Source organism: Microbacterium sp. ARD31 (genome assembly GCF_031844425.1).
Genome location: NZ_JAUZVE010000003.1, coordinates 394,180 through 449,771, shown reverse-complemented (window position 1 = coordinate 449,771; position 55,592 = coordinate 394,180). Strand labels below are relative to the sequence as shown.

Annotated in this window: 53 protein-coding genes and 3 tRNA genes (2 of these 56 only partly in view); 18 read left to right on the top strand and 38 right to left on the bottom strand. The window is 71.2% G+C overall.

Features of this window, described 5'->3' with window-relative positions:
- The 7 genes in view from Q9S36_RS12615 to gabT are tightly spaced (at most 20 nt apart) and all read right to left on the bottom strand, a layout consistent with a single transcriptional unit that may run on beyond the window.
- Nucleotides 1-717, bottom strand: the 5' portion of a protein-coding gene (locus tag Q9S36_RS12615; RefSeq protein ID WP_311285432.1) for an NAD-dependent succinate-semialdehyde dehydrogenase. It extends 648 nt beyond the left edge of the window; only the first 717 of its 1,365 coding nucleotides appear in the window; the start codon lies at nt 715-717; its stop codon lies off the left edge, out of view.
- A 20-nt stretch (nt 718-737) separates the two neighbouring features.
- Nucleotides 738-2,198 (bottom strand): NAD-dependent succinate-semialdehyde dehydrogenase, encoded by a 1,461-nt coding sequence (locus Q9S36_RS12610; RefSeq protein WP_311285431.1) that lies wholly within the window; start codon nt 2,196-2,198, stop codon nt 738-740.
- Nucleotides 2,195-3,757, bottom strand: coding sequence for an APC family permease (locus tag Q9S36_RS12605; RefSeq protein ID WP_311285430.1), 1,563 nt, complete (start codon nt 3,755-3,757; stop codon nt 2,195-2,197). The genes Q9S36_RS12610 and Q9S36_RS12605 overlap by 4 nt, the downstream gene beginning before the upstream one ends.
- A gap of 17 nt (nt 3,758-3,774) precedes the next feature.
- Nucleotides 3,775-4,659: a universal stress protein gene (locus Q9S36_RS12600; protein WP_217530784.1), complete on the bottom strand. Its 885-nt coding sequence runs from the start codon at nt 4,657-4,659 to the stop codon at nt 3,775-3,777.
- Entirely contained in the window at nt 4,656-6,014 is a 1,359-nt protein-coding gene (locus tag Q9S36_RS12595) for an NAD(P)/FAD-dependent oxidoreductase (protein WP_311285429.1), read from the bottom strand. The genes Q9S36_RS12600 and Q9S36_RS12595 overlap by 4 nt, the downstream gene beginning before the upstream one ends.
- A complete protein-coding gene (locus Q9S36_RS12590) occupies nt 6,015-7,484 on the bottom strand; it encodes an amino acid permease (RefSeq protein ID WP_311285428.1) in 1,470 nt (489 codons plus the stop codon).
- A 2-nt stretch (nt 7,485-7,486) separates the two neighbouring features.
- Entirely contained in the window at nt 7,487-8,845 is a 1,359-nt protein-coding gene (gabT, locus tag Q9S36_RS12585; RefSeq protein WP_311285427.1) for a 4-aminobutyrate--2-oxoglutarate transaminase, read from the bottom strand.
- 96 nt (nt 8,846-8,941) lie between these two features.
- On the opposite strand from gabT, the gene Q9S36_RS12580 reads away from it, so the two are divergent.
- On the top strand, nt 8,942-10,474 hold the full coding sequence (locus Q9S36_RS12580) for a PucR family transcriptional regulator (protein WP_311285426.1): 1,533 nt from the start codon (nt 8,942-8,944) through the stop codon (nt 10,472-10,474).
- A gap of 94 nt (nt 10,475-10,568) precedes the next feature.
- Here the strand turns inward: Q9S36_RS12580 and Q9S36_RS12575 are convergent, their stop codons facing one another.
- Complete coding sequence (locus tag Q9S36_RS12575; protein ID WP_311285425.1) at nt 10,569-12,032, bottom strand: helix-turn-helix domain-containing protein; 1,464 nt, start codon at nt 12,030-12,032, stop codon at nt 10,569-10,571.
- A 145-nt stretch (nt 12,033-12,177) separates the two neighbouring features.
- On the opposite strand from Q9S36_RS12575, the gene aceB reads away from it, so the two are divergent.
- On the top strand, nt 12,178-13,836 hold the full coding sequence (aceB, locus tag Q9S36_RS12570; RefSeq protein WP_311285424.1) for a malate synthase A: 1,659 nt from the start codon (nt 12,178-12,180) through the stop codon (nt 13,834-13,836).
- A gap of 29 nt (nt 13,837-13,865) precedes the next feature.
- On the top strand, nt 13,866-15,461 hold the full coding sequence (locus Q9S36_RS12565) for an isocitrate lyase (protein ID WP_311285423.1): 1,596 nt from the start codon (nt 13,866-13,868) through the stop codon (nt 15,459-15,461).
- A 62-nt stretch (nt 15,462-15,523) separates the two neighbouring features.
- Here Q9S36_RS12565 and Q9S36_RS12560 read toward each other — a convergent pair whose 3' ends face one another.
- Entirely contained in the window at nt 15,524-17,326 is a 1,803-nt protein-coding gene (locus Q9S36_RS12560) for a DEAD/DEAH box helicase (protein ID WP_311285422.1), read from the bottom strand.
- A gap of 87 nt (nt 17,327-17,413) precedes the next feature.
- Here Q9S36_RS12560 and map point away from each other — a divergent pair, with 87 nt between their 5' ends.
- Both map and Q9S36_RS12550 read left to right on the top strand, forming a co-directional pair.
- The gene (gene map, locus Q9S36_RS12555; protein ID WP_311285421.1) at nt 17,414-18,187 is read left to right on the top strand and encodes a type I methionyl aminopeptidase; all 774 of its coding nucleotides are present in this window, start codon (nt 17,414-17,416) and stop codon (nt 18,185-18,187) included.
- A 62-nt stretch (nt 18,188-18,249) separates the two neighbouring features.
- Nucleotides 18,250-19,467: a pyridoxal phosphate-dependent aminotransferase gene (locus Q9S36_RS12550; protein ID WP_311285420.1), complete on the top strand. Its 1,218-nt coding sequence runs from the start codon at nt 18,250-18,252 to the stop codon at nt 19,465-19,467.
- A gap of 43 nt (nt 19,468-19,510) precedes the next feature.
- Here the strand turns inward: Q9S36_RS12550 and Q9S36_RS12545 are convergent, their stop codons facing one another.
- From Q9S36_RS12545 to Q9S36_RS12530, 4 genes are read right to left on the bottom strand one after another with little or no spacing between them, the layout of a single operon-like run.
- Entirely contained in the window at nt 19,511-20,647 is a 1,137-nt protein-coding gene (locus tag Q9S36_RS12545; RefSeq protein WP_311285419.1) for a UDP-N-acetylmuramate dehydrogenase, read from the bottom strand.
- The gene (locus Q9S36_RS12540) at nt 20,647-21,066 is read right to left on the bottom strand and encodes a MaoC/PaaZ C-terminal domain-containing protein (protein ID WP_311285418.1); all 420 of its coding nucleotides are present in this window, start codon (nt 21,064-21,066) and stop codon (nt 20,647-20,649) included. The genes Q9S36_RS12545 and Q9S36_RS12540 overlap by 1 nt, the downstream gene beginning before the upstream one ends.
- Nucleotides 21,063-21,509 (bottom strand): MaoC family dehydratase N-terminal domain-containing protein, encoded by a 447-nt coding sequence (locus tag Q9S36_RS12535; protein ID WP_311285417.1) that lies wholly within the window; start codon nt 21,507-21,509, stop codon nt 21,063-21,065. Before Q9S36_RS12535 ends, Q9S36_RS12540 begins: the two co-directional genes overlap by 4 nt.
- Before the next feature lie 38 nt (nt 21,510-21,547).
- On the bottom strand, nt 21,548-22,345 hold the full coding sequence (locus Q9S36_RS12530) for a sulfite exporter TauE/SafE family protein (protein ID WP_311285416.1): 798 nt from the start codon (nt 22,343-22,345) through the stop codon (nt 21,548-21,550).
- Nucleotides 22,346-22,432: 87 nt separating this feature from the next.
- Here Q9S36_RS12530 and Q9S36_RS12525 point away from each other — a divergent pair, with 87 nt between their 5' ends.
- Entirely contained in the window at nt 22,433-23,467 is a 1,035-nt protein-coding gene (locus Q9S36_RS12525) for a beta-propeller fold lactonase family protein (RefSeq protein WP_311285415.1), read from the top strand.
- A gap of 6 nt (nt 23,468-23,473) precedes the next feature.
- On the opposite strand, the gene Q9S36_RS12520 is transcribed toward Q9S36_RS12525, so the two are convergent.
- The 3 genes from Q9S36_RS12520 to Q9S36_RS12510 form a co-directional block, all read right to left on the bottom strand.
- Nucleotides 23,474-24,031 (bottom strand): NYN domain-containing protein, encoded by a 558-nt coding sequence (locus tag Q9S36_RS12520; RefSeq protein WP_064002956.1) that lies wholly within the window; start codon nt 24,029-24,031, stop codon nt 23,474-23,476.
- A gap of 68 nt (nt 24,032-24,099) precedes the next feature.
- On the bottom strand, nt 24,100-25,827 hold the full coding sequence (locus Q9S36_RS12515) for an AarF/UbiB family protein (RefSeq protein WP_311285414.1): 1,728 nt from the start codon (nt 25,825-25,827) through the stop codon (nt 24,100-24,102).
- Between the two features lie 5 nt (nt 25,828-25,832).
- Nucleotides 25,833-26,444 carry a PadR family transcriptional regulator gene (locus tag Q9S36_RS12510; protein ID WP_064002954.1) on the bottom strand — a complete coding sequence of 204 codons (612 nt, stop codon included), beginning with the start codon at nt 26,442-26,444 and terminating at the stop codon, nt 25,833-25,835.
- A gap of 246 nt (nt 26,445-26,690) precedes the next feature.
- Between Q9S36_RS12510 and Q9S36_RS12505 the strand changes: the two genes are divergently transcribed.
- Nucleotides 26,691-27,713, top strand: coding sequence for a hypothetical protein (locus tag Q9S36_RS12505; protein ID WP_217530740.1), 1,023 nt, complete (start codon nt 26,691-26,693; stop codon nt 27,711-27,713).
- A gap of 67 nt (nt 27,714-27,780) precedes the next feature.
- Here the strand turns inward: Q9S36_RS12505 and Q9S36_RS12500 are convergent, their stop codons facing one another.
- Nucleotides 27,781-29,076 carry a M18 family aminopeptidase gene (locus Q9S36_RS12500; protein ID WP_311285413.1) on the bottom strand — a complete coding sequence of 432 codons (1,296 nt, stop codon included), beginning with the start codon at nt 29,074-29,076 and terminating at the stop codon, nt 27,781-27,783.
- 288 nt (nt 29,077-29,364) lie between these two features.
- On the opposite strand from Q9S36_RS12500, the gene Q9S36_RS12495 reads away from it, so the two are divergent.
- Both Q9S36_RS12495 and ligD read left to right on the top strand, forming a co-directional pair.
- Nucleotides 29,365-30,318: a DUF559 domain-containing protein gene (locus tag Q9S36_RS12495; RefSeq protein WP_311285412.1), complete on the top strand. Its 954-nt coding sequence runs from the start codon at nt 29,365-29,367 to the stop codon at nt 30,316-30,318.
- Nucleotides 30,319-30,429: 111 nt separating this feature from the next.
- Nucleotides 30,430-31,662, top strand: a complete 1,233-nt coding sequence (ligD, locus tag Q9S36_RS12490; protein ID WP_311285411.1) for a non-homologous end-joining DNA ligase — start codon at nt 30,430-30,432, stop codon at nt 31,660-31,662.
- Here ligD and Q9S36_RS12485 read toward each other — a convergent pair.
- Nucleotides 31,623-32,282, bottom strand: coding sequence for a hypothetical protein (locus tag Q9S36_RS12485; RefSeq protein WP_396653749.1), 660 nt, complete (start codon nt 32,280-32,282; stop codon nt 31,623-31,625). The two genes, ligD and Q9S36_RS12485, sit on opposite strands and share 40 nt — an antisense overlap.
- 15 nt (nt 32,283-32,297) lie before the next feature.
- Nucleotides 32,298-32,792, bottom strand: coding sequence for a metallophosphoesterase family protein (locus tag Q9S36_RS12480; RefSeq protein ID WP_311285576.1), 495 nt, complete (start codon nt 32,790-32,792; stop codon nt 32,298-32,300).
- Between the two features lie 115 nt (nt 32,793-32,907).
- Here Q9S36_RS12480 and Q9S36_RS12475 point away from each other — a divergent pair, with 115 nt between their 5' ends.
- A complete protein-coding gene (locus tag Q9S36_RS12475; RefSeq protein ID WP_217530731.1) occupies nt 32,908-33,165 on the top strand; it encodes a hypothetical protein in 258 nt (85 codons plus the stop codon).
- A 383-nt stretch (nt 33,166-33,548) separates the two neighbouring features.
- On the opposite strand, the gene Q9S36_RS12470 is transcribed toward Q9S36_RS12475, so the two are convergent.
- The 5 genes from Q9S36_RS12470 to Q9S36_RS12450 all read right to left on the bottom strand — a co-directional run bounded on the left by Q9S36_RS12470 (nt 33,549) and on the right by Q9S36_RS12450 (nt 36,841).
- Complete coding sequence (locus Q9S36_RS12470) at nt 33,549-33,983, bottom strand: hypothetical protein (RefSeq protein WP_311285410.1); 435 nt, start codon at nt 33,981-33,983, stop codon at nt 33,549-33,551.
- Nucleotides 33,984-34,290: 307 nt separating this feature from the next.
- Nucleotides 34,291-34,364: transfer RNA gene (locus tag Q9S36_RS12465), tRNA-Met, on the bottom strand.
- Nucleotides 34,365-34,387: 23 nt separating this feature from the next.
- A tRNA-Thr gene (locus tag Q9S36_RS12460) sits at nt 34,388-34,459 on the bottom strand.
- A 64-nt stretch (nt 34,460-34,523) separates the two neighbouring features.
- On the bottom strand, nt 34,524-35,867 hold the full coding sequence (locus Q9S36_RS12455) for a M23 family metallopeptidase (RefSeq protein ID WP_311285409.1): 1,344 nt from the start codon (nt 35,865-35,867) through the stop codon (nt 34,524-34,526).
- Nucleotides 35,868-36,052: 185 nt separating this feature from the next.
- The gene (locus Q9S36_RS12450; RefSeq protein ID WP_311285408.1) at nt 36,053-36,841 is read right to left on the bottom strand and encodes an inositol monophosphatase family protein; all 789 of its coding nucleotides are present in this window, start codon (nt 36,839-36,841) and stop codon (nt 36,053-36,055) included.
- Between the two features lie 31 nt (nt 36,842-36,872).
- On the opposite strand from Q9S36_RS12450, the gene Q9S36_RS12445 reads away from it, so the two are divergent.
- Entirely contained in the window at nt 36,873-38,438 is a 1,566-nt protein-coding gene (locus Q9S36_RS12445) for an NAD(P)/FAD-dependent oxidoreductase (RefSeq protein ID WP_311285407.1), read from the top strand.
- Between the two features lie 3 nt (nt 38,439-38,441).
- Here Q9S36_RS12445 and Q9S36_RS12440 read toward each other — a convergent pair whose 3' ends face one another.
- The 5 genes from Q9S36_RS12440 to Q9S36_RS12420 all read right to left on the bottom strand — a co-directional run bounded on the left by Q9S36_RS12440 (nt 38,442) and on the right by Q9S36_RS12420 (nt 41,647).
- Nucleotides 38,442-39,476, bottom strand: a complete 1,035-nt coding sequence (locus tag Q9S36_RS12440) for a hypothetical protein (RefSeq protein ID WP_311285406.1) — start codon at nt 39,474-39,476, stop codon at nt 38,442-38,444.
- 252 nt (nt 39,477-39,728) lie between these two features.
- A tRNA-Tyr gene (locus Q9S36_RS12435) sits at nt 39,729-39,813 on the bottom strand.
- Between the two features lie 87 nt (nt 39,814-39,900).
- Nucleotides 39,901-40,389 (bottom strand): FBP domain-containing protein, encoded by a 489-nt coding sequence (locus tag Q9S36_RS12430; RefSeq protein ID WP_064002942.1) that lies wholly within the window; start codon nt 40,387-40,389, stop codon nt 39,901-39,903.
- Nucleotides 40,390-40,432: 43 nt separating this feature from the next.
- Complete coding sequence (locus Q9S36_RS12425) at nt 40,433-40,747, bottom strand: hypothetical protein (RefSeq protein WP_311285405.1); 315 nt, start codon at nt 40,745-40,747, stop codon at nt 40,433-40,435.
- Nucleotides 40,748-40,804: 57 nt separating this feature from the next.
- Nucleotides 40,805-41,647: a LysM peptidoglycan-binding domain-containing protein gene (locus Q9S36_RS12420; RefSeq protein WP_311285404.1), complete on the bottom strand. Its 843-nt coding sequence runs from the start codon at nt 41,645-41,647 to the stop codon at nt 40,805-40,807.
- Between the two features lie 64 nt (nt 41,648-41,711).
- Here Q9S36_RS12420 and Q9S36_RS12415 point away from each other — a divergent pair, with 64 nt between their 5' ends.
- Nucleotides 41,712-42,203, top strand: coding sequence for a YajQ family cyclic di-GMP-binding protein (locus Q9S36_RS12415; RefSeq protein WP_217530714.1), 492 nt, complete (start codon nt 41,712-41,714; stop codon nt 42,201-42,203).
- A gap of 111 nt (nt 42,204-42,314) precedes the next feature.
- Nucleotides 42,315-42,701: a BLUF domain-containing protein gene (locus Q9S36_RS12410; protein WP_311285403.1), complete on the top strand. Its 387-nt coding sequence runs from the start codon at nt 42,315-42,317 to the stop codon at nt 42,699-42,701.
- Nucleotides 42,702-42,759: 58 nt separating this feature from the next.
- On the opposite strand, the gene Q9S36_RS12405 is transcribed toward Q9S36_RS12410, so the two are convergent.
- Complete coding sequence (locus tag Q9S36_RS12405) at nt 42,760-43,887, bottom strand: Gfo/Idh/MocA family oxidoreductase (RefSeq protein WP_311285402.1); 1,128 nt, start codon at nt 43,885-43,887, stop codon at nt 42,760-42,762.
- Entirely contained in the window at nt 43,884-44,708 is an 825-nt protein-coding gene (locus Q9S36_RS12400) for a sugar phosphate isomerase/epimerase (protein ID WP_311285401.1), read from the bottom strand. Before Q9S36_RS12400 ends, Q9S36_RS12405 begins: the two co-directional genes overlap by 4 nt.
- Nucleotides 44,709-44,817: 109 nt before the next feature.
- Between Q9S36_RS12400 and Q9S36_RS12395 the strand changes: the two genes are divergently transcribed.
- Both Q9S36_RS12395 and Q9S36_RS12390 read left to right on the top strand, forming a co-directional pair.
- A complete protein-coding gene (locus Q9S36_RS12395; RefSeq protein WP_217530708.1) occupies nt 44,818-45,417 on the top strand; it encodes a TetR/AcrR family transcriptional regulator in 600 nt (199 codons plus the stop codon).
- A complete protein-coding gene (locus Q9S36_RS12390; protein ID WP_311285400.1) occupies nt 45,414-45,950 on the top strand; it encodes a hypothetical protein in 537 nt (178 codons plus the stop codon). The genes Q9S36_RS12395 and Q9S36_RS12390 overlap by 4 nt, the downstream gene beginning before the upstream one ends.
- Here Q9S36_RS12390 and Q9S36_RS12385 read toward each other — a convergent pair.
- The 4 genes from Q9S36_RS12385 to Q9S36_RS12370 all read right to left on the bottom strand — a co-directional run bounded on the left by Q9S36_RS12385 (nt 45,892) and on the right by Q9S36_RS12370 (nt 50,191).
- Entirely contained in the window at nt 45,892-46,917 is a 1,026-nt protein-coding gene (locus tag Q9S36_RS12385) for an alpha/beta hydrolase (RefSeq protein WP_311285399.1), read from the bottom strand. The two genes, Q9S36_RS12390 and Q9S36_RS12385, sit on opposite strands and share 59 nt — an antisense overlap.
- Nucleotides 46,918-46,924: 7 nt before the next feature.
- Nucleotides 46,925-48,298 carry an FAD-dependent oxidoreductase gene (locus Q9S36_RS12380; RefSeq protein WP_311285398.1) on the bottom strand — a complete coding sequence of 458 codons (1,374 nt, stop codon included), beginning with the start codon at nt 48,296-48,298 and terminating at the stop codon, nt 46,925-46,927.
- Between the two features lie 61 nt (nt 48,299-48,359).
- Complete coding sequence (locus Q9S36_RS12375; RefSeq protein ID WP_311285397.1) at nt 48,360-49,421, bottom strand: polyprenyl synthetase family protein; 1,062 nt, start codon at nt 49,419-49,421, stop codon at nt 48,360-48,362.
- A 23-nt stretch (nt 49,422-49,444) separates the two neighbouring features.
- Entirely contained in the window at nt 49,445-50,191 is a 747-nt protein-coding gene (locus tag Q9S36_RS12370; RefSeq protein WP_311285396.1) for a demethylmenaquinone methyltransferase, read from the bottom strand.
- A gap of 79 nt (nt 50,192-50,270) precedes the next feature.
- Between Q9S36_RS12370 and Q9S36_RS12365 the strand changes: the two genes are divergently transcribed.
- Nucleotides 50,271-51,515, top strand: coding sequence for an isochorismate synthase (locus tag Q9S36_RS12365; RefSeq protein ID WP_311285395.1), 1,245 nt, complete (start codon nt 50,271-50,273; stop codon nt 51,513-51,515).
- A 6-nt stretch (nt 51,516-51,521) separates the two neighbouring features.
- Here the strand turns inward: Q9S36_RS12365 and Q9S36_RS12360 are convergent, their stop codons facing one another.
- Nucleotides 51,522-52,166: a hypothetical protein gene (locus tag Q9S36_RS12360; RefSeq protein ID WP_311285394.1), complete on the bottom strand. Its 645-nt coding sequence runs from the start codon at nt 52,164-52,166 to the stop codon at nt 51,522-51,524.
- Between the two features lie 54 nt (nt 52,167-52,220).
- On the opposite strand from Q9S36_RS12360, the gene Q9S36_RS12355 reads away from it, so the two are divergent.
- Entirely contained in the window at nt 52,221-52,988 is a 768-nt protein-coding gene (locus Q9S36_RS12355) for an alpha/beta hydrolase (protein WP_311285393.1), read from the top strand.
- Here Q9S36_RS12355 and Q9S36_RS12350 read toward each other — a convergent pair.
- Entirely contained in the window at nt 52,939-53,628 is a 690-nt protein-coding gene (locus Q9S36_RS12350; RefSeq protein ID WP_311285392.1) for an alpha/beta hydrolase, read from the bottom strand. The two genes, Q9S36_RS12355 and Q9S36_RS12350, sit on opposite strands and share 50 nt — an antisense overlap.
- Complete coding sequence (locus tag Q9S36_RS12345) at nt 53,625-54,395, bottom strand: alpha/beta fold hydrolase (RefSeq protein WP_311285391.1); 771 nt, start codon at nt 54,393-54,395, stop codon at nt 53,625-53,627. Before Q9S36_RS12345 ends, Q9S36_RS12350 begins: the two co-directional genes overlap by 4 nt.
- Before the next feature lie 370 nt (nt 54,396-54,765).
- Between Q9S36_RS12345 and Q9S36_RS12340 the strand changes: the two genes are divergently transcribed.
- Nucleotides 54,766-55,592 carry the 5' portion of a DUF222 domain-containing protein gene (locus Q9S36_RS12340; RefSeq protein WP_311285575.1) on the top strand. The gene runs 589 nt beyond the window's last position, so the window shows 827 of its 1,416 coding nt (coding positions 1-827); its start codon is at nt 54,766-54,768; the stop codon falls past the right edge of the window.

Genomic DNA, 55,592 nt, shown 5'->3' with positions numbered 1-55,592 from the left:
GATGAACGGGTCGGACCCGCCGAGCTCGAGGGCGACCTTCTTGAGGTTGCGCCCGGCGACCTCGGCGACCGCCGCGCCGGCACGCTCGGAACCCGTCACCGAGGCGCCCTGCACCCGCGGGTCGGCGATGACGTCGGCGGCCTGCTCGTTCGTCAAGTAGACGTTCGTGTACGCGCCCTCGGGGAAGCCCGCGTCGCGGTAGATCGCCTCGATCGCCGCCGCGGACTCGGGGCACTGCGGCGCGTGCTTGAGGAGGATCGTGTTGCCGACCGCCAGGTTCGGGGCCGCGAAACGGGCCACCTGGTAGTAGGGGAAGTTCCACGGCATGACGCCCAGCAGCACGCCCAGGGGCGCCTTGCGGATGACGGCGGTGCCGTCGCCGTCGATCGGGACGGGCGCGTCCGCGGTGATCTCCTCGATGTGGTCGGCGTAGTACTCGGTGATGTCGGCGGCGAAGTCGACCTCGCCGAGCGCGCCGTCGATCTGCTTGCCCATCTCGCGGACGATGATCTTCGCGAGCTCGTCGCGGCGCTCGCGGTGCAGCTGCGCGGCGCGGCGCAGCAGGTCGGCCCGCTCAGCGGGCGTGGAGGTGCGCCCCCACCCGCGGGCGGCCTCGTCGGCGGTGGCCAGGGCGCGCTCCACCTCGTCGGCGGTGGCGGTCGGGTAGGTGGCGTGGGTCTGCCCCGTGGCGGGGTCGATGACGGCGTAGTCGCTCATGATGCTCCTCTTCGTCCCGCTCAGGCGGGGATCAGGGTGTACTTCACGTTCAGGTATTCGTGGATGCCTTCCAGGCCGCCTTCGCGCCCCATGCCCGACTGCTTGACCCCGCCGAACGGGGCGGCGGCGTTGGACACGACGCCGACGTTCAGGCCCATCATGCCCGTCTCGAGACGGTCGATCATGCGGTGGCCGCGGGCGAGGTCCTGCGTGAAGACGTAGGACACCAGCCCGTACTCGGTGTCGTTGGCCAGGCGCACGGCCTCGTCCTCGTCGGAGAAGGTGGAGATCGCGAGCACCGGCCCGAAGATCTCCTCGCGGAGGATCGCGCTGCCGGGGACGACACCCTCGACGACCGTCGGCTCGTAGAAGGTACCGGGACCTTCGAGGGCGTTGCCGCCGGCCAGGATGCGTGCGCCCCGCTCGACGGCGTCGCCGACGAGCTCCTGCGCCTTCGCGACCGCACGGTCGTCGATGAGCGGACCGATCTGCACGCCGTCCTCGGTGCCGCGGCCCACGTTCATGGCGCGCACGCGGTCGGCGACGCGCTGCGAGAACTCGGCCGCGACCGACTCGTGCACGATGAAGCGGTTGGCCGCGGTGCAGGCCTGTCCGATGTTGCGGAACTTGGCGAGCATCGCGCCGTCGACGGCCTTGTCGAGGTCGGCGTCCTCGAAGACGACGAACGGCGCGTTGCCGCCGAGCTCCATCGAGACGCGCAGGACGCCCTCGGCCGCCTGGGCGATGAGCTTCTGACCGACGGGCGTGGACCCCGTGAACGACAGCTTCCGCAGCCGGGGGTCGGAGATGATCGGCCCCGACACCGCGCTCGACGACGAGGTCGTGATCACGTTGACGACGCCCTCGGGCACGCCGGCCTCGGCGAGCAGCTGCGCGAAGAACAGGGTCGTCAGCGGCGTCAGCTCGGCGGGCTTCACGACCACGGTGCAGCCCGCGGCGAGCGCCGGGGCGATCTTGCGGGTCGCCATCGCGAGCGGGAAGTTCCACGGGGTGATGAAGAACGACGGACCGACGGGGCGCTGCGAGACGACCATGCGCCCCGTGCCCTCGGGGTTCATGCCGTAGCGGCCCGAGATGCGCACGGCCTCCTCGCTGAACCAGCGCAGGAACTCGCCGCCGTAGGCCACCTCTCCCCGGGACTCGGCGAGGGGTTTGCCCATCTCGAGGGTCATGAGGAGGGCGAGGTCCTCCTTGCGGGCCTGCACGAGATCGAACGCCCGGCGGAGGATGTCGCTCCGCTCCCGCGGCGCGGTCGCCGCCCACGCCTCCTGCGCCGCGACGGCCGCGTCGAGGGCCCGGATGCCGTCGGCCGGCGAGGCGTCGGCGATCCGCCGGATCACCTCTCCCGTCGACGGGTCGAACACGTCGAGGGTCTTGCCCCCCTCGGCATCCACCCACCGGCCTCCGATGAAGAGCTGGTTCGGGATCTGGGCGAGGAAGTCGGACTCGCGGGAGGTCATCGGTTGTTCTCGCTTTCTGCGCGCAGCTTCCGCGCACTGGGGGGTGCGTCCATCGCGAGCGTCTGCCCGCGGAAGAACGCCGGACGGCGGACGGACTGCCAGATCATGGTGACGATCCCGACGACGATGATCAGCATCCCGAGGATGAACACGATGCCGACGCCGAAGATCTGCGATCCCGATCCGTAGGCGGGGTCCATCGAGTCGACGAGGGTGGTCACGAACAGCACGGCGAGGATGACGCCGCCGATCAGCGGGAACAGGAACGTGAAGAACACGTTCCGGACCGAGTCGAACCACTGCTTGCGGAAGTACCAGACGCAGGCGAACGCCGTGATGCCGTAGTAGAAGCAGATCATCATGCCGAGGGTGAGGATCGTGTCCCACAGGGTGTCCTCGCTGACCACGCGCATGACGGCGTAGAAGGCGGATGCCACGATCGCCGAGACCACGGTGGCGTAGCCGGGCGTGAAAAAGCGGGGGCTGACCTTCGCGAACGCCGGCGGGAGGGCGCCGTAGTGACCCATCGCGAGGAGCGTCCGAGCCGGCCCGACGAAAGTCGACTGCAGCGACGACGCGGAGCTCGTGAGCACCGCGAGCGAGACCAGGAACGCGAGGGGCCCGAGGACCGGACCGGAGAGGAAGAAGAACACGTTCGCCTGGATGTCCTCGTTGCCGAGTCCGAGCTCGCCCGTGCCGACGCCGGCGAACATGATCATCGCGACGGCCAGCAGCAGGTAGAGCGAGACGATCGTGAGGACCGTGACGGTGGCCGCCCGGCCGGGCGTGCGCTCGGGGTCCTTCGTCTCCTCGTTCATCGTCAGGGTGACGTCCCACCCCCAGAAGATGAAGATCGACAGCGAGAGGCCGGCGGCGAAGGCGCCGAAGGAGGTCACCGCGAACGGGTTGAACCACTCGATGTCGAACGGCTGCGGGTCGAATCCGCCGCCGCTGGTCGCCTGCACGATCGCCACCACGGCGAACAGGACGAGCACCGCGATCTGGAAGGTGACGAGCACGTACTGCAGCTTCTGCGTCGTCTGCATGTCGCGGTACGAGATCCAGGTGGCCGCGAGCATGAACAGCAGACAGACGCCGACGTTGATCGGCAGGATGAACGCGAGGTCGGCGATCGCTGAATCCCCCGTGATCTGGGAGATGAGCAGGAAGAGGAACTCGACCGCGACGCCGGCGAGGTTCGACAGCACGAGGATCGTCGCGACGACGAGCCCCCATCCCGCCATCCAGCCGATCCACGGCCCGAAGGCGCGCGCGGCCCACGTGAAGCTCGTCCCCGCATCCGGCATCCGGTTGTTCAGTTCGCGGTAGCCGAAGGCGACCAGCAGCATGGGGATGAAGCCCACGAGGATGATCGCGGGGATCTGGGAGCCCACGACGGATGCGGTGGGTCCGACGGCCGCCGTGAAGGTGTACGCCGGCGCGATGCAGGAGATGCCGATGACGACGGCGCCGATGAGGCCCACCGTCCCGGCGCTGAGGCCCTTTTTCGAGAGGCCGGCGTCGCCGACGGGGGCCTTCTCGGGTGCGTGCTGGCTCATCGTCGAGCTCCTTCGGATCAGCGGGACTGTTCGGGGGTGCGGGTGCGAGGCACGACGACCATCGGCACCGGGATCTCGCTCAGCAGCTTCGCCGCGACCGATCCGAGGAACAGGCGCCGCGGCTGCGCGAGGCGGCTCGAGCCGACGAGGATCATCTCGCCCGGCAGCCAGTCGAGGTGGGCCACGGCATCCTCGATGCTGTCGCCCTTCGCGGTCACGATGTCGGCGCGGACCCCCTCGGGGATGGCCGTCAGGACGTCGTCGAGGACCTTCTCGGCGTGGGCGGCCCCGGCGAGGCGGATGACCCCCGTGTCGACCGAGGCGGGCAGGTCGACCGTCACGAGCGAGACGAGGCGCAGCGACGCCCCCGTCGCCGACGCGAGCGCGACGGCCTCCTCGAGGAGGACGTCGGCACCGGCACGCGTGCCGACCGCGACGGTCAGGCGCGGGACACCGGCATCCGTCACCCGCTTGCGCGCACCGCGCGGCACGAGCACAACCGGAACGTCGGAGGAGTGGAGCAGCTGGCTCGTCGTGGAGCCCAGCCGGTGACGGCCCCGCGAGCCGCCGTCGGCGGCGCCCACCACGAGGTGCGAGGCGCCGAACTCGTCGGCGGCCTCGACGAGACCCTCGGCGAACGACTCGGCGTAGCGGGCGTGCTCGCGGTGGACCACGCCGTTCGGCACATCCGCGGCCGCCTCGGCGAGCCAGGACTCGGCCTGGCCGAGCAGGTAGCGGTCGTACGACGCGTCGGGAGGGGTGATGACGCTGCGCCCCTCCCCCGGCAGGACCAGGACGATGTCGAGCTCGGCACCGGATGCCGCGGCGAGCCCGCCCGCGACGGCCACCGCGTCGCGGCCCGCCTTCGTCGCGGTGTACCCGACGACGATCCGGCCGCTCATGCCCGGCCGTCCGCGAGGATGTTCCGGGCGGCCAGGCGACCCATGCGGATCGCGCCGTCGACGTGCTGGTAGCCGGCGCCCGCGATGTCGCTGCAGGCGAAGTGGATGGGCCCGACGGGCGTGCGCACATCCGCGCCGTAGCGGTGCAGGCCGCCCATGTCGAAGCTCGCCGCGTAGGCGCCGCGGGTCCACTCCTCGGTGCCCCAGTCGCTCTCGTAGTAGACGACCGGGTCCTTCGCCTCGGGGCCGTAGTAGTGCGACAGCGACTCGAGGATGCGTTCCTTGCGCTCCTCGGCCGACAGGCGGAACATGTCGTCGGCGTTACGGTCCGACACGAAGCCGACGAGCGTGCCGCGCGGGTCCTCGTGGTTCGTGTTGTCGTAGGCCTCGTGGCAGATCTCGTAGGGGCTGAAGGCGGTGCCCGACAAGCCCTTCTCGCGCCAGAACGGCGTCTCGTAGACGGCGTGCACCTTGATGACGAACCCCATCGACAGGTGCTGGTGCATCTGGTGCTGCAGACGCGGCATCGGCGGCTCGAACGAGATCCGGTGGTACAGCACCGGCGCGAGGGCGAGGATCGCGCTGCGCGCCCGGACGGTGAGGCCCTCGGCGTGCGCCGTGACCCCGGCATCCGACCATTCCAGTGTGCGCACCGGACGGTTCAGGAAGACGTCGTCGCCGAGGCGCTCCGCGAGGAGGACCGGCACCTGCTGCAGGCCGCCGACGACGCGCTTGTCGAGGATGAAGTCCGCGTCGACGAGGTGCGAGTAGCTGCCCGCGCTCGCGGCCATGAGCAGGGACTGCAGCAGCGAGAAGGCGTGCGTCGGCTTCGTGAGCATCGCCGACCCGGTCGCGAAGGCGAGGTTGCGGACCGCCTCGTCGTCGTCGGTCTGCTGGCGCAGCCACGCGTCCCACGTGATCGTGTCCCATTCGGCGGCCTTCGGGTGCGCGTAGGGACGGTCGGGGTCGATCTCGGCGACCATCTCGTCGAGCCGGCGGGTGATCTCGTCGATCGTCCGTTCGGTCTCGGGGCTCACGGGGAACATCTCGCCCGTGAAACGCGACACGGTGCCGTCAGGCCCGACGTAGACGCTGTCGCCCTCGCGGTAGCGGCTGAAAGTCTCGAGACCCAGTTCGGCGACCGTGTCGATGAGGGCGTCCTGGTCGGGTGAGACCCACTGGCCGCCGAGCTCGAGCATCGCGCCGTCGACGACGTCGGTCCACAGGCGACCGCCGACGCGCTCGCGCGCCTCGAGGACGGCGACCGACAGACCGGCCTTGCGCAGCTCGTTCGCGGCGGTGAGGCCGGCGGCGCCGGCTCCCACGATCACGACGTCACGGGTGATCTCGGTCATTCACGACTCCTTCGTCAGAGAGCTTGTCGCCGGCGCGTGGTCGGGGCGGCGACGGAGGTTGCGCCGCACGAGCGGCCAGAACACGAGCAACACGGCGGTCGCGATGAGGCTCGTCCACACCTGCGCGCGCCCGGACTCCGACGTCAGCATGATGGCGACGACGGCGGTGATCGCGGCGATCAGCAGGATGTTGAGCCACGGGTGCAGCCACACCTTGAGCTTCAACGCGACGACCTCGTCGGGCGTCATCTTCTGCCGCAGCCGCATCTGCGTCAGCGCGATGAAGACGTAGACGAAGAGGGCGACGAGGCCCGCGGAGTTCATGATGAAGTCGAAGATGCCCGAGCTGGGGGCGACGAAGTTCACGAGCGTCGCGATGAGCCCGCCGATCGTCGAGGCGAGCAGGGCGAACACCGGCACCCCGGTGCGGGAGCGGCGGGCGACGACCTTCGGGGCGAACCCCTTGTCGGCGAGCGCGGCGAACATGCGCGAGGCCGAGTACAGCCCGGAGTTCAGCACCGAGATGACGGCCGTGAAGATGACGAGCTGCATGATCACGTCGGCGAACGGGATGCCGAAGCGCGACAGCGCGATCGTGAAGGGCGCGTTGGCGACGTCGGTGGGCACGGGCAGTTCGTCCCAGGGAACGACGGTGACGATGACGAGGACCGACCCCACGAAGAACAGCAGGATGCGCCAGATGATCGTGCTCGTCGCCTGCCGGATGCCCTTGGCGGGGTCCACCGACTCGGCCGAGGCCATGACGGCGATCTCGGTGCCGAAGTAGGAGAAGATCACGAGCGCGACGCCGGTGAAGGCGACGCCGATGCCGCCCGGCGCGAACCCGCCGTGCTCCCACAGGTTCGGGACGGCGAAGGTCGCGTTCGGCCAGAGCCCCAGGGCGAAAAGGATGCCGGCGCCCAGGAACACGACGATGGCGAGCACCTTGATGCTCGCGAGCCAGAACTCGACCTCCCCGAAGGTGCGCACCGAGATGACGTTGGTGCCGACGAAGATCGCGATGAGGATGAGCGACCAGGCCCAGGACGGCAGCGCCGGGAGCCACGTGTGGAGCGTCTCGCCGCCGAGCACCGCCTCGTAGGCGAGGACCCCGACCCAGAAGTACCAGTACAGCCAGCCCACGAGGTACGCCGCCCAGTCGCCGAGACCGACGCGGGCGTACTCCATGAACGAGCCGATCGCGGGACGGGATGCCGCCATCTCGCCCAGCATGCGCATGGCGAAGAAGACGAGCAGACCGCCGATCAGGTACGAGACGATCGCGGCGGGTCCGACCTCGCGGATGACGTTGCCGGACCCGACGAACAGGCTCGCCCCGATGATCCCGCCGAGGGTGATCATCGTCACGTGCCGCGAGCGCAGCTTGCTGGAGCGCGCCTGCGTCACCGCGCCGAGCCCCGCCGACGTCTCGGGCGAGACCGGCTGCGACCAAATGTCGGACCCCGTCATACTCAGACCGTCTGCAGCGCCCGCGCGAGGACGTCGAGGCCCTCGGTCAGCAGGTCGTCGCTGATCGACAGCGGGGGCAGGAAGCGGATCACGTTGCCGTAGGTGCCGCACGTGAGCACGATGACGCCCTCGGCGATGCAGGCCTTCGCGACCGCGGACGTCAGCGCGCCGTCGGGCGCACCGGTCGTCGGGTCGACGAACTCGATCGCGATCATGGCGCCGAGCCCGCGGACCTCCGCGATGCGGGGGTCGGATGCCGCCATGGCGCCCAGTCGCGCCGTGAGGAGCGCCTCGATCTGCTGCGCGCGCTCGATGAGGCCGTCGTTCTCGAAGGCGTCCATCGCCGCGAGCGCGGCCGCGCACGCGACGGGGTTACCGCCGTACGTGCCGCCGAGGCCGCCGGTGTGCGTCGCATCCATGATGTCGGCGCGACCGGTGACCGCGGCCAAGGGCATGCCCCCAGCAATGCCCTTGGCCGTGGTGATCAGGTCCGGCACGATGCCGAAGTGCTCGCTCGCGAACATGGCGCCGGTGCGGGCGAAGCCCGACTGCACCTCGTCGGCGATGAAGACGACGCCGTTGTCCCGGCACCAGTCGACGACGGCCGGCAGGAAGCCGTCGGCCGGGACGACGAAGCCGCCCTCGCCCTGGATGGGCTCGATAATGACGGCGGCCAGGTTGTCGGCACCGACCTGCTTCTCGATCATCGAGATCGCGCGGGCCGCAGCATCCGCCCCCGACAGTCCGTCGCGGAGCGGGTACGAACCGGGCACGCGGTAGATCTCGGAGGCGAACGGACCGAAGCCGCTCTTGTAGGGCATGGACTTGGCGGTGAGCGCCATCGTGAGGTTGGTGCGGCCGTGGTAGGCGTGGTCGAAGGCGACGACGGCCTGCTTGCCGGTGAACTTGCGGGCGATCTTGACGGCGTTCTCGACCGCCTCGGCGCCCGAGTTGAACAGGGCGCTCTTCTTCGCGTGGTCGCCGGGGGTGAGCCGGTTGAGGTTCTCGGCCACCTCCACGTACGACTCGTACGGCGAGATCATGAAGCAGGTGTGCGTGAGCTGCGCGGCCTGGGCCGCGATCGCCTCGACCACCTTCGGGTGCGCGACACCCACCGTCGTGACGGCGATACCCGAACCGAGGTCGATCAGCGAGTTGCCGTCGGCGTCGACCACGACACCACCGCCGGCGGCGACCGCGGCGATCGGGACGGTGTGCCCGACGCCCGCGGCGACGGCCTCGGCCTTGCGCGAAAGGAGCTCCTGCGAGCGGGGCCCGGGAATCGCGGTCTCGAGGCGGCGCTCCTGCGGGAGGGACGGTCCGCCGACGGGCGTGGTGACGGCTGCGGTCGAGGTGCTCATGCGGCGAGCGTAGAGGGGCGCGGGCGAGCGGTCACTCGCCGTTGCGTCTATCCTCAGCGCAGAGGTGTACATCGTGTACACACCGGAGGAGGCGACATGGTCACGCGCGAGGCCGAGCCGACCCTGCGGGCGCTGCTCGCGCGCCGCGAGCTGGCCCTCCGCCTCGCCGACGACGAGTCGGCCTTCCGGCCGGGAGCGCTCGACCGACCGACCCGGTGGGTGCACAGCTCCGACCTCGACGATCCGACCCCGTTCCTCGCCGAGGACCTCGTCCTCCTGACGACCGGCACCCAGTTCCCGACCGACGGCGACTACCCCTTCGACGCGTACGTCCGGCGGCTCGTGGACCGCGGCGTGGCGGCGCTCGGTTTCGGCACCGAGGTGGTGCGCGACGGCATCCCGCCCGACCTCGCGGCGGCGTGCCGGGCCGCCGGGCTCCCCCTGTTCGAGGTGCCCTACAGCACACCCTTCATCGCCGTCGCCCGCGCCAACGCCGAAGCCGTCGCCGCGCAGGCCTACGCACGGCGCACGTGGGCGCTGTCGGCGCAGCGCGCCCTCGCCCTCGCCGCGCTCCGCCCCGACGGGCTCGGGGCGACGATCGCCGAGCTCGCCAAGCAGCTCGACACCTGGGTCGGGATGTACGACGCCGCCGGCGAGCTCGTCCGAGAGCACCCCGCCGGCGCGCTCTCGCCCACCGCGGCGGACACCCTGCGCGCCGAGGTCGGCGCGGTGCTGCGGCGCGGTGCGCGCGCCGGCTCGTCGCTGCACTCGGACGCCGCCGCCTTCACGCTGCAGACCCTCGGGCGCGGTGGCGAGCTGCGCGGCGTCCTCGCGATCGCCGCCGGCGAGCTCGACCGCGCCGGGCGCGACGTCGTCACCGCGGTGATCGCGATGGCGGGGCTCGCCCTCGAGCAGCACCAGCGACTGTCGCGGGCGCGCAAGGCGCTGCGCTCGGGGATGGTGCGCTCGCTCCTCACCGGGGATCCGGCCCTCGCCCGGCAGATCTCCCGGGACGTCTGGGGCCCCCTGCCGCCCACGCCGGTCGTCGTGGCGGTGACGGATGCCGCCGGTCGCCGCGCGGACGCACTGCTCGACCTGCTGGAGCTGCGCGCCGAGGAGCGCCACGGCGGGCTGTTCTTCGGGAGCGTCGACGTCGACGTCGTGATCGTGGTCCCGGCATCCGCGTCACCGGTCCTCGACGAGTTCGCCGAACGCTTCGACGCGCGGCTGGGGGTGTCGGAACCGACGCCCTACGCCGGCTTCGCGAAGGCCCTGGACCAGGCCCGCGTGGCGCGCGGACGCGCCGGGAGCGCGGGCGTGGTGGGATTCGCGGAGGTGCAGGCCGGCGGCATCCTGTCGGCGCTGTCGGCGGGGACCGCGCCGACGGTGGCCGCCGCCTTCCTCGAGCCGCTGCGCCGGCACGACCGCGAGCAGGGCGGCCGGCTCGAACAGACCCTGCGCGCGTGGGTGGCCGCCGACGGGTCGAACGACGGCGCCGCATCCGCGCTCGGTGTGCACCGCCACACCGTGCGCACGCGCCTCGCCGCCGCGGAACGCGTGCTCGGCGTCGACCTCTCGTCGTTCGCCGGGCGCGCCGAGCTGTGGGCGGCGCTGCAGCTCGGGGGGTGAGGCCGACGGCGGAGATCCGGTCGGACACGCCGCGGAACGGATGCCGCACCACGGCGCGTCGCGAGGATCTCCGCCGTTCGGCCCGGCGGCGGCCTCACTCCGGCGCGTGCGCCTCGAGGAACTCGTACAGGTCGGTCGTGTCGACGCCGGGGAAGGCCCCCGTCGGCAGCGTCGCGAGCAGCGTCCGCGGCGTCCGCACGTTCGGCCACGCCTGGTCGCGCCACTGCGACTCGAGGTCCTCCGGCGGGCGCCGGCAGCACACCTCGACGGAGTGACGTGACACGCCGCGGTTCGTCGTCTCGCGGCCGATGAACCACTTCGTGTCGTCGAAGCGGACGCCCACGCTCACCGAGTGGGAGCCTTCGCTCGACGCCTCCACGCGGGCCGTGCACCAGTAGGTCCCGTTCCCGGTGTCGGTGTACTGGTAGTACGGGTTGAACTTGTCGGGGATGTCGAACACGACCCGGCTCGTCCACTTGCGGCAGCACAGCTGCCCCTCGATCGAGCCGAACCGGTCGGCGGGGAAGTTCACGTCGTCGTTCTCGTACGCCTTCGTGATCGTGCCCGACTCGTGCACCTTGAGGAAGTGCACCTGGAAGTCGAGGTGCCGCGTCGCGAGGTTGGTGAACCGGTGCGCGGCGGTCTCGTACGACACCGAATAGGCATCGCGGAGGTCCTCGATCGAGAGCGCGCGACGGGACTTCGCCTCCTGCAGCGCCGCCGCCGCGTGCGCCTCGGGCACCATCATCGCGCCGACGAGGTAGTTGGTCTCGACGCGCTGGCGCAGGAATTCGGCGTAGGAGCGCGGTTCGGCATGGCCGAGGATGCGGCTGGCGAGCGCCTGCAGCACGGGGGTCCGCGAGTCGCCGCGGTGCGGCACCGTGCTCGAGAGGTACAGCCGGCCGTGGCGGATGTCGGCGACGCTGCGCGTGGACTGCGGCAGGTCGCTCACGTAGTGCAGTGAGAAGCCGAGGTGGGCGGCGATCTCGGATGCGGTCCGCTGCGTGAGCGGGCCGCCCGGATGGTCGACGGCGGCGAGGATCCGCTGCGCGTGGTCCTCGAGCTCCGGGAAGTAGTTGTCCTGCCGCCGCATGAGGTGGCGGAGCTCCACGTTGGCGCGACGCGCCTCTTCTGGCGTCGCGGAGCGCTCGTCGTTGAGCCGCTCGACCTCGCCCTGCAGGCGCAGCACGGTACGCAGCACCTCGTCGGGCACGGCCTTGCCGATGCGGAACGGCTCGATCCCGAGGGACTGGAACGTCGGCCCCTTCATCGCCCTCTCCACCGCGATCTCCAGCGTGGCGCGCTCGTCGAGCGGCTCCGCCTCGAGCAGCGCGTCGATCGTCGTGCCGAGGGCACGCGCGATCGCCTGCAGCAGCGTGAGCTTCGGCTCCCGCTTGCCCGTCTCGATCATCGACAACTGGCTCGGCGCTCGGGACACGGCGGATGCCAGGTCGTCGAGCGTCATCCCACGCGCGACGCGCAGCTGCCGCACCCGCCTCCCGATGGTGAGCGCGTCGGCCGCATCGCCGTCGACCGGGGCGTCTTCGATGATCGTCATGACCGGGAGTGTGTCACGGAAGCAGAAGATCGCGCAATCTTCTCTCCGGAAATGTTCGTTGCGAGAGTCGAACTTCACACAGGGTGGGTGTCACGAACCGAATCGGCGCCGCACCGGCGTCGACCTCACCGCGAAGGAGCCGGCCATGACCCTCACTGCCACGGGCATCGCGCCCGTCACCACCCCCACCCCGACGCAGATCACGCCGACGCTCGTCGTTCGCGGTCGGATGGGCGACCGGTACGAGGAGATCCTGACTCCCGCCGCGCTCGACTTCCTCGCCGAGCTCCACGCCCGCTTCGGCGGTCGTCGCCACGACCGGCTGGCCGCGCGGATGCGTCGGCGCTTCGAGATCGGCAACGGCCAGGACCCCACGTTCCGGGATGACACGGCGCACATCCGCGACGACGCGGAATGGCGCGTCGCCGGCCCCGGCCCCGGGCTCGAGGACCGCCGGGTGGAGATCACCGGCCCGACCGACCCGAAGATGACGATCAACGCGCTGAACTCCGGCGCGAAGGTGTGGCTGGCCGACCAAGAGGACGCCACCAGCCCCACGTGGCGCAACGTCATCGAGGGCCAGCTCTCGCTCTTCGACGCGATCCGCGGGCAGCTGACCCACACGAACGAGGCGGGCAAGGAGTACCGCGTCACGGCGGAGCGGACGCCGACGATTGTCATGCGGCCGCGCGGCTGGCACCTCATGGAGAAGCACATGGAGTTCACCGACCGGAACGGCCGCACCCTCGCGGCATCCGGCTCGCTCGTCGACTTCGGCCTGTACTTCTTCCACAACGCCGCGCAGCTGATCGCCAACGGCCGCGGCCCGTACTTCTACCTCCCGAAGATCGAGTCGTCCGAGGAGGCCAAGCTGTGGGACGACGTCTTCACCTACAGCGAGCAGTACGTCGGCATCCCGCACGGCACGATCCGCGCGACCGTCCTCATCGAGACGCTTCCCGCCGCGTTCGAGATGGACGAGATCCTGTTCGAGCTGCGCGACCACATCGCGGGTCTGAACGCCGGCCGGTGGGACTACATCTTCTCGATGATCAAGAACTACCGCGGCCGCGGCGCCCGGTTCGTCCTCCCCGACCGCAGCCAGGTCACCATGACCGTCCCGTTCATGCGGGCGTACACCGAGCTGCTGGTGCAGACGTGCCACAAGCGCGGCGCCTATGCGATCGGCGGCATGAGCGCCTTCATCCCGAACCGGCGCGACCCCGAGGTGACGCGGCAGGCGTTCGAGAAGGTCGCCGCCGACAAGAAGCGCGAGGCCGGCGACGGCTTCGACGGCACGTGGGTCGCCCACCCCGACCTCATCCCGGTCGCGCAGGCGGAGTTCGACGCCGTGCTCGGCGACCGGCCGAACCAGGTCGACCGCCTGCGGGAGGACGTCCAGGTGCACCCGTCGCAGCTGATCGACTGCCACATCGGCCTGCCGATCAGCGCCGCCGGGGTCTACGGCAACGTGTCGGTGGCGATCCGCTACATCGAGGCGTGGCTGCGCGGACTCGGCGCCGTCGCGATCGACAACCTGATGGAGGATGCCGCGACCGCGGAGATCAGCCGGTCGCAGGTGTGGCAGTGGATCCACCAGGACCGCACCACCGAGGACGGCACGCCGATCACCCGGGACTACATCGAGGGCCTCATCGCGCAGGTGCTGAGCGAGGTCGAGCGCCAGGGCGGCGACCGGTTCGACGACGCCGCCGCCGTGTTCCGCGATGTCGCCCTCGGAGCCGAGTTCCCGACGTTCCTGACCCTCGGCGCCTACGCCACCTACCTGACCGACGCCGACTGACCCCGGCCCCCCACACCAGAGGAAGAGCAATGACCGCTTACTCGAACGACATCGACGCCATCCGCACCCTGAAGGAGGCGAACGGCCCCTCCTGGGATGCCATCGACCCCGAATCCGTCGCCCGGATGCGCGCGCAGAACCGGTTCCGCACGGGACTGGAGATCGCGCAGTACACCGCCGACATCATGAGGCGCGACATGGCCGAGTACGACGCCGACTCGTCCCTCTACACACAGTCGCTCGGCGTCTGGCACGGCTTCATCGGGCAGCAGAAGCTGATCTCGATCAAGAAGCACCTCAAGAGCACGAACAAGCGCTACCTGTACCTGTCGGGCTGGATGGTCGCGGCGCTGCGCTCCGAGTTCGGGCCGCTCCCCGACCAGTCCATGCACGAGAAGACGGCCGTCCCCGCCCTCATCGCGGAGCTGTACACGTTCCTCCGGCAGGCGGATGCCCGTGAGCTCGACCTGCTGTTCACCAAGCTCGACGACGCCCGCGCCGCCGGCGACGAGACGGCCGCCGAGTTCGTGCAGTCGCAGATCGACAGCTTCGAGACGCACGTCGTCCCGATCATCGCCGACATCGACGCCGGCTTCGGCAACCCCGAGGCGACGTACCTGCTGGCGAAGAAGATGATCGAGGCGGGCGCGTGCGCCATCCAGATCGAGAACCAGGTGTCGGACGAGAAGCAGTGCGGTCACCAGGACGGCAAGGTCACCGTCCCGCACGAGGACTTCATCGCGAAGCTCAACGCGGTCCGCTACGCATTCCTCGAGCTCGGCATCGACAACGGCGTCATCGTCGCCCGCACCGATTCGCTCGGCGCCGGCCTCACGCAGAAGCTCGCCGTCACGCGAGAGCCGGGCGACCTCGGCGACCAGTACAACGCGTTCCTCGACGTCGAGGAGATCTCGGGCGCCGACCTCGGCAACGGCGACGTCGTCATCAAGCGGGGCGGCACGCTGCTGCGGCCCAAGCGCCTGCCCAGCAACCTGTACCAGTTCCGGCCCGGGACGGGCGAGGCGCGCGTCGTGCTCGACTGCATCACGTCGCTCCGTAACGGCGCCGACCTGCTGTGGATCGAGACGGAGAAGCCGCACATCGAGCAGATCGCGGGCATGGTCGACGCGATCCGCGCCGAGGTGCCGAACGCGAAGCTCGTGTACAACAACAGCCCGTCGTTCAACTGGACGCTGAACTTCCGGCAGCAGGCGTACGACGAGCTCGAGCAGCGCGGTGAGGACCTCTCGGCCTACGACCGCGCCGACCTCATGAACGTCGCCTACGACGACACCGAGCTCGCCCGGCTGGCGGACGAGAAGATCCGCACCTTCCAGCGCGACGGCGCCGCGCGGGCGGGGATCTTCCACCACCTCATCACCCTGCCGACCTACCACACCGCCGCGCTGTCGACGGATGACCTGGCCAAGGGCTACTTCGGCGACGAGGGCATGCTCGCCTACGTGCGCGGCGTGCAGCGGCGCGAGATCCGCGAGGGCATCGCGACCGTCAAGCACCAGAACATGGCCGGCAGCGACATCGGCGACAACCACAAGGAGTACTTCGCCGGCGAGGCCGCCCTGAAGGCGGGCGGCGCGCACAACACGATGAACCAGTTCGGCTGACGTCCGGGGGGAACGAAGAGGGGGCGGATGCCTGTTCAGGCATCCACCCCCTCTTCGTGCGGTCAGTCCTTGTGCCGGGGCTTCCGCGGCGGACGGTCGTCGAAGCTGCGCTTCGGGCGGTCGTCGAACGAGCGCCGATCACCGCCCCGCTGGCCGGGGCGTCCCCGGTCGGGGGCGATGTTGATCAGCTGACCCGAGATGCGCGTGGCGCGCAGGCGGTCGAGGACGCCGGCATCCATGTTCGTCGGGAGCTCGACGAGCGAGAAGTCGGGACGGATCGTGATGGCGCCGAAGTCGTCGCGGCCGAGGCCGCCCTCGTTCGCGAGTGCGCCCACGATCTGCCGGGGCTCGACGCGGTGACGGCGTCCCACGTCGATGCGGTAGGTCGTGAAGTCGCCGCGGCTGCGACGTTCGCGCGTGCCGCCGTCGGCGCGCTCGGGACGCGCGCCCTTGTCGCTGCGGGTGCCGCGCTGCGCGTCGGCCGCGACCGCCTTCGCGAGTTCGTCGCGCTCGGGGTCGAGCAGCAGCGGTGTCTCGCCCTGCGCCACGACGGCGAGCGCCGCGGCGACGTCCTGCTCGGGCACGTCGTGGTTGCGGACGTAGTGCGCGATGACGTCGCGGAACCCGTTGATGCGGTCGGTCTCGGCGAGCGCCGCCGTGATGGCGTCGTCGAAGCGCGCGAGACGGGTCGAGTTGATGTCCTCGGTCGTCGGCAGCTGCATCTGCGTGGGCGCCTGACGCGTCGCTCGCTCGATGTGGGCGAGCAGATAGCGCTCGCGCGGCGTGACGAAGCTGATCGCGTCGCCGGTGCGGCCGGCGCGACCGGTGCGGCCGATGCGGTGCACGTACGACTCGGTGTCGGTGGGGATGTCGAAGTTCACGACGTGGCTGATGCGCTCCACGTCGAGACCGCGCGCGGCGACGTCGGTCGCGACGAGGATGTCGAGCTTGCCGTCCTTGAGCTGCTGGATGCTGCGCTCGCGCTGCGGCTGCGGGATGTCACCGTTGATGGGCGCCGCGCTGAACCCGCGGGCACGCAGCTTCTCGGCGAGGGTCTCGGTCTCGTTCTTCGTGCGGACGAAGATGATCATCCCGTCGAAGTCCTCGACCTCGAGGATGCGGGTGAGGGCGTCGACCTTCTGCTGGTACGACACGATCAGATACCGCTGCGTGATGTTCGTGTTCGTGGAGGTCTTGGTCTTGACCGTGATCTCCTCCGGGTCGCGCAGGTACTGCTGCGCGAGTCGGCGGATGGATGCCGGCATCGTCGCCGAGAACAGGGCGACCTGCTTCTCGGCGGGGGTCTGCGCGAGGATCTGCTCGACGTCCTCGGCGAAGCCCATCTTCAGCATCTCGTCGGCCTCGTCGAGCACGAGGTTCTTCAGCTGCGAGAGGTCGAGGGTGCCCTTCTCGAGGTGGTCCATGATGCGGCCGGGCGTGCCGACGACGATGTGCACGCCGCGGCGGAGAGCGGACAGCTGCACGCCGTAGCCCTGACCGCCGTAGACGGGGAGGACGTGGACGCCCTTCATGCGTGCGGCGTAGGACTCGAACGCTTCGCACACCTGGAGCGCGAGCTCACGGGTGGGGGCGAGCACGAGCGCCTGCGGCGTCTTCTGCGTCAGGTCGAGGTTCTCCATGATCGGCAGCGCGAACGCGGCGGTCTTGCCGGTGCCGGTCTGTGCCATGCCGACGACGTCGCGGCCGCCGAGGAGGACGGGGATGGTCGCGGCCTGGATCGCGGAGGGCGTCTCGTAGCCGAGGTCTTTGATGGCGGCGAGGACGGGACCGGTGAGGCCCAGCTCGTCGAAGCCGGGGAGGGCGGGTGTGTCTGCGGGCTCGGTCGGGGTCTGGGGGTCACTCACCTATCCACCGTAGTGGAGCCGGGCTGGGAACCATCCGGGCGGGCGTAGGATGAGAGGTCGCGCCCGACGACCGGAACGGACTGCCTCGTGATCGAGATCCTCACCCCCGACCAGATCGGTCGCGCCCGCACGACGGGCGGGCTCGTCGGCGACATCCTGCACGGCATCAAGGAGCGCGTGAAGCCGGGCACGAACCTGCTCGAGATCGATGCGTGGGCGAAGGACATGATCCTCGGCGCCGGCGCCGAGTCCTGTTACGTCGACTACGCGCCGTCGTTCGGCCGCGGCCCCTTCGGCCATTACATCTGCACCGCCGTCAACGACGCCGTGCTGCACGGCCGTCCGCGGGACCAGCGTGTCGCCGCCGGTGACCTGCTGACGCTGGACCTCGCGATCAAGACGGGCGGGGTCGCCGCCGATGCCGCGATCAGCTTCACCGTCGGCGGCGCGCCCCACGCCGAGAACGATGCCCTCATCCGTGCGACCGAGGAGGCCCTCGCCGCCGGCATCGAAGCCGCCCAGCCTGGCGCGCGCATCGGTGACATCTCCGCCGCGATCGGCGACGTGTTGACCGGTGCCGGCTACCCCGTGAACACCGAGTTCGGCGGGCACGGCATCGGCACGACGATGCATCAGGACCCGCACGTCTCGAACATCGGCCGCGCCGGCCGCGGGTATCGCCTGCGCCCCGGACTCATGCTCGCGATCGAGCCGTGGGTCATGGTCGACACCGACGAACTGAAGGTCGACGAGGACGGCTGGACGCTGCGCAGCGCGACCGGATGCCGGACCGCCCACACCGAGCACACGGTCGCGATCCTCGAAGCCGGCAACGAGATCCTGACGCGCCCGACGCGCTGAACCGGCCGCACAGGGTGCCGGTCGGCATCCCGCGACATTGCGCCCGACGGTACGCTCGGAGGGTGACCGAACACGCTGCCGCCCCCCGCACGCCCGCCGTCTCCACGAAGCTCAGCGCGATCGCCGAGTCCGCGACCCTGAAGGTCGACGCGAAGGCGAAGGCGCTGCAGGCCGCGGGACGACCGGTGGTCTCGTACGCGGCCGGCGAGCCCGACTTCGCGACCCCGCAGTTCGTCGTGGATGCCGCGGCCGAGGCGCTGCGCGATCCCGCCAACTTCCGATACACCCCCGCGGCCGGTCTGCCCGTGCTGCGCGAGGCGATCGCCGCGAAGACGCTGCGCGACTCGGGCCTCGAGGTCGCCCCGTCGCAGGTGATCGTCACCAACGGCGGCAAGCAGGCCGTCTACCAGGCCTTCCAGGCGGTCGTGAACCCGGGCGACGAGGTGCTGCTGCCCGCGCCGTACTGGACCACCTACCCCGAGGCGATCGCCCTGGCCGACGGTGTTCCCGTCGAGGTGTTCGCCGGCGCCGACCAGGAGTACAAGGTCACCGTCGACCAGCTCGAGGCCGCGCGCACCGACAAGACGACCGCGCTCGTGTTCGTGTCGCCGTCGAACCCGACGGGCGCCGTCTACACCGCCGACGAGACGAAGGCGATCGGCGAGTGGGCCCTCGCCCACGGCATCTGGGTCATCAGCGACGAGATCTACCAGAACCTCGTCTACGAAGGCGCTCGCGCGGTCTCGATCGTCGAGGCCGTGCCCGAGCTCGCCGGCCAGACGATCCTCGTCAACGGCGTCGCGAAGACGTACGCCATGACCGGCTGGCGCGTGGGCTGGATGGTGGGCCCCGCCGCCGCCATCAAGGTCGCCGGCAACCTGCAGTCGCACCTCAGCTCGAACGTCAACAACATCGCGCAGCGCGCAGCCCTCGCCGCCCTCACCGGCCCGCAGGACGAGGCCGAGAAGATGCGCCAGGCCTTCGACCGCCGTCGCGGACTGATCGTCTCGGAGCTCGCGAAGATCCCCGGTGTCACGGTCCCGAACCCGCTCGGCGCGTTCTACGTCTACCCGGACGTCACGGGACTGCTGGGGCGCGAGTGGGACGGTGTGCGCATCGACACGTCGCTCGAGCTGGCGGATTACATCCTCGAGCGCGCCGAGGTCGCCGTCGTCCCGGGCGAGGCCTTCGGCCCCTCCGGCTACCTGCGCCTGTCGTACGCGCTCGGCGAGGAGCAGCTGCTCGAGGGCGTCCAGCGCCTGCAGCGCCTCTTCGGCTGACGCGCGCCCGCCAGGCGTCGACCACCGAGGTCGACGGCTCGGGTCAGAGCTCGACGTCGAAAAGCACCGGCTCGGGCTGCAGCAGCACCCCGAACTCGGACTGCACGCGCTGCTGGATGAGTCGCGCCAGCGCGGCGACCTCCTCTGCGGTCGCGCGTCCGCGGTTCGTGAGGGCGAGCGCGTGCTTCGTCGACAGCGACGCGCGCGAGCCCGGCAGGCGGAAGCCCTTGCGCATCCCCGCCTGCTCGATGAGCCACGCGGCGCTGATCTTGACCGGCGCGGGGCCGTCCGAGCGGGGCGGGATGAATCCGTCGAACCGGTCGAGCGGGATCACGCGGTCGGCCTCGGGCTCGGGCGCCATCGACCAGCGCGGCGCCTCGGGCGGGAGCGTCGCGGCGAACTGCGCCGAGACGATCGGGTTCTGGAAGAACGATCCCGCACTCCAGGTGTCGTGGTCATCCTCGTCGAGCACCATGCCCTTGCGGGAGCGGATGTCGAGCACCGTCTCGCGGATCCACGCGAGCGAGACCGCGGCATCCGGTTCGAGGCCCAGCGCCGACCGCAGCTGCGCGCCGCGCACGGGGACGTCGCCGTGACCGACCTGCGTGAGCTCCAGCGTGACCGAGAGGATGACGGCGGAGCGCTCGGGGACCGACCCGTAATGCTTCTTCAGCACCGAGGTGCGGAGCCCGAGTCCCAGATCGGATGCCGGGACCACCGACACCTCGCCGGTCGCCTCGTCGATGAGCTCGACCTCGACGAGCGTCTCGACGATCTCCTGACCGTAGGCGCCGACGTTCTGGATGGGGGCGGCGCCGGTGGTGCCGGGGATCCCCGACATGGCTTCGATGCCGCTGAGTCCTGCGGCCACGGTCTGCGCGACGAGGTCGTCCCAGTTGTGACCGGCCTGCACCTTCAGCCGCACGCGGCCGGGGTGCGGCGACGGCAGGCGCTCGATGCCGCTCGTCCGCACGAGGACGGCGGTGCCGTCGAACTCGTCGTCGCCGAACAGCAGATTCGACCCGCCGCCGACGACGAGCCAGCGGTCGCCGTCGTCCCACACGTCGCGGAGGGCGGCGACGAGCTCATCGGTCGTCGTGGCCTCGACCATGCGGCGCGGCGTCCCACCGACGCGGAGCGTCGTGAGCTGCGACAGCGGGACGGGGGCGATCTCGGGCATCAGGATGCCGCGCGCACGCGCACCTGCGCCTTGCCGAGTACGGTCGTGCCGTCGTGCGAGACGGTCAGGTCGATGCGCACGGCGTCGTTTTCGATCGCGCCGACCTTGGCGACGACGGAGACGTCGGCCCCCGCATCGGTGTCGACGACGACGGGGCGCGTGAAGCGGACGCCGTAGTCGAGGATGCGGCCGGAGTCCCCCAGCCACGACACGATCGTCTCGACGGCGAGGCCCATCGTGAGCATGCCGTGGGCGAGGACACCTGGCAGCCCCACGCGCTCGGCGACGGCGTCGTTGTAGTGGATCGGGTTGAAGTCCCCCGATGCGCCCGCGTACCGCACGAGCGCGGCGCGGGTCAGGTGCACGGTGCGCTCGGCGACGACCGCGCCGACCTCGAGGTTCGGGCCCACGGCGGTCATTCGTCGCCTCCCACCAGCAGGACGGAGGTCGCGGTGACGACGTGGTCACCGGCGGCATCCGTGATCTCGGCCTCACTCGTCACCATCGCACCCTTCCCGAAGGCGCGGATGCCGGTGACCGTCAGGCGTCCCGTCAGCTCGTCGCCTGCGACGATGGGCCGCGTGTAGCGGAAGCGCTGCTCGGCGTGCACGACGCGCTCGAGCACGATGCCGGAGTCCGGCTCGCTCAGCAGCTGCTGCAGGGTGGCGTCCTGGATCACCATCGCGAAAGTCGGCGGCGCGACGACGTCGGCGTAGCCGAGGGAACGCGCGACCTCGGGGTCGTCGTGCTGCGGGTCGATCGCGAACACCGCGCGGGCGAACTCGCGCACCTTCTCGCGGCCGACGAGGTACGGGGCGGTCGGCGGGAAGGCGCGACCTTGCAACTCGGGATTCACGGGCACCGGTCGATCCTACCGTCCGGGTCCGGCGCCGGCCCGGTTCAGCGGGCGCGGTGGGCCCGCACGGCCTTGATCGACAGCTGCACGGCGATGAAGGTCAGGTAGACCGCGAAGAGGACGTTCGCCGTGAACGGGTCGACGAGGGTCGCAAGCCACGCGCCGAGGGCGGTGGTCGTGCACGCGGCGACGCCGATCACGCCGGCGGCGACGAGGTCGACGTTGTGGCGGCGGAGGTTGCCGATCGTCCCCGAGATCGCGGTCGGGATCATCATGAGCAGCGAGGTGCCCTTGGCCACCAGGTCGCTCGTGCCGAAAAGGAAGATGAGCGCGGGCACGACGATGACGCCGCCGCCCACCCCGAGGAGCCCCGCCATCACGCCGGTGAAGACACCGAGCACGGCCAGGCCCGTTCCCGTGAGCCACGTCAGCGGCAACTCCGCCTCGCGGGACGGCACGACGATGAAGAGCATCACGATGACGACGACGAGGAAGGCGATGAAGCCCCAGCGGATCGCGTTCTGCGGCAGGCGGGCCAGGAGCCACGTACCGATCTGCGCGCCGACGACCGCGGCGGCGGCGAGGATCAGCGCAGGCACCCAGGCGACGGCCCCGACGGCCGCGTACGACACGACGCCGACCGTGGCGGTGGGCACGATGGCGGCGAGCGAGGTGCCGGCGGCGCGCTTCTGATCGAAGACCAGCAGCGTCAGCAGAAGGGGCACGATGACCGTTCCGCCGCCCACGCCGAACATGCCCGACATGAGCCCGGCGAGCAGGCCGATGCCCAGTGCGCCCAGGTAGTAGCGGGGGGTGCGGGCGACGGGGGGTGTCGTGGTCACGAGGCGGGGCCCGACAGGAAACGCATGCCTCGACCCTACTCCCGGCCCGGCGGACGCCCGCGCGGAGCCTCGGCCTACGATCGAAGCATGTCCCCATCGCTCGTCCTCGTGGCCAATGCCGGTGAATCCTCGATCAGCACGTTCCGTGTGACGGATGCGGGGCTCGAGCGCCTGTCGGTCACGACCGGCACCACCGGATGCTCGAACTTCGCCGTCGACCCCGAGCGCGGCCTCGTCTACGCGTCGGTCAAGGCCGACGACGAGAACGCGGATGCCGGCATCCTCACCCTCTCCCTCGACCGTGAGACGGGCGACCTCACCCCGCTGACCCGCGTGCCGCTGCCCGGCGGCGCGATGAACTACCTCTCGCTCACGCGGGACGGCTCGGTGCTGCTGGGCGCGGCGTACTCCGGCGGGTACGGGATCGTCTGCGCCGTCGACGCGTACGGGGTGGTCAGCCCGCCCGCCGCCGAGGTCCGCTTCCCGCGACTGCACTCGGTGATCGCGAGCGGCGACGGCCGCCACACCTACTTCGTCTCGCTCGAGAGCGACCTCATCGCGCAGTTCTCGCTCGGCGACGACCTCGCGCTGACCCCGCTCGACCCGCCGGTGGCCGCAGCTCCGACCGGCAGCGGCCCGCGTCACCTCGCGTTCGGCGACGACGAGCAGACCCTGTACGTTCTGACGGAGTTCACCGGCGAAGTCCTGCGTTACCGGCGCGACCCGGCGGCGGGCACGCTCGAGCTGCTGTCGTCGACGCCCGCCCACGACCCGTCCGAGAAGCTCCGTCACAGCGTCATCGACGAGGACCCCCGCGAGAACCACTACGTCTGGGGCGCCGACATCCACCTCACCGACGGCGTCGTGTGGGCCTCGGAGCGGACCGCGAGCACATTGGCGGCCCTGCGCATCGCGCCGGACGGCTCCCTCTCCGAACCGACCGGCTTCGTCGTCACCGAGGAGCAGCCGCGCGGCTTCGCCGTCAGCGACGACCGCACGCTGCTCGTCGCGGCGGGCGAGCGCTCGACGACCGTCTCGCTCTACCGCGTCGACGGCGCGGACCTGCACCTGCAGGGCCGGTACGAGACCGGCCGCGGCGCGAACTGGGTCCGCTTCGCCTGAGCGCGCTCAGCGCAGGAACTGCTCCGGGTCGAACTCGGCGATCGGGATGATGCGCACGCGCGGCAGCTGAGCGTCGAAGGCTCCGGCGTCGTACTCGAGGTCGAAGAAGCGGATGCCGGGGATCTGGGCGAAGCCGGCGTTGCGGAACTCCTCGAAGGCGAGCACGCCGACACGGCGCGAGCCGTCGGCGAGGACGCCGAGGTCGTCGACGAAGTCGCCGTCGTGGCTGACGAGGACGACGTCGTCGCCGTGGTCCTGCAGGGCGCGGAGGGTGCGCTGGATGGCGAGGTCGACGACTTTCTCGTCCGGGTCTCCCGACAGCGGCACGGGCTGGTAGCCGAGGGCGAGGAGCGCCTGCACGAACGACATCGGCAGGTTGATGGACGCGTTGAGGAAGAAGAGCCCGCGGGCATCCTGGTTCCAGCTGTCCGCGACGAACGAGAGGATGCGGTCCCACCGCGGCCGCTCATCGGGCTGCGGACGCCGGCCGAGGATCGATCCGCCCAGGGTGGCGTCGATGTTCTCCCCGTCGACGAGCACCCAGGTCCTGCGATTGCCGGCCATGCCGCCTCCTCCGCGCACCGCCACCAGCGGACCGGTGCGCCCGACTCATCCTAGGCGCCGGCGCCCGCTCACCAGCGGCGGCCGAAGACCCCCGCGAGCACGGCGTGCGCGAGCGGCAGGAGCGACCCCGTCATGAGGACACCGCCGAGCACCGGATCATCGGGGCGGATCACCGCGCCCCCGACGAGAAGGCCGGCGAACAGCATGCCCGACAGGGTGCGACGGCCGAGCTGCTCGAGCCGCGCGACGCGACGCTCCAGCGCCGGGTCGGGCAGGGTGATGCGATGGTCCTCGACGCGGGTGATCAGGTCGTCGACGCGGCCCGGCAGGCGCGAAGCGGTCGTCAGCGAGGTCACCGCGCGCCGCAGCACGTCGGTCACGGCGTTGCGCCCCTCCTCCCGGACGAGACGCGACGCGTAGGGTTCGACGGCATCCCACAGGTTGAACGCGGGGTCGAGGGCGCTGCAGACACCCGAGGTCAGCGACATGGCGCGCACGATGAGCAGGAAGTTCTCCGGCAGCTGGAACGGCAGCGTCCGCACGACGTCCTGGAACTCGATCGCGAACGCGCGGAACTCCCGCGGGTCGACCTCGCGCAGCTCGGCGAAGCCCATCCCGCCGAAGCGCGCGAACAGCTGGGTCATGGCGCGCTCGAGCTCGCTCGTGTCGGCACTCGGCAGCAGGACGCCGACATCGCGGATGCTCTGCACAAGGGCCACGCCGTCGCGCGCGGCGACGGCGATCATGAGGCGGCGGAGACCGGTCCGCAGGCTCGGCGGGACCTCGCCCATCATCCCGAAGTCGATGAACGTGAGCCGCCACGGCGGGGTCGCGGGACCCGCGGCATCCGTCGTCGGCATCGGCGTGACGAAGATGTTGCCCGGGTGCGGGTCGGCGTGGAAGAACCCGTGCGTGAACACCTGGTCGAACATGACGGAGGCGAACACCTGCGCCACCTCGGCGGGATCGATGCCGGCGGCCCGGAGCGACTCGTGGTCGGTGATCTTGATGGCCGTGACGTCTTCGAGGGTCAGGGTGCGCCGCGAGGTGCGCTCCCAGACGACGGCGGGGACGCCGACGCGCGGGTCGCCGGCGAAGTCCGCCGCGAACCTCTCGCCGTTGGCGGCCTCGTGCAGGTAGTCGATCTCCTCGAGACTCGTCTCGGCGAACTCTTCGACGAGCTGCGGCGCGTCGACGCGGTCCGACACGATCCGTACGTGGCTCAGCCACCTGCCGACCCGGCGGAGTGCTGCGAGGTCGGTGTCGACGATGTCCTGGATGCCCGGGCGCTGCACCTTCACGACGACGGCGTCCAGCCCGGTCAGGGCTGCGTCCTCCGACGACAGTCGTGCGCGGTGAGCCTGGCCGAGGGATGCCGCGGCCACCGGCACGGTCTCCATGGCGGCGAACGCGCGGTCGAGGGTGACCCCGAGCTCGCCTTCGGCCTCGGCACGGATGAGCGGGAACGGGACGGCGGGGACCTCGTCCTGCAGACCTTCGAGCTCCTTGGTGATCTCGGGCGGCAGCACGTCGAGGCGCGAGGACATGAACTGCCCGACCTTGATCATGAGACCGCCGAGGTCGATCGCGAGCGCGTGGAAGCGTCGGGCGATCCGCTGCATGCGCGCCGAACGGCCGCGCACGCCGATCCAGCCGAGACCGATCCGGGGAAGGAACAGCTCGAACCACCACGTGACCACGAGGGCCCTCGCGGCGAAACGGAGGATGCGGCGGTAGCGCGCCCGTGCGTCGCGGTCGTCGGGAAGGTCGTCGCCTTCCCGACGCCGTGCTGCCACGCGGGTCAGCCCTGCGCGAGCAGGGCGTAGAGCCGGCGGCGGGCCTCGTCGAGGATCTCTACGGCCTGTGCCACCTGCTCGGGAGAGCCGGAGCGCGCCACCTGCGCGGCGGCCTGGGCGAGCTCGACACCCGCCTTGGGCAGCGCGGTCGCGCGGTGCGGGTGCTCCTTCTGCGGCGCGGCGGTCTCCCACGGGGCCGATCCCACGGCCTCCTCGGCGACCATCCGGCCGGCGTCCGTCAGCGAGTACGTCTTGCGACCGTTCGCCTCCTCGGCGACGATCAGGCCCTCGTCGGCGAGGAGCTGAAGGGTGGGGTAGACCGAGCCGGCGCTCGGCTTCCACGAGCCGCCGCTGCGCGAGTCGATCTCCTGGATGATCTGGTACCCGTGCATCGGCTTCTCGGCGAGGAGGGCGAGCACGGCGGTGCGGACGTCGCCGCGGCTCATCCGGGGCGATGCGGGACGCTGGTCGAACTGGGTGCGGAACTGTTCGAACGCCTCCATGAGATTCGCGCCGAGGCCGCTGAGGTCGAAGCCTTGGGACCCCGATCCGAAGCCGCGACCGCCGCCGCCGAAGCCGCCCGAACCGAAGCCCTGCGAGCCGAATGAGCTGTTCATGATGTCTCCTCCAGATGGTGACCGATACCCAACGATATATCGCTGACGACATTCGATGGGCGGCGTCAGCAACTTCCCAGGGATCGTGACCAGGTCTTTTTCGGACACCGTCGACGACGTGACTGTCCAGGTAACGTTCGGGTAACGCCCAGGAACGTGGGACAGAGTGGGCGACTCGTGCCCGCCCGAACGGACACGCGCGCTCCATCGGAGCGTGTTCTCGCTACACGGAACCTTTCTCTCTGCATGCCTACAGACACGCCATCCACCCCCACCCGCCGATCCATCCGCACGACCCGCACCGACGCACGCCGACTCCGGCGCCGTCCGGTCCTCGTCCTGACGACGTTGACCACCGCGTTCGCCATCGCCGCGAGCGCCACCGCCATGGCCCCCGCTCCGGCCACGGCACGTGCCGAATCGACCCCGGCGATCGCGCTGGCCTCGTTCACGAAGGCACTGCCCGACTCGATCACCGCCGGCGTCGCCACCTCGGTCCCCGCCTCGAAGATCCAGTCCACCCTCGACCGCGCCGACGACGCAGTCGCAGCCTCGAAGAAGGTCACCGCGGACATCGCGACCTCGAAGCTGGACGTCGGTACGGACGACACCACGGTCGAGACCGATGACCTCGCTCAGGCCGTCTCGGACCTCGAGAACGTCTCCGCCCTCCCGCTGCTGCTCGACACGCGCGACGCCACCGCCGCCGTCGAAGAGGCGGTCGCCGAGGTGAACGAGCAGACGGGCGCGCTCCAGGGCCGCCTGGACGCCGCCATCCAGAAGGAGAAGGAGCGTCTGGCCGAGGAGAAGCGCAAGGCCGAGGCTGCGGCGAAGGCCGCTGCCGAGAAGAAGGCCGCCGAAGAAGCTGCCGCGGCCGAGGCATCCCGGTCCAGCTCCTCCGGCTCGTCGTCGTCGGGCTCGTCGAGCTCCGCCGGCACGACCAAGCGCGCCGCCTCGGGCACGTCCGCCGGCGCCGCGCAGGCGACCGCGCGCAGCATGCTCGGAAACTACGGCTGGGGCGACGACCAGTTCTCGTGCCTCGTCTCCCTCTGGAACAAGGAGTCGAACTGGAACTACCAGGCCTACAACTCCTCCAGCGGCGCCTACGGCATCCCGCAGGCCCTGCCCGGCAGCAAGATGGGCAGCGCCGGCTCCGACTGGAAGACGAACCCGGCGACGCAGATCGCCTGGGGCCTCGGCTACATCGACGGCCGCTACGGCAGCCCCTGCGGCGCATGGGGCCACTCCCAGTCCAACGGCTGGTACTGACCCCCGCACGCCCCCGGATGCCGCGGGTCCCCGACACGACGTCGGCGGGCCCGCGGCATCCGCCGTTTCAGGAGGTGAAGACCGCCTCGGCGACACGGGCGAGGTCGTACAGGTCGGTGACGCCCGCGAGCTCGCGGGCCGAGTGCATCGACAGGATCGGGATGCCGACGTCGACCGTGGCGATGCCCAGTCGCGTCGCCGTGATCGGACCGATGGTCGAGCCGCACGGCACCGCGTTGTTCGAGACGAACTCCTGCGAGCCGACACCGGCGGTCTCGCACCAGCCGTGCCACGCGGCGGCCCCGGCGCCGTCGGTCGCGTAGCGCTGGTTCGCGTTGATCTTGAGGATCGGGCCGGAGCCCAGCCGCGGCTGGACGACGGGGTCGTGCTTCTCGGCGTAGTTGGGGTGCACGGCGTGACCGACATCGCTCGAGACGCACCACGACGACGCGAGGGCGCGCAGCTGCTGCTCGCGGTCGGCACCGAGGCTCAGCTGGATCCGCTCGAGCACGTCGGCCAGGAAGGGCCCGGCGGCACCCGAGCGGGTGGCGGAGCCGACCTCCTCGTGGTCGAAGACGGCGAGCATCGCGATGCGCTCCCCGTCGAACCCGTCCGCCGCGCGCGCGAGCGCCACGACACCGGCGTGCACCGACGCGAGGTCGTCGAGCCGCCCCGAGGCGAAGAACGCATCGTCCTTGCCGAAGACCGCGCCGCGCGCGGCATCCGCCGTGACCACGTCGTATCCGCGGATGCGGGTCGCGTCGACGTCGGCCTGCGCCGCGAGCTCGCCGAGGAGATCGGCCGAGTCGGCGTCGCCCAGACCCCAGACCGGCTGGGTCTGCCGCTGCCGGTCGAGGGCGAGCCCGTCGTTGACCTCGCGGTCGAGGTGGATCGCGAGCTGCGGCAGACGCAGGAGCGGTCCGGTCGCGGCGAGGACGCTCGTGCCGTCGTCGAGCACGAGGCGACCCGCGAGGCGCAGCTCACGGTCGAGCCAGGAGTTCAGCAGCGGCCCGCCGTAGACCTCGACGCCGGCCTGCAGCCATCCGTGCGACCCGGTCGTGGGGCGCGGCTTGAGCTTCAGGGCGGGTGAGTCGCTGTGGGCCCCGAAGACGTGGACGCCGGTCGCGGCATCCGCTCTCTCCGGGACGATCCAGGCGAGCACCGCACCGTCGCGGACCACGAGGAATCTGCCACCGGGCTGCGCCGGCCAGGCCTCGCGCTCGTCGAGCTCGCGGAAGCCGACCTCGCGCAGTCGACGGGCGACCTCGGCTGCGGCGTGGTAGCTCGACGGCGAGGCGGCGACGAAGTCGGCCAGGTCGGCGGCGTGGTCGAGTGCGGCCGTGCCGGACACGGGCAAGGACATGGGACCTCCAGAGGGATGCCGGACGGGACCTCTCGATCGTAGACACCCCGCTCCGGCTTCCCCTGCTCCGGCCTTCCCCTGTCACAACACGCCGTCGGGCTCCGCGCTTTGCGACAGGTGAACGGCGAGCGATCCGCCACCCCCCGCGCTCCCCTGTCACAACTCGCCGCGGCCGGCTGCACTTCGTGACAGGCGAGGAGTCCTCCACAGTGCAGACCCCGTGCCCCCTTGCTCCCCTGAGGCACCGTGACTCCGCTCGGCCGTCGCCCCCTGCGCCACGCTCGACGGGTGCACAGCCTTCCTCCGTCGCTCGGTGAGCGGTTCTCGGTAACGGCGGCTCGTCAAGCCGGCGTCTCGACGAGCCGGTTGCGCCGGGGCGACCTCGCGCGGCCCTTCCACGGCGTTCGGGAACGACGACACGGAGGTCACGCCGACCCCGGGCTGGACCGGCTCGGGATGCCGCGAGGCGCCGCCGAGGCCGCGCACCTCCTCCGCGCGCGGCAGTACGCCGGGAGGATGGCTCCGCACGAGGCGTTCAGTCACCTCACCGCGGCCTCCATCTGGGACATCCCCCTGCCGCCCGGGGTACTCCGGGACGCCCCGGTGCACGTGTGCGTCGAGGGGCCGCGGCGACTGCCGCGCTGCGCGGGCGTGCGAGGCCATGAGCTCGTCGCGGGCCGCGCGCGGTTCGTGGTCGATCCCCTGACAGGGCTCCGCGTGACCGACCCTGCGACGACGTGGGCGACACTCGGCGCGATTCTCCGGTCGGAGCGCGACCTCGTGGCCGCGGGTGACGCCGTCGTGCGGACATGGCGCGTGCCGCGACCCCTCGCGACTCTCGACGACCTCGCGATCACGATCGAACGCGGTCGACGCGTCGGCATCCGCTCACTTCGCGCGGCCCTGCCGCGCCTCCGGACCCGGGCGGCATCGCGACCCGAGAGCCATCTGCGGCTCGCCCTGCTGGACGCGGGGCTGCCGGAACCTCTCCTCAACCACCCCGTCGTCGTCGATGACCGTGTCGTGGCAACGCCGGATCTGGTGTACTCCGAAGCCCGCGTCGCCATCGAGTACGAGGGCGAGCATCACCTTCTCGACGCCGAGCAGTGGGCGTACGACATCGAGCGCTACGACGCGCTGCGCGCCGCCGGGTGGGCCGTCGTGCGGCTGACGAAGCGCGACGTCTTCGGGCGGCACACCTCGGCGCCGGCGAAGGTCGCGGCAACACTGGCCGCGCGCTGACTTCCCCTGTCACGAACAGCACCCACCCACGGCGTGTTGCGACAGGGGAACGCCGCCTGCCCGCGCCGCAACCCCGTGGCGGGGCAGGCGCGGGCGGGGTAGACCGGGCGCATGGCGAAGAAGGACGATGCGGTCACGCTCGAGGTCGACGGGCACGAGGTGCGACTCTCGAGCCCCGACAAGGTGGTGTTCCCCGAGCCGGGGATCACCAAGCGCGACCTCGCCGACTACTACCTCGCCGTCGCCGACGGCGCGCTCCGGGGCGTGGCCGACCGCCCGATGGTGCTGAAGCGCTTCGTGAAGGGCATCGGCCAGGAGGCGTTCTTCCAGAAGCGCGTGCCCGAGAACCGGCCGGACTTCGTGTCGTCCGCGACGCTCCGCTACGCCTCGGGGACGAGCGCCGAAGAGGCGGTGATCCGGGATGCCGCGGGCCTGGTCTGGGCGGTGGGGCTCGGATGCCTCGACCTCAACCCGCATCCGGTCCGCGCCGACGACCTCGACCACCCGGACGAGCTCCGCATCGACCTCGACCCGATGCCCGGCGTGGATTGGACGCAGATCGTCGACGTCGCCTTCGTCGCGCGCGACGTGCTCGCCGACGTCGGGCTCGTGGGCTGGCCGAAGACGTCGGGATCGCGCGGCATCCACATCCTGGTCCGCACCGACCGGGCCCACGACTATCCGCAGGTGCGACTGGCCGCGCAGGCATTCGCGCGCGAGGTCGAGAACCGGGCGCCGGGGCTCGCGACGGCGCACTGGTGGAAGGAGGAGCGCGGCGAGAGCGTGTTCGTCGACTTCAACCAGAACGCGAAGGACCGCACGGTCGCCTCGGCCTACTCGGTGCGCCCGCTCCCCGACGCCCGCGTGTCGATGCCGGTCGACTGGGACGACCTGCGCGAGGTCCGTCCCGAGGCGTTCACGGTGCGCACGGTTCCCGCTCTGTTCGCCGAGCGCGGCGACGCGCACGCGGGCATCGACGACGCACCCGGTTCGCTCGACCGGTTGCTCGACCTCGCCGAGCGCCTGGGGCCTGCGGAGAAGGCGCCCCGGGGCGGCGACGGTACCGGGCGCCGCCAGTCGACGATGCCGCTCATCGAGATCTCGCGCGCCGCGACGAAGGACGAGGCCCTCGAAGGTCTCGAGCGGTGGAAGGCGCGGCATCCCGACGTCACCCGCCGCCTCTCCCCCGCCGACGTGCTCGTCGACGGCATGCGCGGATCGAGCTCGCTCTGGTACCGCGTCCGCGTCAACCTGCAGCACGTCCCCGAACCCGAGCGGCCCCCGCAAGAGCCGCTCGAGGTCGACTACGACCCCTGGACGCGCTCCGCCGGCCGCGACTCCTGAGACTCCTCGCGCCGGCGCCCCGACCCCAGGGCGTAGGTCGCGCCGAGGCCGATCACCAAGAAGCCCGCGGCGGTCAGCGCCGAGGCGCGGGTGCCGTCCGAGAACGCGGTGCGCGCGGCATCCGCGATCTGCGCCTGCGCCGGGTCCGCCTCGAACCCGGCGATCGCGGCGCCGGCCGAATCGACGACGGCCGAGACGACGGTGTCGGCCTGCGCGGCGGGCACGCCGGCGTCGTCGAGGGATGCCGCGAGCACACCTCCGGTCGTCGTGAACAGCACGGTCCCGAGGATCGCGACGCCCAGCGCCGAGCCGACCTGGCGCGCGGTGGACTGCATGCCCGACCCCTGGCCCGACTTCTCGACCGGGACATCCTGCAGGATGACGCCGGTGAGCTGCGCCGTCGCGAGTCCGACGCCGAACCCGTACACGGCGAGCGCCGGAATGAGCCAGCCCCAGGCGGCATCCGGTCCGATGATGAACCCGGCCCACGCGATGCCGACGATCTCGGCCAGGATGCCGACGCGCACCACGACGACCGCCGGGACCTTGCCGCTGAACGCGCCCGCGGCCCCGCTCGCGACGAACGAGCCGCCCGCCAGTGCGAGCAGCAGGAAGCCCACCTGCAGGGCACCTCGTCAGATGCTGTGGAGTCGGGCAGAGCGGATGCCGCCGTCCGCGAGCTCCAGCGTCATCAACGTGTAGTGAGGCTGCCGACGGCGATCCGTCGGCGAACCCGGGTTGAGCAGCCGCATCCCGCGCGGCGTCGTCGTGTCCCACGGGATGTGACTATGGCCGAAGACCAGGAGGTCGGCATCCGGGTAGGCGACGTCCATCCGTTCCTCGCGACGCTGCTTCTGCCCCGTCTCGTGCACGACCGCGATCCGCACGCCCTCGACCTCGCGGCGCGCGACCTCCGGCAGAACGGCGCGCAGGTCCTCGCCGTCGTTGTTGCCGTAGACCCCGAGGACGTCGCCGTGCTGCCGCAGGTCGTCGAGGACGGATGCCGCGACCCAGTCCCCGGCATGGACGATGAGATCTGCGGCATCCGCTTCTCGCAGTACTGCGTCGGGCAGGCGCCGGGCGCGGCCGGGGATGTGCGTGTCGGAGATCAGGAGCAGCCGGGTGGTCACCGCGGCAGGGTAGCCGAGGCGCCCGGTGGGCGACAGCCCCTGCGGACCGATGGCGAGGAAGCGCAGAGTGGATGCCCCGGTGCGACCGCCCGGGCACGCGAGGAAGGACCGCGACATGAGCACACCCGAGACCGGCGACAACGACGGCATCCGCCTCGACCCGGCCGATGCGCCGCTCGGCGACACGACCGTCGGCGACACCGCTGCGGCCGACGCGGAGTTCGAGGGGCGCCCCCTCGACGACGCCCCGGCGGAGGACCCCGAAGAGACGTATGCCGCGAGCGACATCCAGCCCGAATCGCAGGGTGAGGACCCCGTGGTCGTCGAACTGGGCGAGGAGGGCGAGGGCGACCTGTCGCCCGAGGACCTCTGACCCGTTCACGAATGCAAGGGATCCGGCCCGACACGCCGACGCCCGCCCCGGCGGAGCGGCGTGTCGGGCCGGATCTGTTGCATCTGCGTACGCGAGGCCGCGGTCAGGACTCGCGAGGACGCCGACGCCGGTCGCAGGGCTGTCGACGAAGACGCGGGTGCTCCACACGAGCAGCACGCCCGTCACTGCGCGCGCCACGCCGCGACGATGCCGACCCGCTGCTCGTCCGCGAACAGCGCAACCGGTCCGACACGAGCACGCCGAGCCCGGCGCCCGCGTTGATGACGGTCTGCACGCGGTCCCGAAGACCGTGTTCCCGCCCGAGTTGGTGGTGCGGGCGTCCACCGCGGGCTGACCCCGGACACGACACCCCGAGTCTCTGCTCAGCCGGTGTCGGCGAGCTCGTCCACGAGCTGGTCCATCTCGTCGCCGCATGCCTGTTCCTCATCGGGTGGGCACATGACGATGCCTGCCCGCAACGTGTCCCGGTATATCGTGTCCCCGATCCGGTAGGTGACCTCGACTCCTCGCCGGACGGACATCCTCGCGAGGTCGCCGCGATGCCCGATCAGGATTTGATAGTGCCCCGACCCCGCGGGGATGCGTGCCCCGGCCGCCTCGAACGTGTCGCCATCGAGTCCCTCGACCGGCGGATAGGCGTCGAACGATTGCCAGATGCCGTTCTCGCCCAAAGGACCGGAGAGCAGCGTGCCGATCACAGTGACCTCGTCGGAGTCACCGATCGATCGGACCGACTCGATGACGACGTCGGAATCCTCGGGTGCGGCGAAGGTGTCGAAGCCGTCGGTGAACTCCATGGGCTGCCCCTTGGCCACATACACATAGGCGTGCGCCCCGTCCGGGACGTCCTCGAACAGAGGACCCGTCGGCGGAGAGCCGGCGCTGCATGCGGAGAGAACCGTGACCGTGAGGACCGTGGCCGCAACGGACAGCGACGATCGCCGGCTAACTATGTCGTCACCTCGCGCGTTCGATCACCCGCGCCGTGGCCGGGAAGACCCAGTGCTCGTGGAGCGCGCCCTGGCAGCATGCGGCGAGCATATCGGCCCGCGCACCCGGCACACGAGAACAACAAAACCCCCGGGTGGAGCCGGGGGTTTTGCGTAGCGGGAGCGGGGCTTGAACCCGCGACCTCACGATTATGAGTCGTGCGCTCTCACCAACTGAGCTACCCCGCCACGAGCATCCGAGAGATGCTGCGAGCCCCGAGTCAGGATTGAACTGACGACCCCTTCCTTACCATGGAAGTGCTCTGCCACTGAGCTATCGGGGCGTGCTGCCCACACGCGGGCAACTAGAAGAGGATACCAGAGTCGCGGCATCCCCGATGTCACGGGTCAGCCCTCCGTGTGCTCCTCCAGCCACGGCACGGGGTCGATCCGGGTGGTGCCGCCGAGCAGCACCTCGAGGTGCAGGTGGGCACCCGTCGACTTGCCCGTGTTCCCCACCCGCCCGATAACGTCACCGGCGTCGACCGTCTCGCCGGGCGAGACCCGCAGCGATCCGTACTGCATGTGGCCGTACCGGGTCGAGACGAGCTTGCCGTCGATGATGTGGTCGATGACGACGGTGACGCCGTAGTCGCCGCCGGCCTCGGTCGCGATGCGGACGGTGCCCGCGGCGACGGCGTGGACTTCGGCGCCGGCGCCCGGCGTGAAGTCCGTGCCGCGGTGCGGGCGCGAGAACTTCGACAGGTACGACTTCGAACCGAACTGCGCCGAGATCGGCACACCCACCGGGAACGGCCACTGCACGGCGGCCGTCTCGTCGTTCACCCACGTGCCGGCGAACTGCGTCACACCGGACTGGGCGGCCACGTCGGCCATGGACTCGATGTCGTACTCCCCCGACCGGGCGAGCGTCGTCTCACCGGCGTCTGAGCCGGCGACGTACGCCTGGATCTCGGGGTCGTCGGCGTCCGTGGCCTGGGCGGCGAGCGAGATGTCGCCGCTCACGTCCTGACCGAACGCACCGACGGCGGTGACGGGAGTGGTCGTCCCGATTGCGAGGAGACCGACGACACCCACGACGCTGATCGAGAAGGATGCCGCAGCAGCCCGCTTCAGCAGCACGCGACCACGTCGCGGGCGGCGCGGCTGCTCGGCCATGCGGACGCGGGTCGTGCGCCGTGCGTGCTCCTCGGCGTCGACGGCGGCCCGGGCGACCGGGACGGGCGTCTCACCGGTGAAGGAGAACACCTTCGCCGCCAACTCGAACTCGTCGACGGCGGGGCCCGCATCCTGCGGCGAGGTGTGGGTCGAGGACGCCGACGGCAGGACGATCGTCTCGTCGAGGAACTGGGGCACCCGCGGAGCTTCGGGGACGGGCGAAACGACCGTCGCCGTCCGCGGGGTGCGCGTACGGCGACGAAGAGGAAGGGTGGCGGCGGAGGTATCCGAGAGCGCCTCGGCGAGGGTCTCAGCGACGACCGACTCGACGATCGAGGGGGACGCGGACTCGCGGCTCGCGGATTCCGACTCGGCGACGGTGGACTCCGCCGACGCGGCGGCACGGTCGCGACGACGGCGCAGCGCCGGGGTCTCGCTCGCCTGGACCATTGCGATGACCTCGCCCATCGCCGCGACAGCCTGCGCCGCGGCGACCTCGGCCTCGCTCGCAGCCGGAGCGGCGGCGGCGCGGCGCCGAAGCTCCGCACGGGTCAGCGGCGTGGCGCCGGACACAGGGGAATGCCGGTCGCGATGCGTTGCGGGCGCGTCGGTGGGGGAGGTCTCGAAAGTCAAACGTGCGGGCTCTCGGGTAGAGCGGCGGGGGCCGCGGGCTGCAAGGTCAGAATCCTCCGCTCGGGCAGCGAAGGTAACGATCAGATAAACACGCTACACGACGGGGCTGAGAATGGCATGTCCGTTCACAACCCGATCGCAGCGACGATCCTGTGGAGGAGGTCCGGTCCGGCGGCGACCGTCATCTCGCGGCCGGGGAATCCGTCCGGCGCACCGGTTACGAGGCCGCCCGCCTCGGTCACCAGCAGCGCACCCGCGGCGTGGTCCCACGGATGCAGACCGCGCTCGAAATAGCCGTCCAGGCGCCCCGCCGCGACGTATGCGAGGTCGAGCGAGGCCGCGCCGGCACGGCGGAGGTCCCGCACGAGCGGCATGACCGCCGCGACGCGGGCGAGGTCGCCCTCGTGGTGCTTCGGGTCGTACCCGAATCCGGTCGCCACCAGCCCGCCGGCTTCGCCGACCGGCGACACCGCGAGGCGCTGCTCGCCCCGCCAGGCGCCGCCGCCGCGGACGGCGTGGAACGTCTCCCCCACCGCCGGGTTGTGCACGACGCCCGCGAGCGCCGTCCAGGTGGGCGGTGTGGGCTCACCGGAGACCGCGGCGATGCTGACGGCGTAGTGCGGCATCCCATAGGCGTAGTTCACCGTGCCGTCGATCGGGTCGACCACCCACGTGATGTCGGAGGTGCCCCGCTCGGCACCGGACTCCTCGCCGAGGAAGCCGTCGTCCGGGCGCTCGGCGGCGAGCCGCGCACGGATGAGCGCCTCGACCTCGCGGTCGGCCTCGGTCACGATGTCGGCGATCGCGGACTTCGTCGCGGCGATGGCCACACCTTCCTCGCGGCGCTGCCGGGCGAGGGCGCCGGCTTCGCGGGCGATGTCGAGGGCGAGGTCGGCGAGCGCAGCGGCATCCATCCCTCCACGCTACGCCGCTAGGTTGGGCACCATGAGCGCCAGCCGCGACGTCGTCATCATCGGCGGAGGCCACAACGCCCTCGTCGCCGCCGCTTACCTCGCCCGAGCAGGACGAACCGTCACGGTGCTGGAGCGACAGGACCACGTCGGCGGCGCCGCCGTGTCGGAACGGCCGTGGGCGGGCGTCGACGCGCGCCTCTCGCGCTACTCGTACCTCGTGAGCCTGCTCCCCCGCACCGTCATCGACGACCTGGGGCTGCGCATCCGCCTGGAACGCCGGCGCTACTCGTCGTACACGCCCCTGCCGGACGACCCGAGCCGGGGCATCCTCATCGACAACGCGGATGCCGCGGCCACCGCCGCGAGCTTCGCGCGGGCCACCGGCGACGCCGACGAAGCGGGCCGGTTCGCGCGCTTCTCGGAGCGTCTCGCCCCGCTCGGCGCGGCGCTGTTCCCCACCGTGACCGCGCCGCTGCAGCGGGAACGCGACGCCCGCGCGGCCGTCGGCGACGACGCCCTGTGGGAGGCCGTGACCGCCCGTCCGCTCGCGGAGTTCCTTCGTGATTACCTGCAGACCGACGTCGCACGCGGTATTGCCTTCACCGACGGACTGATCGGCACGTTCGCGCGCTCGGACGACACCTCCCTGCGCCAGAACCGGTGTTTCCTGTACCACGTCATCGGCGGCGGGACCGGGGACTGGGACGTCCCGGTCGGCGGCATGGGTGCGGTCAGCGGCGAGCTCGAGCGGGCGGCACGCGCTGCCGGCGCCGAGATCCGCACCGGCGCCGAGGTCATCGCGGCGTCGCCGGACGGCGAGGTCGTCCTCGCCGACAGCGAGCGGCTCGGTGCCCGCGTGCTCCTCAGCGGCGTCGGCGCGGCGGTCCTCGACCGCCTCCTCCGCGCGGGCGGCGCCGCGGGAACGGGAGCCCCGACGCCCGAGGGCGCGCAGATCAAGGTCAACATGCTCCTCTCGCGACTCCCGCGTCTGCGCGACACGGCGGTGCATCCCCGCGCCGCGTTCGCGGGGACGTTCCACATCAACGAGACGCTGTCGCAGCTGGATGCCGCCTACGACCGGGCGGCGGAGGGCGGCATCCCGGAACCGCTGCCGGCCGAGATCTACTGCCACTCCCTGACCGACCCGTCGATCCTCGGGCCGGAGCTGCGGGCCTCGGGTGCGCAGACGCTGACCCTGTTCGGACTGCAGGTGCCGCACCGGCTCGTCGCGGAGGGCGCCGTCGACCGGGACGCCCTGTGGGCCGCCGCGCAGCGTTCGCTCGACGCGGTGCTCGCTGAACCGATCGCCGACGTGCTGTACCGCGCACCGGACGGCTCGCCGTGCGTCGAGGCGCGAACGACGGCCGACCTCGAGCGGGATCTCGGGATGCTGGGCGGCGACATCTTCCACGGCGACCTGTCGTGGCCGTGGGCCGTGGACGACGAACCGCTCGAGACCCCCGCGGATCGGTGGGGGGTCTCGAGCGGTGTCGAGGGTGTTCTGCTGTGCGGGTCGAGCGCCCGGCGCGGCGGCGCCGTCAGCGGGATCGGCGGCCACAACGCCGCGATGGCGGCCCTGGAGATGCTGTCGCGCTGAGGCTCAGTGCTGCTGCGGCGGGACGGGCGGCGCCGGGGGCGCGTCGGGCGCGCCCGGGAGGGGCGGCACCGGCGGGACCTGCGGCGAGGCAGCATCCGGAGCAGCGGGCGCGTCCGGCGCGGATGCGGGCGCCGGCGCAGCAGCGGGAGCAGCGGGAGCTGCCGGGGCCGCCTCGGGAGCCGACGCTCCGTCGGGCGTCGTGGCGCCGTAGGGCTGCTGCGGGTAGGTGGGCCAGCCGGTGTAGTACGCGTTCCAGTCGGGGCTGCCGTCGGGCATGACCGGCAGGGGCGTCCGACCGTCGGCGTACGTGGGCCACGCCTGCGCGGGCGCCGTGGCCGACGCCGTGTACGCACCACCATCGGGCTGACCCGACGTGGCGTACGCCTGCGCGCCGTAGGGTGCCGCGACCTGCGGACGCTCCTTCTTCGGGGCGAAGAGGGCGTTCACGAGCGGGACGAGCGCCGTGCCCACGGCGGCGAGGATCGCGACCGACACGAGCACACGCCAGTAGATCTCGCGGAACTCGATGAACTCCTCGAGCATCAGTGGGATGATCAGCATGATCGCGAGGATCACGACGAGGCCCATCGTCACGTAGGTGACGATGCTCGTGAAGGTGGTCTGGTAACGGGCGAAGGCCTTCGCGTAGAGGCGGACGTGCAGCAGCGCGCCCTGCAGGATCAGCAGGATCAGCAGGAACTTGAAGAAGCGCTCGGCGCCGACGCCGTAGTCGCCGGCGGCCTCCGGCATCCAGATCATGAACGCGCCGATGATGAGCGCGACGACCCACGACACGATGCTCGCGAGAGCGAACCACGCGGGGCGACGGCTGGCGAGGGATGCCTCGAGGATCGAGATCCCGGCGAAGGCCGCGAGCAGCAGGATCGTCAGGAACGCTCGCCCGACGATGCCGTTCGAGTCCCCGAGGAGCACCCACACGACGCAGACGATCGCCGCGGCGATCAGGGCGCCGATCGCGACCCAGATCGCTGCGCGGAAGATCTTGTTCGAACGGGGGGCGGTGATCGGTTCGCTCATCCTCGACATCCCTTCGGCGGAGGCCTCCCCCGCGCTCGCCCCCATCCTGTCAGACCGGCCGATGAGCAGCTCGGATGTCCACAGGGGTGGCGGCGCGTCACCGGGGTGTGGAGGACATCACCCGGGGAGGACGACCACCGGCAGCTCGTCGGCGCTCTCCTGGTGGATCTGCGCGACGTCGGCGTACGCCTCCACCGCGCGGCGTCCACCCCGGGAACGGGAAAGGGCTGCGGAGATCTCCGCAGCCCTTCGTGGTGGCGAGTGAGGGATTCGAACCCCCGAATGCAATGCAGTCTGATTTACAGTCAGATCCCTTTGGCCGCTTGGGTAACTCGCCAGGTGCGCACCCGCCCGGCTTGTGCAGTCGACCGGAGGCGCGATCCCCTACTCTACCCTCCCCGCGGGCGTGACGAAAACCGCGGCGTCAGGCGGCCGACGCGACGCGCTCGACGAAGGATTCGAGGCGGTGGCGGGTGCCGTCGATGCGGCGATCCACGCTCGCCCGGATCTCGCTCGGAGCCAGCGGCCCCGCGATGCGGACGTTGTCGTGGCAGGTCAGGTCGGCGCACACGTAGGTGCCGACGCTGTCGCCGCGGTCACCGGCATCCCCGGTCCGTCGAGCGGTGAACATCGTGACCTGATTGCCCGGCTGCATCGTGTGGCAGATGTTGCACATGGCGGAGCGACCTTGCGTCGCGCCGTTCGCGGCGCGCAGCACGATGCCGGTCGGGTGCCCGTCGATCTCGGCGACGACGTAGCCGCGGCTGCGGGTCGTGGGATCGCGCCACGCGAGGAAGTCGAGGTGATCCCACTCGAGCAGCGGGAAGTCGTGGGGCGGCTCGAGGCGTTCCCGCTCGTCCTTCGTCGCGTTCACCAGCACGTCGCGCAACTGGTCCTCTGTCAGCGGCCGCATCAGCCCATTGTACGAAGGGGCGGATGCCGCGGCTCCGCCGACGTCAGGCGCCGAGGTTCAGGATGAGCGAGGCGGTGCCGACGAGACCGATCCCCGCTGCCGTGCCGATCGCGGGCCACAGGAACCCGCGGCGGCGGATGCCAGCGAAGACGAGACCGACGATGCCGGTGAGCATCGCGACCGACCCGCCGCCGACGAGGAGGGCGAAGGCGGGGATCAGGAGCCAGCCGTACTGCTCGTCGACGGTCGCGGCGAGCAGCAGGACGAACAGGGTCGGCAGCACCGAGAGCACGACGAGCGCGACGGCGGCGATGCCCCACGCGCGCTGGGCGAGGAGCGGGACGGCGGGCGTGGTCACCCCGTCAGGCTACAGCTACGGGCGGACGCGACGACGGATGCGGCGACGCGCGGAACGTCAGTCCTGCGCCGCGATCGTGCGGCTCGTCGGCCGCAACTGCACGCGGTCGCCGGGCTGCAGGACGCGCTCCGGTCCGCCCGCCTCGTTGAGCGCCTGCACGGTGATCGCGTCGACGCAGAAGCGGTCGCCGATGCCGCGGTAGGTGTCCCCCGGCTGCACGGTGTAGAACGTGGGCTTGCCGTCGACCTTCTCGACCGGGCCTTCGGCGTACTCGCCCTTCCCGGTGTCGACGACCGTGCCCGACATGCTGACCGGGATCCGACCTTTCGCGTTGGGCTCTGCGAGGGAGATGCGCGCGATCGCGTCGCAGTCCTGATGCGTGCGGTAGCCGCCCTTGGCCGCCTCGTTGAGTGCCAGGGCCTCGGGCTGCCCCTCGGCGAGGACGGCGAGGTAGTCGCCGGCGTAGATGTCGCCGGCACCGCCGAAGTTGTTCGCGCTGTTGAAGTCCGCGCTGGCGAGGCAGAAGCGCTCGACGATCGCCCAGTACGAGTCGCCCGAGACCACCCGGTAGACCGTCGCGAGGCCCTTCCCATTGGAGCGCTCGACCACGCCGGTCGCTCCGGGCGAGATGTCGCCGCGGTCCGTGCCCGCGGGAACGCCCAGGCACTTGCTCTCGGGCGCCGGGGTCGTCTCGACGGGCGTGGGGAGCGGCGCGAGCCGCGTCGGCACGGGCGTGGGCGTGGGTGTCGCCGTCCGCGGCGGTGCCGCCGACGTGGGCGGCGCCTCGGCGACCACCTCGTCGGTCGGGATCATCCCGATGACAGCGGGCGCGGCGAGAGCCAGCAGGCCCACCACCGACCCCCCGGCGATACCGAGCATGATCTTCCCCCGACGATCCATACCTCGACGCTATCCGTCCCGGGTCACGGGCGCGCAACGATCCTCCGGCGGTACCCTCGAACGCATGGCCAGCGACAGCTCATTCGACATCGTCAGCAAGATCGATCGCCAGGAGGCGGACAACGCGCTCAACCAGGCGCGCAAGGAGGTCGAGCAGCGCTACGACTTCAAGGGCACCGGCGCCTCGATCGAGTGGAGCGGCGAGTCGATCCTCATCAAGGCGAACAGCGACGAGCGCGCCAAGGCGGTGCTCGACGTCTTCCAGTCGAAGCTGATCAAGCGCGGCATCTCGCTGAAGAGTCTCGACTCCGGCGAGCCCCAGCCCTCAGGCAAGGAGTTCCGCATCGTCTCGACCCTCAAGGAGGGCATCTCCTCCGAGGACGCGAAGAAGATCAGCAAGATGATCCGCGACGAGGGCCCCAAGTCGGTGAAGGCGCAGATCCAGGGCGACGAGCTGCGAGTGCAGTCGAAGTCCCGCGACGACCTGCAGGAAGTGCAGCGGATGCTGAAGGCCGCCGACCTCGACGTCGACCTCCAGTTCGTCAATTACCGCTGAGCACAGCGCCCGAGCACCACGGGAGCGCGGGCGGGTTGTCAAGCCCGCGCGAGCGTCGGAGCCCTCACCTAGCGTGGCAGGTCAGCACCACGAGCTTGTGAGGTCCCCGCTGTGCCTGAGCACCACCATCCCACCCCCGGCACGGTCTGGGCGCGCGTCGAGGACGGCTTCGTGACGGGGATGCTGCTGTACCGGAACGGCCGCTTCATCCAGATCCTCGAGGGCCCCGAACAGGCCGTCCGCGACACGATGGCGGAGATCGAACGGGACCCCCGCCACGACCACCTCCGGGTGCTGATCGACGAGTTCATCGACGAGCGCAACTTCGCCGAGTGGACCATGGGCTTCGAACCCATCACGACCCCGGACGCCGAGGCGCCGGAAGGCTTCCGTGACACGTTCGACGACCTCGAAGCGCACGGCGACCCGTCGGCCACCCTGCGGGCGGCACGCGAGTTGAGCCTCTGGTTCCGCGTCCGCGCGACTCAGCCGCGCTGACCGGACGACGAACGGCCCGAACCCCCTGAAGGGTCCGGGCCGTCGTCGCGTCAGCGGCTCAGAGCGTGCGGGCGAAGGGGTCGAAGTCGACCGGCACCGGCGGGACCGGGGCGACCGTGCTGTCGATCTCGAGGTACTGGCCGGTCTCGGCCGAGTCCTGCGCCGAGAGCAGCACGTCGAGCACGTGGAAGCCGAGCTCGCCGGTCGCGACGTGCGGCCGGTTCTCTGCCACGGCCCGCACCATGTCGAGCACGCCGAGGCCGCGGCCGACGACCGTGCCCTGCTGCTCGACCTCGATCCACTCCTGCTCGGTCTTCATACCGTCGCGGAACACACCGAGCGGCTTGACGTACGCCGTGCGCCCCTCGAAGCGGTTGGGATCGGGCAGCACGATCGAGCCCTCGGTGCCGTGGATCTCCACGACGCCGTGACGCTCGAGCGCCGAGTCGAAGCTCAGCAGGTGCGTGCCGTGCTGGCCGCCCTCGAAGGTCGAGAGGACCTGCACCGACGAGGGCACCTCGACGGGGAAGGTCTCGCCCGCGCGGGGACCGGTGTGGATGTGACGCTCCGTGCGGAACCGCGACCCGCGCGCGGCGACGCCGGCGATGGGCCCCAGCAGGCTGACGAGGGCCGAGAAGTAGTACGGACCCATGTCGAGCAGCGGGCCGGCACCCTTCGCGAACAGGAACGCGGGCTCGGGATGCCACAGGTCGGGGCCCTGCGTCTGGAACGCGGTCTGCACGAACAGCGGGGTGCCGATGACACCCTCGGCGATCGCGCGCTTCGCGGTCTGGAAACCCGGGCCGAGGATCGTGTCGGGCGCCGAACCGACGCGGACACCCGCAGCCTCGGCATCCTTCAGCAGCTGACGAGCACCCTCGCGGTCGAGGCCCAGCGGCTTCTCGGTCCACACGTGCTTGCCGGCGGCGACCGCCTGCGCCGAGACCGCGATGTGCGCCTCGGGGATCGTGAGGTTGACGACGAGCTCGACCTCGGGGTTGGCGAGGACGTCCTCGAGCGTGCCCCACGAGGGCACCCCGTGCTCCTCGGCCTTCGCCTTCGCGCGCTCGGGGATCAGGTCGCCGATCGCGACCACCTTCACGTCGGGGAACGACGTGAGGTTCTCGAGGTAGGTCTGGCTGATGACACCGGCACCGACGATGCCGACTCCGACGGGACCGGTCATGCGATGAACCCGCCGTCCTTCAGGAAGACGTACGAGGCCGCGATGTCCTCGAAGACGTCGCCGGGAGCCTTGTCGTACTCGATGACGGCGAACTTGATGCCCGTGCCCGCCTGCAGCGACTCGGCGAGGGGCACGTCGCCCGTGCCGGCGCGCAGCTGCTCGAGCGAGTCGGAACCGAACGCGTCGGCGCCGGGCGCCCACGGGTTGGATGCCGGGGCGATGCCGTCCTTGACGTGCACGGCGACGAGCCGGTCGCCGAGGCTCTTCACGAGCGCCGGCACGTCCTGGCCGCCGGTGAGCGCCCAGAACAGGTCGAGCTCGATCTCGACGCGGTCGTCGGTCAGCTCGAGGAAGCGCTCGTAGGCGGTCTGACCGCCGAAGTCCGCCACGAACTCCTGCGCGTGGTTGTGGTATCCGACCGTCAGGCCGAACTCCGCGGCCTTCTCGGCGGCGCGGTTCATGCGCTCGGCGATGTCGGCGACACCCTCTTCGGTGAGCCAGCGCTCGGCGGGCACGAACGGGTCGATGACCGTCGTCATGCCGATCTTCGCGGCCGCCTCGAAGACGACCTCGGGAGCGGGGGTCGGGATCGAGCCGTCCGGGGTCCAGAGCTCGTCCGAGAGCAGCGGCGCGTGGCCGGTGGGAGAGGCGAGGCCGCTGGCGTCGAGGGCCGCGCGGATCTCGTCGGGACGCCGCACGAAATCGAACGCCTCCACGTTGCGCAGGCCGATCGCAGCCAGCTTGTCGAGCGATCCGGACATGTCCTCGCTGAACTCTTTCGCGAGTGTGTAGAGCTGGACAGAGGCGAGTGGCAGAGCCATGGGCCTTCCTTCGTACGTCGTTGTCGGATGCCGCGGGGCGGCGTGGCCACGACGATAGCAGAAAAACCTCCAGTTGGAGGTTTTTCGTCGACGGCCCTACTCTGTCCCCATGGGTCAGGACGACGAGGGCGTGATCGGCCGCCGCGGATCGCAGCCGAAGGGCGTCGCCCGGCGGCAGGAGATCCTCGATCGCGCGATCGAGGTCTTCCGCGAGCGCGGGGCGCACGGCACGTCGCTCCGCAAGATCGCCGAGGCCATCGGCGTCTCGCACGCCGCCCTGCTGCACTACTTCGACTCGCGCGAACAGCTGCTCGTCGCCGTCTACAAGCACGCCGAGGACAGCCGCGTCGACTCCCCCGACCTCCGCCCCGGTATCGACACCATGATCGAGGCGGCGATCAAGAACGTCGAGGTGCCCGGTCTCGTCACCCTGTATTCCACCCTGCTCGCCGCCTCGCTCGAGACGGAGTCCGGCGTCGGGCGCGAGTTCTTCACGGCCCGTTTCACCGGGCTCCGCGCCACGATGACCGAGAGCCTGCGGCGACAGCAGGCCGAGGGCCTGGTGCGCGACGACGTCTCGGCCGAACACCTCGCGTCGCTTCTGATCGCGGCATCCGACGGTCTGCAGATCCAGTGGCTGCTCGATCCGGCGGTCGGGCTGGAATCGACCCTGCGCACCCTCGGCGCGCTCCTGCGCCCGCCCGCATGACCGGGCCGCACCTCACGCGCCGGCTCGTCGTCGTCCTCGGCTTCCTCTCGGCGGTCGGTCCGTTCGCGATCGACATGTACCTCGCGTCGCTGCCGCAGATCGCCCGCGAGCTCGTCGCGAACCTGATCAACGCGACCTACGCACCGCGCATCGGACCGGAACGGATGCTGGTGGTCGGCGCCGCGCTCGGCGTCGCGTCCGCGACGGTCATGACGGTCTCGGCGGCCACCGGCATCCTGTCGATCCCGCTCTTCCTCGGCTGCGCCTTCGCCACCATGGGGGCGGCGGGTCTCACGTTCGGCAACGCGAACGCGCTCGGCCTCGCCCGGGCGACGCCCCGCAACCGCGGCGCGGGCGCGGCCCTCATGGGCGCGTCCCAGTTCGCGGTCGGCGCGCTCATCACCCCCGTGGTGGGCCTGTGGGGCGAGGAGACCGCGGTGCCGATGGCGTGCGTCATGCTCGTCGGCGCGCTGCTCAGCCTGACGCTCGGGATCGCCTCGAACCGCGCGAGCGCCCGATCGCACCCGTCGTGAGCCACCTTTCGAGCGCACGGTAGGCCTGCTCGCGAGGGCCCGGACGCGACAGGAAGAGGTCGTGGATGCCGCCCTCGATCCGCGCGAGCGTGATGTCGCGCCCGATCCGGGTGGCGGCGCGGGCGATGTCGTCGACGACGAGTACCGAGTCGCTGCCGGTCATCTCGGCGTTCCACGCGAACGGATTCGTCGACGCGGTGGACAGCATCACGAGGGTCGGAACGCCCACGTCGATGCCCGCCGACACCCGACGGTGCCCCTCGACGATCGCGGCGAGCCAGCCCGGGTGCGTCGGGAACCCGCGCTCGGGCCGCCACTCGCGCCGGTAGCCGCGGACGGGCAGCGCGCCCACCTCGGTCTGCGCGCGGGTGTAGAAGCCGAGGTCGACGACGGGGTGCGCACCCAACGGATCGACGCGTGCCCGCATCTGCACGAGGGGCGACAGCGCCTGGCGCCCGAGGGTGCCGATCTGCAGTTCGAGCCATGGGCTGTTGAGGACGAGCCCCGCGAGGCGGCCGTGGTGCCGCGAGGCCCAGAGCGTCGCGGTGAGGCCGCCCGTCGAATGCCCCATCATCACGAGCCGGCGCCGCGACGGCGCACCCCCGGGACCGTGACCCATCGCGTCGAGGGCCGTGGCGATGTCGGCGTCGTACACCTCGAGCGACGTCACGAACCCGGGCGTCTGGCCGGGGCGCAGGCTGCGGCCGTACTTGCGCAGATCGAGCGCGTGGAAGCGCGCTCCGTGCGAAGTCCAGAACCGGGCGAGCTCGACCTGGAAGAAGTAGTCGGACCAGCCGTGCAGATAGAGGACGTCGACGTCGCGCAGCGGCCCCGTCAGCCGCGCGAGCGTCGGCGGCTCGAGGCGGACGAGCGTCGCGACGACCTCGCCCTCCTGGTCGGCGCCGAGGGGCAGCGTCAGGGACTGGAACGGACGCCCGAGGACGTCCGTCTCCCACTCGCCGCTCATCGAAGCCTCACTCGCCGCGCGAGACCCGCACCATCTCGTCGCGGTCGACGACCTTGATCCGCTCACGCTCGTGCGGTGCACCGAGGGCGACCTCGTGCTCGTCGAGCCGGTGCCATCCATCGAGGTCGGTCCACGCGACCTGCCGCTCGGCGAGGAGCGCGATGATCGCCTCGTCGGACGGGTCCTCGGGGGTCCACCACGACGCCTGGTCGTTGATGAGGTGGCGGATCGTCTCCATGGCGTCGGACTTCGTGTGACCGATGAGGCCGACCGGGCCGCGCTTGATCCAGCCGGTCGCGTACACGCCGGGGACCCGCTCGTTCGAGCCCTTCTTCAGCACCTGACCCTCGTGGTTGGGGATGACGCCGTGGCGCTTGTCGAACGGCACGTCCGGCAGCGGCGAACCGAAGTAGCCCACGGCGCGGTAGACCTGGCCGACCGGGATCTCGCGGAGCTCGCCCGTGCCCTCGACCCCGCCGGAGCCGTCGGGGCGGGTGCGCTCGGTGACGATCGCCGCGACGCGGCCGTCGGCATCCTTCTTGATCTCGACGGGACGCGCCCAGAAGTGCAGGTGCAGCCGGCGACTCGCCTCGCCGCCGGCGTTGTTGACGCTCGGCCGCTGGCGCCACGACTGCAGGACGCGGTCGATGACCATGACCTGCTTGTTCGAGGCGATCGCGGCCTTCGACGCCTCGTCGTAGTCGAAGTCCTCGTCGTAGACGACCATGTCGACGTCGCGCAGCTCGCCGAGCTCGCGCAGCTCGAGGGGGGTGAACTTCACCTGCGCGGGACCGCGACGACCGAACACGTGCACGTCGGTGACGGGCGAGGCCTTCAGGCCCTCGAAGACGTTCGCGGGGATCTCGGTGGGCAGCAGGTCGTCGGCGTGCTTGGCGAGCACGCGCGCCACGTCGAGCGCGACGTTGCCGTTGCCGAGGACGGCGACGGATGCCGCATCCAGCGGCCACTCGCGCGGGAAGTCCGGGTGTCCGTCGTACCAGCTGACGAAGTCCGCGGCGCCGAAGGAGCCGTCGGCGTCGATGCCGGGGATGTCGAGGGCGGCGTCCTTGATCGCGCCCGTCGCGAAGATGACCGCGTTGTAGTGCTTCTTCAGGTCGGCGAGGGTGATGTCGGTGCCGAAGCGAACGTTGCCGAAGATGCGGATGTCGCCGCGGTCGAGCACGTCGCGGAGCGCGTTGATGATGCCCTTGATGCGCGGGTGGTCGGGGGCGACGCCGTAGCGCACGAGACCGTAGGGCGCCGGCAGGTGGTCGAACAGGTCGATCGAGACGTCGAACTTGCGCTCGGCCTTGAGGAGGATGTCCGCCGCGTAGATGCCGGCGGGTCCCGCGCCGACGATGGCCAGCCGGAGCTTGGTCATGGGTGTCCTTTCCGAGAGCCCGCGCGCGGGCGTGACGAAGAAGCGGCGGTTCCGCCGGTGATCAGCTGGAGCGGTCGACGACGACCTGCGCGAAGCGCGTGAGCGCCTCACGGACGAGGCCGTCCGGGAGGGGCGAGAGGGCGGCGACGGCGCGGTCCGACCATTCGTGCGCGAGACGGCGGGTGGCCTCGGTCGCGGGGTGGTCGCGCAGCTGCGCGAGCGGGGCGTCGAGGATGACGGGGTCGGCGCCGTCGGAGATGCGGGCGACACCCTCGTCGATCGTGACCTTGAGCGCCTGCGAGGCCGGGTCGGTCGCACGGCCGAGGAGCAGGTAGGGCATCGTCGGCACGCCGGCGCGCAGGTCGGTGCCGGGGACCTTGCCGGTCTCCTCGGCGTCGGCCGACAGGTCGATGACGTCGTCGAGCAGCTGGAAGGCGACACCGACGCGCTCACCGAACTCGCGCACCGGGGCGGCGTACTCGTCGGAGGCGTCGGAGAAGACGACGCCGGTCTCGGCGGCGGCGGCGATCAGCGAACCGGTTTTGTCGCTGAGGACCTGCAGGTAGAAGTCGACCGGGTCGTCGCCCGGCTGGGCGCCCACGGTCTCGTGCATCTGACCGAGCACGAGTCGCTCGAAGGTGTCGGCCTGCAGCCGGATGGCGCGCTCGCCCACCTGTGCCATGAGCTGGCTGGCCCGCGAGAAGAGCAGGTCGCCGGTGAGGATCGCGACGCTGTTGCCCCACACCGCGTGGGCGCTGGGAACGCCGCGGCGACGGTCGGCCTCGTCCATGACGTCGTCGTGGTACAGCGAGCCGAGGTGGGTCATCTCGAGCGCCGTCGCGCCGGCGAGGACGTCGTCGGTGACCCCGGAGCCGAGCTGCGCCGTGAGGATCGCGAGCATCGGCCGCATCCGCTTTCCGCCGGCCTCGTAGAGGTAGCGCGAGGTGACGTCGGCGAGCGAGTCCCCGACCTTCAGCTCACCGGCGAGGCGGGCTTCGACGAGGTCGAGTCCCTCTTCGACCGTGGCGAGCAGCTTGCGCATGCGCGGGCCCACGAAGATGCGCTCGGTGACGCCGAGACGGCTCGCGATCTGCGAGCCCGGAGTACCGGGACGGGGGGTCATGCCTCCAGCGTACCCGTCGCGCCTCAGGCCCGGCCCGGGGTTGCGGGCTTGCGCGCGCGGTGCAGTGCGACGATCCCGAAGCTCAGGTCGCGCCAGGCGACCTGCTCCCACCCGGCGGCGCGGATGCGGCCGGCGAGGGTGCGCTGATCGGGCCAGTCGCGGATCGACTCGTTGAGGTAGTCGTAGGCGTCGGCGTTCGAGCTGAACGCCCGCGCGACGACGGGCAGGACGCGGTCGTTGTAGAAGCGGTACAGCCCGCGCATGAGCGCTGCCGGCGGGTGCGAGAACTCGCAGATGACGAGGCTGCCGCCGGGCTTGGTGACGCGCAGCATCTCGCGCAGCGCCTTTTCGGGGTCGTTGACGTTGCGCAGCCCGAACGAGATCGTCACGGTGTCGAACTCCTCGTCGCCGAACGGCAGGGCCGTCGCGTCCGCCTCGACGAAGGACAGGTTCGGGATGCCGCCGTGCCGCCGCTTGCCCTCGGCGATCATCCCCGCCGAGAAGTCGCCCGCGACGACCTCGGCACCCGAGCGGGCGAGCGAGACCGAGCTCGCGCCGGTGCCGGCGGCGAGGTCGAGGATCCTCTGCCCGCGCCGCGGTGCGATGGCGCGCGTCGTCGCGATGCGCCACAGCTTGTCGTTGCCGAGGCTGAGGATCGTGTTGGTGCGGTCGTAGCCCGCCGCGACCTCGTCGAACATGCCGCTGACGCGCGCGGGATCCTTGCCGAGGTCCGCGCGGGTGGACGGGGTGCGGGAGGGCTGTTCGGTCACGTGTCGAGCCTAATCGGGGCGGGATGCCGCGGGGCTGCGCGCGAGGCTCGGGTGGGTGCTGCCGGATTAGGCTGAGAGCGTGACTTCGACTGCGCTCGGCGCTCCCCGGCTGCGCGCCGTCACCCGCCGCATCGAGCCGGTCGACGACCCCCTCTCCTACGCCGCGCCCGACGACCCGACGGTCTGGTCGCGTCGCGGCGACATGCTCGTCGGCTGGGGCCGCGCCGCCGAGCTTCCGGCGGGAGAGTCCGCCGTCGCCTGGTGGCGGGCCGTCAGCGCTGCGGCCGAGGTCGACGACAAGGTGCGGATGCCGGGATCCGGCCTCGTCGCGTTCGGCGCGCTGCCGTTCGACCCGGCCCACAGCTCGTCGAGCGCGACGCTGACGGTGCCGAAGATGATCATCGGCCGCCGCGGCGACACGAGCTGGGTCACCCACGTCTTCACCGACGGTGAGCCCGAGCGTCCCGAGCCGCAGTCCATACCCTTCGGGCCGCATTGGTCGGCGGTCGTGGGGCCGGGGGCCTGCACACCCGACGGCTACCAGGCGGAGGTGCGGGCCGGGCTCGAAGCGATCGCCTCGGGCGAGGTCGCCAAGGTGGTGCTGGCGCGCGACCTCGTCGGCTCCGTGCCTGCCGGATCGGATCTGCGACGACTCGTCCGCGCCCTCGCCTCGGCCTACCCGGACACCTGGACCTTTGCCGTCGACGGCGCGATCGGAGCGAGCCCCGAGACCCTCGTCACGGTCTCGGGCGGTACGGTCACGGCGCGTGTGCTGGCCGGGACCGCCGCGCGGGGCGCCGACGCCGACGCCGACACCGCGGCATCCGTCGCCCTCGCCACCAGTGCGAAAGACCTCGACGAGCACCGGTACGCCGTGCAGAGTGTGCTGACGGCGCTGCGCGCGCACACGACCGCGCTGGTGGCCGAGCCCGAGCCGTTCATGCTGAAGCTGCCGAACGTGTGGCACCTCGCGACGGATGTCGAGGGCACGCTCTCGGGCCACGCGTCGGCGCTCGACCTCGTCGAGGTGCTGCACCCGACGGCGGCGGTCGCCGGAACTCCGACGCAGGCGGCGCTCGAGGTGATCCGTCGGGTCGAGCCGTTCGACCGCGGCCGCTACGCCGGGCCGGTCGGCTGGATCGACGCGAACGGCGACGGCGAATGGGCGATCGCGCTGCGATGCGCGCAGTTCGACGTGCACGGCGACGGCGACATCGCGCTCACCGCCCACGCCGGCGCGGGCATCGTCGCCGGGAGCGACCCCGAGACCGAGATGCTCGAGACCCGGGTGAAGTTCCGTCCCATCGTCGACGCGCTCGCCTGAGGGCGGTCAGACGTCCGCGAGGAACGTCTCGACGGTCGCGGCGAAGTCGGGGTGGTCCTGGGGCCGGTGACCATGGCCCGACAGGGTCCGGCGATGCGCACCGTGTCGCTCGAGCACCTCGGCGATCGCGTCGTACTCGGCGTTCCACCCGCCCGTGACGACGAGGGTCGGGATGCCGCGCAGCATCGCGGCGTCCACGCCGAACCCCCAGGGCGGTCGCCTCGCCGCGAAGCGCGCGACCCCGGCACGCTCGGGCTCCCAGCGCGCCGGGTCGGCGGGGCCGCCGAACATGAGGGGTCGCACGACGGACCAGTAGCCGAAGAGGTCGCCGGTGTCGGCGAGGGCTCTTGCGCGGGAGATCCCGGCGATATGGGCCTCGATCGCGGGATGGCCTCGAGCGACGTCGTAGAGCGCCGGCTCGACGAGGACGAGAGCTCGGGGCGACAGCCGGGCTGCGGCGAGCGCGACGGGGACGGCGGCGGCGGAATGGGAAAACACGGTCGCGCCTCGCGGCGCGGCATCCGTCAGCGAAGCGGAGAGCGCGTCGAGCGGGAGGGTGAGGTCGAGCGGGAGGTACTGCGCATCGCCGGGCGCCGACGAGGGCCAGGCGGAGGGGCCGTCGCGGTCGGCGCTGTGGACGTACAGTCGCATCCGATCAGGGTACGACTGGCGGGTCCGGGGGTAGTCCGGCAGGGTGGGAGGACCGTGTTCCACCGCTTCTCCGGTTCCGCCGACGCGCCGCCCGTGCTCCTGCTCCACGGCGGCGGTGTCGCGGGCTGGATGTGGGACCCCGTGCGCGATCGTCTCGAGCGGAACCACCTCGTCCTGATCCCGGATCTGCCCGGGCACGACCGCTCGGCCGAGATGCCGTACGTCTCGCACGCCGACACGGTCGCGCAGCTCGCGCAGCTGCTCGAGGCGACCGTGCCCGGTCGGACGGCCACGGTGATCGGGTTCTCGCTCGGCGCGCAGTTGGCCATCCTGCTCGCCGCGCATCATCCCGACCTCGTGAGTCGAGCGGTTGTGGTCAGCGCTCAGGTGGAACCCCTCCCGTTCACTCCGCTCACCCTCGCCGCGCTCCGTCTCAGCGCTCCCCTCGCCCGACGGCGGTGGTTCGCCCGCGCGCAGGCGCGACAGCTCCGCATCCCCTCGCATCTCATGGCGGACTACCTTCGCACCAGCGCCGCGCTGACGGCGCCGTCGCTGGTCGCCGCCGTGGGTGAGAATCTGCGGTTCCGACTGCCCGCCGCGTGGTCGTCGTTCCCCGGGCGAGCACTGGTCATGGTGGGAGCGCGCGAACCACGGGTGATGCTCGCGTCCGCGGCATCCATCCATGACGCTTTGCCGGGCAGCCATCGGGACATCGTCGAGGGATGCGGTCACGGGATCCCGCTCGAACGACCGGAGTGGTTCGCCGACCACGTCACGGAGTGGCTGGGGCGTTCTCGGAGAGGCCGATCAGCTCCGCGATGACCCGCGGGTGGGCGAGCACCCGGAAGTGGCCGCCCGTGTCGAGGCGCACGTTCTTGGCGGCGCCGGGCAGGTCGCTGCCCTCGGGGATGTGCGGATCGAACCGCCCGTACACCGAGACGATGCGCGCGTTGACCTCGTGCTCCCGCGACAGTGCGATGATCGTGGCGCTGCGCGGGGAGAAGATCCGCAACGACGGGAGCACCATGAGCCGTCCGTACCGCGATCCCCCGAACGGGGTGGCCACGGCGAGCATCGCGCGGACGCGGCCGGTGGGCGCGTCGACGACCATGGCGCGTTTGCCGACCAGTCCGCCCTTGCTGTGCGCGAGCAGCACGCAGCCGCGCAGGTCCTGCTCGGCGAGGTAGTCGACGACCCGGGCGGCGGCGTCATCGACGGGACGTCGGTTGCGGCGGAGCACCGGCAGGACGTGCACGGGATGCCCGCGGTCGTGCATCGCGCGGATGAGCGGCGTCATGAACCGCCAGGTCTCGTACACGCCGGGGAGGATGACGATGGGCGTGAGCTCACCCGTCAGGAACTGCCGCGGATCGGTGCGCGTCAGGGTCGCGGCGACCTGCCAGCGCAGCGCGTAGAGGTAGTCGCGCGCCCACCACGCCGCGTTGCGGACGACAGAGGTCATCGCAACTCCTGCCGTGCGCGGAACGCGAGGATCGCGTCGGCGACCCCTCGCGGGGCGCTGTGCTGGACGACGTGTCCGCTGCCGGGGATCTCCGACGTCTCGGCATCCGCGGCACCGGCGGACAGCCGTCGACACCACGCCGCCCCCGCGATGGGGTCGCGCGCACCGCGGATGACGAGCAGAGGGCGTGCGAGTGCTCGCACCCGATCCTCGATGCGGTAGGCGAGCATGTGGCGCAGTTGCCGCAGGTACCAGGGGATGCCGCACCGCACGTAGTCGCTGAGGACGAGCCAGTTCGCGAGCGGCGGCTCGCGGAAGATGTCGAGCGCCAGCGCGAGTGCCTGGGCTGTGGGTGTGCGGTGCCGGTCGTCGGCGACGGGACCCATCGCGACGACGTGCGTGACCAGATCGGGACGCTGCGCGGCGAGTTCGATCACCCACTGGCTGCCCATCGAGTGGCCGACCGCGACGACCGGCGGGAGGTCGAGGTGCGCGAGGAGGCGGGCGATCGCGGCGGCCATCGCCGGGACGTCGAGCTCCCGCGGGGGGTGAGGGAGCCCGCCGAACCCGGGCAGATCGATCGAGACGACGGCGTGGTCGTGCGCCAGCTCGGCGTGGAGGCGGCGCAGATAGCGGTGCGACATGCCGATGCCGTGCACGAGGAGGTACGTGTGCGCCGCGTCGGCGCGCGGCGAGAGGACGACGCGGAAGGTGTTGCCGCCGACCGTGACCTCGTGGATCGGCGGGCCGTCTGGACGTGCCCTCACGCGATGCCTTTCGTCGCCGGAGAGGTTCACGGTAGCCGGGTGCGGGACGTGTGGTGCGGGGGTTGACCTGGCGGGGGTTGGGGTTGGGTGTGGGTGCGGGGTGGTGAGTGGGCACGGTGCGCGCGACGCGGCGGGGTGGGCGCGGATTCGGAGATGCGGGTCGGATTCGGAGATGTGCGTCGGATTCGGATCAGGTGCGAGGTGTCGATCCGAACTTGGCGACATTCTCCGATTCCGGTGGGGGCGAGGATCGGACCTCGGGTGGCGCCCTCACCGGATGAGAGGACTCTCATTTTCCGGATGTGCACAACGCGTGTTCTGGGCCTGTTTTGGCGGGTTGGATGTCGGTGGCCAGTGGCAGAGTGCAGGTATGACGGATGCGGCGGAAACCCCCGGTGGCGAGGACTATCTCACCACCTTGGCGGGGGTTGTCGCGGACGTCGACTCCGCGGCCCGGCGGATCGCCGCTGCGCAGATCGAGGAACTGCGCGCACTGGCCGCCGCCGGCCGTCTCGCCGAAGCGCAGACTGCCCAACGGAACGCGCGGGTGCAGGTGCACGACATGGCGTTGCGATCAATCGCCGCGGAGGTCGGCGGGGTCATACGGGTCACCGACCGAACCGTGCAACGGCGGATCGGTGAAGCACGGACCCTGGTCGAAGGCTTCCCGGCGACGGTCGCGGCGTGGGAGCAAGGTCGCATTGTGCGGGGCCACGCGATCGCGATCGTGGAGACCGGCACAAGTCTGCCTGCGGAGATGTGGGCGGAGTTCGAACAGATCGCGATCAGCCGATGCGAGAAGGACACCCCGAACCGGGTGCGAGGCGAGTTGGAGATCCTCGCGCACCGGATGCACCCGCGCTCGTTCGCCGAGCGGCACGAGGAGGCCGCGGCGACGCGGTGCGTTCGATTGGTGCCGGGGCGGGACGGGATGAGCGACCTGATCGCGACCCTTCCGACGGTGATTGCGGAGGGGATTCACGACAGGCTCACGCAGCAGGCCAGAGCGATCATCGACACCCGCGACGAGCGCGTCGCTGCGCGAGGCCCGGCTGAGGTCGCTTTCGGGAAAGCATCTCCGCACAGCGAACACGACAGCGACAGCAGCAGCGAGGGCAACGATCCCGCTGCGATCGTTGCGACAGATCGACGATCGACCGATCAGGTCCGCGCTGACGTGTTCGCCGACCTCCTCCT

What these genes read in the sequence shown, in the direction of transcription:
- Q9S36_RS12510 (WP_064002954.1), bottom strand. Translation starts at nt 26,444, where the DNA reads ATGAACAGCTCATTCGGCTCGCAGGGCTTCGGTTCGGGCGGCTTCGGC.
- Q9S36_RS12580 (WP_311285426.1), top strand. Translation starts at nt 8,942, where the DNA reads ATGGTCACGCGCGAGGCCGAGCCGACCCTGCGGGCGCTGCTCGCGCGC.
- Q9S36_RS12525 (WP_311285415.1), top strand. Translation starts at nt 22,433, where the DNA reads ATGTCCCCATCGCTCGTCCTCGTGGCCAATGCCGGTGAATCCTCGATC.
- Q9S36_RS12350 (WP_311285392.1), bottom strand. Translation starts at nt 53,628, where the DNA reads ATGACCTCTGTCGTCCGCAACGCGGCGTGGTGGGCGCGCGACTACCTC.
- Q9S36_RS12565 (WP_311285423.1), top strand. Translation starts at nt 13,866, where the DNA reads ATGACCGCTTACTCGAACGACATCGACGCCATCCGCACCCTGAAGGAG.
- Q9S36_RS12390 (WP_311285400.1), top strand. Translation starts at nt 45,414, where the DNA reads ATGACCGGGCCGCACCTCACGCGCCGGCTCGTCGTCGTCCTCGGCTTC.
- Q9S36_RS12500 (WP_311285413.1), bottom strand. Translation starts at nt 29,076, where the DNA reads ATGTCCTTGCCCGTGTCCGGCACGGCCGCACTCGACCACGCCGCCGAC.
- Q9S36_RS12520 (WP_064002956.1), bottom strand. Translation starts at nt 24,031, where the DNA reads ATGGCCGGCAATCGCAGGACCTGGGTGCTCGTCGACGGGGAGAACATC.
- gabT (WP_311285427.1), bottom strand. Translation starts at nt 8,845, where the DNA reads ATGAGCACCTCGACCGCAGCCGTCACCACGCCCGTCGGCGGACCGTCC.
- Q9S36_RS12380 (WP_311285398.1), bottom strand. Translation starts at nt 48,298, where the DNA reads ATGACCAAGCTCCGGCTGGCCATCGTCGGCGCGGGACCCGCCGGCATC.
- Q9S36_RS12470 (WP_311285410.1), bottom strand. Translation starts at nt 33,983, where the DNA reads ATGGAGTTCACCGACGGCTTCGACACCTTCGCCGCACCCGAGGATTCC.
- Q9S36_RS12450 (WP_311285408.1), bottom strand. Translation starts at nt 36,841, where the DNA reads ATGGATGCCGCTGCGCTCGCCGACCTCGCCCTCGACATCGCCCGCGAA.
- aceB (WP_311285424.1), top strand. Translation starts at nt 12,178, where the DNA reads ATGACCCTCACTGCCACGGGCATCGCGCCCGTCACCACCCCCACCCCG.
- Q9S36_RS12415 (WP_217530714.1), top strand. Translation starts at nt 41,712, where the DNA reads ATGGCCAGCGACAGCTCATTCGACATCGTCAGCAAGATCGATCGCCAG.
- Q9S36_RS12595 (WP_311285429.1), bottom strand. Translation starts at nt 6,014, where the DNA reads ATGACCGAGATCACCCGTGACGTCGTGATCGTGGGAGCCGGCGCCGCC.
- Q9S36_RS12360 (WP_311285394.1), bottom strand. Translation starts at nt 52,166, where the DNA reads ATGCGACTGTACGTCCACAGCGCCGACCGCGACGGCCCCTCCGCCTGG.
- Q9S36_RS12600 (WP_217530784.1), bottom strand. Translation starts at nt 4,659, where the DNA reads ATGAGCGGCCGGATCGTCGTCGGGTACACCGCGACGAAGGCGGGCCGC.
- Q9S36_RS12540 (WP_311285418.1), bottom strand. Translation starts at nt 21,066, where the DNA reads ATGACCGCCGTGGGCCCGAACCTCGAGGTCGGCGCGGTCGTCGCCGAG.
- Q9S36_RS12385 (WP_311285399.1), bottom strand. Translation starts at nt 46,917, where the DNA reads ATGAGCGGCGAGTGGGAGACGGACGTCCTCGGGCGTCCGTTCCAGTCC.
- Q9S36_RS12475 (WP_217530731.1), top strand. Translation starts at nt 32,908, where the DNA reads ATGAGCACACCCGAGACCGGCGACAACGACGGCATCCGCCTCGACCCG.
- Q9S36_RS12545 (WP_311285419.1), bottom strand. Translation starts at nt 20,647, where the DNA reads ATGCCCGAGATCGCCCCCGTCCCGCTGTCGCAGCTCACGACGCTCCGC.
- Q9S36_RS12430 (WP_064002942.1), bottom strand. Translation starts at nt 40,389, where the DNA reads ATGCGGCCGCTGACAGAGGACCAGTTGCGCGACGTGCTGGTGAACGCG.
- Q9S36_RS12605 (WP_311285430.1), bottom strand. Translation starts at nt 3,757, where the DNA reads ATGAGCCAGCACGCACCCGAGAAGGCCCCCGTCGGCGACGCCGGCCTC.
- ligD (WP_311285411.1), top strand. Translation starts at nt 30,430, where the DNA reads ATGGCGAAGAAGGACGATGCGGTCACGCTCGAGGTCGACGGGCACGAG.
- Q9S36_RS12445 (WP_311285407.1), top strand. Translation starts at nt 36,873, where the DNA reads ATGAGCGCCAGCCGCGACGTCGTCATCATCGGCGGAGGCCACAACGCC.
- Q9S36_RS12375 (WP_311285397.1), bottom strand. Translation starts at nt 49,421, where the DNA reads ATGACCCCCCGTCCCGGTACTCCGGGCTCGCAGATCGCGAGCCGTCTC.
- Q9S36_RS12590 (WP_311285428.1), bottom strand. Translation starts at nt 7,484, where the DNA reads ATGACGGGGTCCGACATTTGGTCGCAGCCGGTCTCGCCCGAGACGTCG.
- Q9S36_RS12610 (WP_311285431.1), bottom strand. Translation starts at nt 2,198, where the DNA reads ATGACCTCCCGCGAGTCCGACTTCCTCGCCCAGATCCCGAACCAGCTC.
- Q9S36_RS12400 (WP_311285401.1), bottom strand. Translation starts at nt 44,708, where the DNA reads ATGGCTCTGCCACTCGCCTCTGTCCAGCTCTACACACTCGCGAAAGAG.
- Q9S36_RS12575 (WP_311285425.1), bottom strand. Translation starts at nt 12,032, where the DNA reads ATGACGATCATCGAAGACGCCCCGGTCGACGGCGATGCGGCCGACGCG.
- Q9S36_RS12505 (WP_217530740.1), top strand. Translation starts at nt 26,691, where the DNA reads ATGCCTACAGACACGCCATCCACCCCCACCCGCCGATCCATCCGCACG.
- Q9S36_RS12395 (WP_217530708.1), top strand. Translation starts at nt 44,818, where the DNA reads ATGGGTCAGGACGACGAGGGCGTGATCGGCCGCCGCGGATCGCAGCCG.
- Q9S36_RS12405 (WP_311285402.1), bottom strand. Translation starts at nt 43,887, where the DNA reads ATGACCGGTCCCGTCGGAGTCGGCATCGTCGGTGCCGGTGTCATCAGC.
- Q9S36_RS12440 (WP_311285406.1), bottom strand. Translation starts at nt 39,476, where the DNA reads ATGAGCGAACCGATCACCGCCCCCCGTTCGAACAAGATCTTCCGCGCA.
- Q9S36_RS12420 (WP_311285404.1), bottom strand. Translation starts at nt 41,647, where the DNA reads ATGGATCGTCGGGGGAAGATCATGCTCGGTATCGCCGGGGGGTCGGTG.